This is a genomic window from Pseudoduganella namucuonensis, from assembly GCF_900116645.1.
Lineage (GTDB): Bacteria > Pseudomonadota > Gammaproteobacteria > Burkholderiales > Burkholderiaceae_D > Rugamonas > Rugamonas namucuonensis.
This window is the reverse complement of the sequence record NZ_FPBO01000007.1, coordinates 57,672-115,342: the sequence shown is the minus strand read 5'-3', so window position 1 is coordinate 115,342 and position 57,671 is coordinate 57,672. Positions and strand designations below refer to the sequence as shown.

The window sequence follows — 57,671 nt, the reverse complement described above, 5'->3', positions numbered from 1 at the left end:
AAGAGCTACCTCGATTACGCCATGAGCGTGATCGTGGGCCGTGCCTTGCCGGACGCGCGCGACGGCCTGAAGCCGGTACACCGCCGCGTCCTGTTCGGGATGCACGAACTGAACAACGTCTGGAACCGCCCCTACGTCAAATGCGCGCGCGTGGTCGGCGAGGTCATGGGCAAGTACCACCCGCACGGCGACGCCTCCATCTACGACACGCTGGTGCGCATGGCGCAGGACTTCTCGCTGCGCTACATGCTGGTCGACGGCCAGGGCAACTTCGGCTCGGTCGACGGCGACAACGCCGCCGCGATGCGTTACACCGAGTGCCGCCTGGACAAGATCGCCGGCGAAATGCTGGCCGACATCGACAAGGACACGGTTGACTTCGCGCCCAACTACGACGGCAAGGAAAAAGAGCCGACCGTCCTGCCGACCCGCATCCCCAACCTGCTGATCAACGGTTCGTCCGGCATCGCGGTGGGCATGGCGACCAACATCCCGCCGCACAATCTGACCGAGGTGATCAACGGCGCGCTGCACGTGCTGCGCAACCCGGAATGCACCATCGACGAGCTGATCGAGCTGATCCCGGCGCCCGACTTCCCGACCGCCGGCATCATCTACGGCGTGTCCGGCGTGCGCGACGGCTACCGCACCGGCCGCGGCCGCGTGGTGATGCGCGCCAAGACCCACTTCGAGGAATACGGCAAGGACGGCGGCCGCACCGCCATCATCGTCGACGAGCTGCCCTACCAGGTCAACAAGAAGTCCCTGCTCGAGCGCATCGCCGAGAACGTGCGCGACAAGAAGCTGGAGGGCATTTCCGACATCCGCGACGAGTCCGACAAGTCGGGCATGCGCGTGGTGATCGAGCTGAAACGCGGCGAAGTGCCGGAAGTGGTGCTCAACAACCTGTACAAGCAGACCCAGTTGCAGGACACCTTCGGCATGAACATGGTGGCCCTGGTGGACGGCCAGCCCAAGCTGCTGAACCTGAAGGAAATGCTGCAGTGCTTCCTGTCGCACCGCCGCGAAGTGGTCACGCGCCGCACCGTGTTCGAGCTGCGCAAGGCGCGCGAGCGCGGCCACGTGCTGGAGGGCTTGGCGGTCGCGCTGGCCAACATCGACGACTTCATCGCCATCATCAAGGCGGCGCCGACGCCGCCGGTGGCGAAAACCGAACTGATGGCGCGCGGCTGGGATTCGTCCATCGTGCGCGAAATGCTGGCCCGCACCGGCGACGAGGGCCAGGCCGGCATCGAGGCCTTCCGCCCCGAGCACCTGCCGCGCCACTACGGCCTGCAGCCGGACGGCCTGTACAAGCTGTCCGACGACCAGGCGCAGGAAATCCTGCAGATGCGCCTGCAGCGCCTGACCGGCCTGGAACAGGACAAGATCGTCAACGAGTACAAGGACGTGATGGCGCTGATCGCCGACCTGCTGGACATCCTGTCCAAGCCGGCCCGCGTGACCACCATCATCACCGACGAGATGACCGCCGCGCAGCTGGAATACGGCAGCAAGGACGCGCGCCGCTCGACCATCGAGCACAACGCGACCGACCTGGAGACCGAGGACCTGATCACGCCGCAGGACATGGTGGTCACCCTGTCGCACCTGGGCTACATGAAGGCGCAGCCGATCTCCGAGTACCGCGCGCAGAAGCGCGGCGGCCGCGGCAAGCAGGCCATGGCCACCAAGGACGAGGACTGGATCGACCAGCTGTTCATCGCCAACACGCACGACTACATCCTGTGCTTCTCCAACCGCGGCCGCATGTACTGGCTGAAGGTGTGGGAAGTGCCGCAGGGCTCGCGCAACTCGCGCGGCAAGCCGATCGTGAACATGTTCCCGCTGCAGGACAACGAGAAGATCACCGTGGTGCTGCCGCTGTCGGGCGAGAACCGCACCTTCCCGGAAGACCACTACGTGTTCATGTCCACCAGCCTGGGCACCGTGAAGAAGACGCCGCTGAAGGACTTCAGCAACCCGCGCAAGGCCGGCATCATCGCCGTGGACCTGGACGAGGGCGACTTCCTGATCGGCGCCGCGCTGACCGACGGCCAGCACGACGTGATGCTGTTCTCCGACTCCGGCAAGGCGGTGCGCTTCGACGAGAACGACGTGCGTCCGATGGGCCGCACGGCGCGCGGCGTGCGCGGCATGAACCTGGACGAGGGCCAGAACGTGATCGCGCTGCTGGTGGCCGAGAACGAGCAGCAGTCGGTGCTGACCGCGACCGAGAACGGTTTCGGCAAGCGCACCCCGATCACCGAGTACACCCGCCACGGCCGCGGCACCAAGGGCATGATCGCCATCCAGACCTCCGAGCGCAACGGCAAGGTGGTGGCGGCGACCCTGGTCGACACCACCGACGAGATCATGCTGATCACGACCGGCGGCGTCTTGATCCGTACCCGCGTGTCCGAGATCCGCGAGATGGGCCGCGCGACCCAGGGCGTGACCCTGATCGCGGTGGAGGACGGCACCAAGCTGTCCGGCCTGCAGCGCATCGTGGAAACCGACATCGACGAGGTGGACCTGGAACCGGGTCCGGATTCGGCGCCGGCGGCGCCATCGGAGCCATCGGAGCCCGCCGCTGAATAAGCGCGCGTAGTGGTTGTCAGGCGGGGCCGGTGTCGTTTTCGCGGTTTGATGCGACAATGATACTGGCCCCGCTTTCGTTGTTTTTCGTTGTTTCATCCTAAAAAGGAACGCACTTGAAAAAACTCGTCCTCTCCGCAGTCGCCGTCCTGGCCTTCGCCGCCGGCGCCCCCGTCCACGCGCAGAACGCGGCGACGCCCGAAACCGCGGCCGCCGTGAAGGAGCTGATGGAGACCATGAACATGCGCGCGGTGATGCGCGCGTCGATGCAGCAAATGACCCAGCAACTGCCGCAGATGCTGCGCCAGATGGGCGAGGCCGGCATCAACGCCAACCCCAAGCTGGACGCGGAGCAGAAGCGCAAGGAGCTGGCCCGCATGGAAGAGCAGATGCCCAAGGTGCTGGCCTCGATGAACGCCGTGTTCAACGACCCCAAGCTGGCCGAGGAGATGGAGCAGGAGACGATGGCCATCTACGCCCGCAATTACACCGCCGACGAGATGAAGCAGGTGACCGCCTTCTACCGCACCCCGGTGGGCGCGAAAATGCTGTCCACCATGCCCAAGGTGATGCAGGAGTCCATGGCGGCCGGCCAGAAGGTCATGATGCCGCGCATCGCCAAGCTGGCGCAGGACGCCGGCCTGGCGAAGTAAACTGAACATGTAACAGAATAGGAAACCATACCGTGACGAACATTTACAATTTCTCCGCCGGCCCCGCCGTGCTGCCCAAGGAAGTGCTGGCCCAGGCAGCCGCCGAAATGCTTGACTGGCAGGGTAGTGGGATGTCCGTCATGGAGATGAGCCACCGCGGTCCGGAGTTCATTTCCATCTACCGCGCGGCCGAGCGCGACCTGCGCGAGCTGCTGGCCGTGCCGGACAACTACAAGATCCTGTTCATGCAGGGCGGCGGGCTGTCGCAGAACGCCGTCATCCCGATGAATTTGATCGGCAATGGCGACGCCACGATAGACTTCGTGCAGACCGGTTCCTGGTCCAGCAAATCGATCAAGGAGGCGGCGCGCTACGCCAAGGTGAACGTGGCCGCTACCGCCAAGGACAACGGCTACACCTTCGTGCCGCCGCAGTCCGAATGGAAGCTGACCCCGGGCGCGGCCTATCTGCACCTGTGCACCAACGAGACCATCGACGGCGTCGAGATCGACTTCGTGCCGACGGCGCAGGGCGCGACCACGCTGGTGGCCGACATGTCCTCGCACATCCTGTCCCGTCCCGTGGACGTGGCCAGGTACGGCGTGATCTTCGGCGGCGCGCAAAAGAACATCGGCCCGGCCGGCGTGACGGTGGTGATCGTGCGCGAGGACCTGCTCGGCAAGGCCGTGCCCTACACGCCGTCCGCCTTCGACTTCAAGAACGTGGCCGACAACGAATCGATGTACAACACGCCGCCCACCTACGGCATCTACATCGCCGGCCTGGTGTTCCAGTGGCTCAAGCGCCAGGGCGGCGTGGCCGAGATGGAGCGCCGCAACATCGAAAAAGCGGCGCTGCTGTACGCGGCGCTGGACGCGGACGATTTCTACCAGAATCGTGTGCAAAAAGAATACCGCTCGCGCATGAACGTACCGTTCTACCTGCGCGACGAAAGCAAGAACGAGGCATTCCTGGCCGGCGCTAAAGAGCGCGGCCTGCTGCAACTGAAGGGCCACAAGTCCGTCGGCGGTATGCGCGCATCGATCTACAACGCGATGCCGATCGAGGGTGTGCAAGCCCTGGTCGATTACCTGAACGAATTCGCGGGCCGCTGAACGCCCGTTCGGCGCCCGTTTCCCTTCCCCCGCAGACCATGACAGACAAACTCAAACCCCTGCGCGAGCAGATCGACGCGATCGACGCGCAGATCCTCGCCCTGTTGAACCAGCGCGCCAAGGTGGCGCAGGAAGTCGGCCACGTGAAGGCCGAGACCAACGCCCCCGTGTTCCGCCCCGAGCGCGAGGCGCAAGTGCTGCGCGGCGTGGCCGACCGCAATCCCGGCCCCATGGTCGCCGGCGACGTGCAGACCATCTTCCGTGAAATCATGTCGGCCTGCCGCGCGCTGGAAAAGCGCGTCACGGTGGCCTATCTCGGCCCGGTCGGCACCTTCAGCGAGCAGGCCGTGTACCAGCAGTTCGGCAGCGCCGTCGAGGGCCTGCCCTGCGCCTCCATCGACGAGGTGTTCCGCGCCACCGAGGCCGGCACCGCCGATTTCGGCGTGGTGCCGGTGGAGAACTCGTCCGAGGGCGCCATCAACCGCACGCTGGACCTGATGCTGCAAACCACGCTGCTGATCAGCGGCGAGGTCGCGATCCCGGTCCACCACAGCCTGATGAGCAAGACCGGCGGCATGGACGGCGTGCGCGTGATCTGCGCCCATTCGCAGGCGCTGGCGCAGTGCCAGGTGTGGCTGAACCAGAACTACCCGAACCTGGAGCGGCGCGCGGTGGCCTCCAACGCCGAGGCGGCGCGCATGGCGGGCGAGGACCCGGCCATGGCGGCCATCGCCAGCGAGATCGCAGGCACCCAGTACAAGCTGGGCGTGGTCAAGCCGCACATCCAGGACGATCCGCACAACCGCACGCGCTTCGCCGTGATCGGCCATCTGCAGACGCTCCCGTCGGGCAAGGACCAGACCTCCATCGTGCTGGCCGTGCCGAACAAGGCCGGCGCCGTGTACCAGCTGCTGGCGCCGCTGGCCAAGCACAACGTGTCGATGACGCGCTTCGAATCGCGCCCGGCCCGCATGGGCACCTGGGAATACTATTTCTACGTGGACGTGGAGGGCCATGTGCACGAGCCGGCCGTCGCCAAGGCCATGGCGGAACTGAAAGACCAGGCCGCGTTCTTCAAAGTGCTGGGTTCCTACCCGCTTAGTCTGACTTAATTTTAGAGGCATCCATGTCCAAGCAATACGGTCCCGATTACGTCCGCGCCATCGCCCCATACCAGGCGGGCAAACCGATCTCCGAGGTGGCGCGCGAGTTCGGCCTCGACGAGGACGCCATCGTCAAACTGGCGTCCAATGAAAACCCGTTCGGCGTGCCCGAATCGGCCAAGGAGGCGATGGCCGCGGCCGCCGCCGAACTGGGCCGCTACCCGGACGCCAACGGCTTCGAACTGAAAGCGGCGCTGTCCAAGCGCTACGACGTGCCCGCCGACTGGATCACCCTCGGCAACGGCAGCAACGACATCCTGGAACTGGCCGCCAAGGCCTTCGTCGAGAAGGACCAGGCCGTCGTCTACGCGCAGTACTCGTTCGCCGTCTACGCGCTGGCCACCCAGGGCATAGGCGCGCGCCACATCGTGGTGCCGGCCAGGAACCACGGCCACGACCTGGAGGCCATGGCGGCGGCGATCGACGCCGACACCCGCCTGGTCTTCATCGCCAACCCGAACAACCCGACCGGCACCTTCATCCCCGGCGTCGAGATCGAGGCCTTCCTGCGGAAAGTGCCGGCCAACGTGGTGGTGGTGCTGGACGAGGCCTACAACGAATACCTGGCGGAGGAGGACCAGTACGACTCCGCCGCCTGGGTCAAGCGCTATCCCAACCTGATGGTGTCGCGCACCTTCTCCAAGGCCTACGGCCTGGCGGGCCTGCGCGTGGGCTTCGGCATCGCCCAGCCGGCGCTGACGGACCTGATGAACCGCGTGCGCCAGCCCTTCAACGTGAATTCGCTGGCGCAGGCCGCCGCCATCGCGGCGCTGAACGACAGCGCGTTCCTGGAGCGCGGCGCGCGCAACAACGCCGCCGGCTACCAGCAGTTCGTCGAGGCGTTCGAGCAGATGGGCCTGGAATACGTGCCGTCCTACGGCAATTTCGTGCTGGTCAAGGTGGGCAAGGACCTGGCCGCCGGCGCGCGCGTCAACCTGGCGCTGCTCAAGCAGGGCGTGATCGTGCGCCCGGTCGGCAACTACGGCCTGCCCGAATGGCTGCGCATCTCCATCGGCCTGCCGCGGGAAAACGCCATCCTCATCGCCGCGCTGCAAAAAGCGCTGGCCGGCGACCGTGAATAAGGTCGTCATCTTCGGCGTGGGCCTGATCGGCGGCTCGTTCGCGCGCGCGCTGAAAGAGGCGGGCGCGGTCGGCACCATCGTCGGCATGGGGCGTTCGCGGGCGTCGCTGCAGCGCGCGCTGGAACTGGGCATCATCGACGTCGTCGGCGACGACATCGCCACCGCCGTCAAGGACGCCGACCTGGTGCTGCTGGCGGCCCCGGTGGCGCAGACCGGCCCCATTCTCGAGGCGCTGCGGCCGCACCTGGACGCGCGCATCGTGGTGACGGACGCCGGCAGCACCAAGTCCGACGCCGCCGCCGCCGCGCGCGTGGCGCTGGGCGACAAAGCCGGGCGCTTCGTGCCCGGCCACCCCATCGCCGGGCGCGAAAGCAACGGTCCGGACGCGGCCATCCCCGACCTGTACCGGGGCAAGAAGGTGGTGCTCACGCCGCTGGCCGAAAACGACGAGCGCGACGTGGAACTGGTGGCCGCCGCCTGGCGCGCCTGCGGCGCCATCATCCACCGCCTCACGGCGGAGGAGCACGACAAGGTGTTCGCCGCCGTCAGCCACCTGCCGCACCTGCTGGCCTACGCGCTGGTCGACGACATCGCCCACAAGCCGCACGCCGAGCTGCTGTTCCAGTACGCCGCCAGCGGCTTCCGCGACTTCACCCGCATCGCCGGCAGCTCGCCGGAGATGTGGCGCGACATCAGCCTGGCCAACCAGGCCGCGCTGCTGACGGAGCTGGACGCCTACATGGCGCAGCTGGCCCGCATGCGCGCGCAGCTGGCCGCCGGCGACGGCGCGGGGCTGCAGGCGGTGTACGGCAACGCGCGCGAGGCGCGCGAGCGCTGGATCGCCACCATCGAGGCGGCCGAGGCGCCGCCAGCACAAGACCAAGCAGAATAAAGGAATCGGCATGACGCAGCAAAAACACTATCCCCACCACATCGACCTGAAGCCGGTGATGCACGTCGAAGGCGTGGTGCGCCTGCCCGGCTCGAAGAGCATTTCCAACCGCATCCTGCTGCTGTCCGCGCTGGCCGAGGGCGAGACGAAGATCGTCGACCTGCTGGCCTCCGACGACACCGCCGTGATGCTGAGCGCCCTGACGGCGCTGGGCGTGCACTGGACCCAGGAGGACCTGGGTCCCGACGCGGGCGTGCACCAGGTGCACCGCGTGCGGGGCGCGGGCGGGGCGGCCGGCGTCGCCTTCCCGAACCACAAGGCCGACCTCTTCATGGGCAACGCCGGCACCGCGATCCGCCCGCTGACGGCGGCGTTGGCCGTGATCGGCGGCGACTACACGCTGCACGGCGTGCAGCGCATGCACGAGCGCCCGATCGGCGACCTGGTGGACGCGCTCAACGCCGTCGGCGCGCAAATCGAATACACCGGCAATCCCGGCTACCCGCCGCTGCACATCCACAAGGGCCACATCACGGCGGCCCGCCTGTCGGTGCGCGGCGACGTCTCCAGCCAGTTCCTGACCGCGCTGCTGATGGTGGCGCCGCTGATGGCGCGCGGCCACGACGTCACCATCGACGTGGTCGGCGAGCTCATTTCCAAGCCCTACATCGAGATCACGCTGAACCTGATGCGCCGCTTCGGCGTGACGGTCGAGCAGGACGGCTGGGCCGCGTTCACGGTGCGGGCCGGCCAGAGCTACAAGAGCCCCGGCACCATCCACGTCGAGGGCGACGCCTCGTCGGCGTCCTACTTCCTGGCGGCCGGCGCGATCGCCGGCGGCCCGGTGCGGGTCGAGGGCGTGGGCCGCGACTCGATCCAGGGCGACGTGCGCTTCGCCGAGGCGTTGGAACAGATGGGCGCCCGGATCACCATGGGCGACAACTGGATCGAGGCCAAATCCTCTGGCCCGCTGAAGGCGGTGGACCTGGACTTCAACCACATCCCGGACGCCGCGATGACCATCGCCGTGGCCGCGCTGTACGCCGAGGGCACCACCACCTTGCGCAACATCGCCAGCTGGCGCGTGAAGGAGACCGACCGCATCGCCGCCATGGCCACCGAGCTGCGCAAGCTGGGCGCCGAGGTGGAGGAGGGCGCCGACTACCTGAAGGTGACGCCGCCGGCCGTGATCGGCACGGCCGCCATCGACACCTACGACGACCACCGCATGGCCATGTGCTTCTCGCTGGCGTCGCTGGACGGCGCCGCGCGGCGCGGCAACACCATCCGCATCAACGACCCGAAATGCGTGGCCAAGACCTTCCCGGACTACTTCGCCGCCTTCGCGGGCATCGCCCACGACAACTTAATTTAAAACCGGGGTCAGACCACGGTTTCGGAGCAACATTTCCCGAAAAACGTGGTCTGTCCCCGGTTTTCGAGCAACCAACCTATGCCGACATCCACCATCCCCGTCATCACCATCGACGGTCCCACCGCATCCGGCAAGGGCACCGTCGCGCACAAGGTGGCCGAACACCTCGGCTTCCACCTGCTGGACTCGGGCGCGCTCTACCGTTTGACCGCGCTGCAGGCGATCCGCCGCGACACCAGCCTGACCGACGAGCACGCGCTGGCCAAGCTGGCCGAGCATCTGCACATCAGTTTCACCGGGGACGCCGTGTTCCTGTCGCATGAAAACGTCACCGACGCGATCCGGCAGGAAAACGTCGGCAACACGGCGTCGAAAATCGCCGCCTTCCCCGCCGTGCGCCAGGCGCTGTACGGCGTGCAGCTGGGTTTCCGCAAGGCGCCCGGACTGGTGGCGGACGGGCGCGACATGGGCACGGTGATCTTCCCGAACGCCTCGATGAAGGTGTTTTTGACCGCCAGCGTCCAGGCGCGCGCGGAGCGTCGATATAAGCAATTGATAGCTAAGGGATTTTCTGCTAATATGGAAGACCTCCTGATGGATTTGAAGGCGCGGGATGACCGGGATACGAACCGGGCCATCGCGCCGCTGGTCCCCGCAGAGGGGGCGCATGTGCTGGACACCTCGGAAATGACCGTCGAAGCGGCGGTCGCCCAGGTGTTGCAGTGGCATGCGGCCATCGGGAAATCGTAGGGTGCCGGGCACGCTCTGATTGCCTTGGTATTTGATTAACCTAACCCAGTTGAAGCCGCATGGTGCGGGCCTTACTGGTTAACATGGAAGTTCTATGTCTAATATGGAAAGTTTCGCAGCCCTCTTCGAGGAATCCCTGTCGCGTCAAGACATGCGTTCCGGCGAAGTGATCTCCGCTGAAGTCGTTCGTCTGGATCACAATTTCGTGATCGTTAACGCCGGCCTGAAATCGGAAGCTTTCATCCCTGTTGAAGAATTCAAGAATGACCAAGGCGAACTGGAAGTCAAAGTAGGCGACTTCGTTTCCGTGGCCATCGAATCGCTGGAAAACGGTTTCGGCGATACCATCCTGTCGCGCGACAAAGCCAAGCGTCTGGCTTCGTGGCTGGCTCTGGAAAAAGCAATGGAATCCGGCGAAATCGTCGTCGGCACCGTCAATGGCAAAGTCAAGGGCGGCCTGACCGTTCTGACCAACGGCATCCGCGCGTTCCTGCCGGGTTCGCTGGTGGACACCCGTCCCGTCAAAGACACCACCCCGTTCGAAGGCAAGACCCTCGAATTCAAAGTCATCAAACTGGACCGCAAGCGTAACAACGTCGTTCTGTCCCGCCGCGCCGTCATCGAAGCTTCGATGGGCGAAGAGCGTCAGAAACTGATGGAAACGCTGAAAGAAGGCACCGTGGTGACCGGCGTTGTGAAAAACATCACCGACTACGGCGCGTTCGTGGACCTGGGCGGCATCGACGGCCTGCTGCACATCACCGACCTGGCATGGCGTCGTGTGCGTCACCCGTCGGAAGTGCTGACCGTTGGTCAAGAGATCACCGCCAAAGTCCTGAAATACGATCAAGAGAAGAACCGTGTTTCGCTGGGCGTGAAGCAACTGGGCGACGATCCTTGGACCGGTCTGTCCCGTCGTTACCCGCAAGGCACCCGCCTGTTCGGCAAAGTCACGAACCTGACCGACTACGGCGCGTTCGTTGAAGTGGAACAGGGCATCGAAGGCCTGGTGCACGTTTCCGAAATGGACTGGACCAACAAGAACGTCGCTCCAAACAAAGTCGTCCAACTGGGCGACGAGGTTGAAGTGATGGTTCTGGAGATCGACGAAGAGCGTCGTCGTATCTCGCTGGGCATGAAACAGTGCAAAGCCAACCCATGGGACGACTTCGGCGTGACCCATAAGAAAGGTGACAAAGTCCGCGGCGCGATCAAATCGATCACCGACTTCGGCGTGTTCATCGGTCTGGCCGGCAACATCGACGGCCTGGTGCACCTGTCCGACCTGTCGTGGACCGAGTCCGGCGAAGAAGCCGTGCGCAAGTTCAAGAAGGGTGACGAACTGGAAGCCGTTGTTCTGGCGATCGACGTGGAGCGCGAGCGCGTTTCCCTGGGCGTCAAGCAACTGGAAGGCGACCCGTTCAACAACTTCGCGGCCATCAACGACAAGGGCGCCCTGGTCACCGGCACCGTGAAATCGGTCGAGCCTAAAGGCGCCGTGATCCAGCTGTCCGACGAAGTCGAAGGCTACCTGCGCGCTTCCGAAATCTCCCGCGACCGCGTGGAAGATGCCGGCACCCACCTGAAAGTGGGCGATTCCGTGGAAGCCCTGGTCATCAACATCGACCGCAAAGCGCGTTCGATCCAGCTGTCGATCAAAGCCAAGGACAACGCTGAAACCGCGGAAGCCATGCAGAAGATGGCATCGGTCGACAGCAGCGCCGCTTCGGGCACCACCAGCCTGGGCGCACTGCTGAAAGCCAAGTTCGATAACAAGAACTAAGACGTCTGTTACTTAGATGACCAAGTCCGAGTTGATCAACCGCCTGGCTGAGCGCTATTCTCAGCTGGTGGCCAAGGATGCGGAGTACGCGGTGAAGACGATACTCGATGCGATGACCGGCGCGCTCGCGAGCGGCCAGCGCATCGAGATCCGCGGCTTCGGCAGCTTTGCTTTGAATAGCAGGCCGCCCCGTATCGGCCGCAATCCGAAGTCCGGCGACAAGGTGATGGTGCCCGAGAAACGGGTGCCTCACTTCAAGCCTGGCAAGCAGTTGCGCGAGCGCGTCGACGCGATGGTCGGGCAACCGATCATCGAGGACTGACTCGTCTATGGATCGGGGGCGGGCGCGAGCCCATCCCCGGCGGATGTAAAAGAGCGGCGTCCCTGGATGCCGTTTTTTTTTGATATGGGGAAGCTGGCTGATGAAAATTGTTTCCACTGTTGTTGGTTTTATCCTGTTTGTCCTGTTCTTCGGCTTCGCCCTGAAGAACACCCAGGAAGTCGACCTGGTGCTGTTCCTGAATTACGAATTACGCGGCCCCCTGGTGCTGATGCTGCTCGGCTTCTTCGTCGCCGGCGCCGTCCTCGGCGTGCTCGCGCTCACCCCCACCGTGTTCCGCCACCGGCGCGAAGCGACCAAACAAAAATCCACCATCCAGACACTGCAAACCTCGGCCCTGCAGGTGAACGCGCAGCCGCAGCCGGACAGCGTCAACGCGCAGCAATAAGCCGCACCCCTTCCTCTAAGTACAAGAAGACATGGAATTCGAACTCTGGTGGTTACTGGGCATGCCCATCTTTTTCGCCCTGGGCTGGATCGCGGCGCGCGTGGACATCCGCCAGCTGGTGTCCGAGTCGCGCACCTTGCCGCGCGGCTATTTCAAGGGCTTGAACTTCCTGCTGAACGACCAGCCGGACAAGGCCATCGACGCCTTCATCGAGATCGTGCGGCTGGACCCCGAGACCGCCGACATGCATTTCGCGCTGGGCAACCTGTTCCGCCGCCGCGGCGAGACCGAGCGCGCCATCCGCGTGCACCAGAACCTGCTGTCGCGGCCCGACCTGCCGGCCGAGCAGAAGGCGCACGCCGAATACGAGCTGGGCATGGACTACCTGAAGGCCGGCCTGCTGGACCGCGCCGAGGAGACCTTCAAGCGCCTGGTCGACACCCAGTACGGCGTGCAGGCGCGCCGCTCGCTGCTGGAGATCTTCCAGCGCGAGAAGGAGTGGCAGCGCGCGATCGAGGCCGCGCGCGGGCTGCAGGATTCGGGCGCCGGCGCGCGCCAGAAGGAAATCTCGCAGTTCTACTGCGAAATGGCGCAGGACGCGCTGGTGCGCATGCATCCCGAGCAGGCCCAGGGCCTGCTGGACCAGGCGCTGCAGGCCGACCGCACCAGCGTGCGCGCCACCATCCTGGTGGGCGACGTGCAGATGGCGCAGGGCGACGTCGAGGGCGCGCTGGCCACCTGGCGCCGCGTCGAGCAGCAGAGCGTGCCGCACGTGGCGCTGGTCGCCACCCGCATGATGGACGGCTACCGCAAGGTCGGCCGGCCGCAGGAGGGCGTCAGCCTGTTGAAGTCCTACCTGGAGCAGGCCTCGTCGATCGACCTGCTGGAGGTGGTGTTCAAGGCCGTGATCGAGCTCGACGGCGTGGACGCCGCCAAGCAATTGGTCAGCGACGAGCTGCGCCGCACGCCGACCCTGCTGGGCCTGGACAAGCTGCTCGAGGCGCGCATGATGGACGCGCCGGCCGCGCTGCTGTCCGAGCTGTCCATGGTCAAGGGCCTGGTGCACGGCTACACGCAGAAGCTGGCGCGCTACCAGTGCGGCCACTGCGGCTTCAAGGCGCGCCAGTACTATTGGCATTGCCCGGGTTGCAGCAAGTGGGAAACCTACCCGCCGCGCCGCACCGAAGAATTGAATGTGATGAACTGACGAGGGCGCCATGAGCACAGCCGTAACCACCTACCAAGCCCCCGCCCTGGACCAGGTCCGCATCCTGGTGGTCGGCGACGTCATGCTGGACCGCTACTGGTTCGGCGACGTCAGCCGCATTTCGCCGGAGGCGCCGGTGCCCATCGTGCGCATCGAGAAGCGCGAGGCGCGCCTGGGCGGCGCCGCCAACGTGGCCCGCAACGCCGCCGCGCTGGGCGCCCACGCCGGCCTGCTGGGCGTGGTCGGCGCCGACGAGGCCGGCACGCAGGTCGAGCAGCTGCTGCACGGCGGCGGCATCCACAGCTACCTCAAGCGCGACGAGGCCATCTCCACCATCATCAAGCTGCGCGTCATCGGCCGCCAGCAACAGATGCTGCGCATCGACTTCGAGGAGCCGCCCAGCGACACCGTGCTGCGCAACAAGCTGATGCAGTACAAGGCGCTGCTGGCCGACTACGACGTCATCATCCTGTCCGACTACGCCAAGGGCAGCCTGGTCAACGTGGCAGACATGATCGCCGCCGGCCGCGCCGCCGGCAAGGTGGTGATGGTCGACCCGAAAGGCGACGATTTCGCGCGCTACGCGGGCGCCACCGTGCTGACCCCGAACAAGTCCGAGTTCCGCCACATCGCCGGGAGCTGGAGCGGCGAGGAGCAACTGACCGCCAAGGCGCAGAACCTGCGCGCCGAACTCAAGCTGGACGCGCTGCTGCTGACGCGCTCGGAGGAGGGCATGACGCTGTACACCGAGAAGGAAGTGTTCCACACCCCGGCCGACGCGCGCGAGGTGTTCGACGTGTCCGGCGCCGGCGACACCGTGATCGCCACCATGGCCGCCATGCTGGGCGCCGGCGCCGGCTGGAACGACGCGGTGCAGACGGCCAACCGCGCCGGCGGCATCGTGGTCGGCAAACTGGGCACGGCCACCGTCACGCGCGAGGAACTGTTCGGCTGAAAACGGGGTTGCGCGGAGTTCGGTTTTTTCGGTTGAGAGCGCTCAATGTTGCGGCGTCATCCGGCAAGGCTCCCATCCGTTTAACGGGGACAAGGCGCGCCACCGGCCTTGCATCCACCAAACGGAGGAAGTCATGATGAAGAAACTGCTGCTCGCCGTAGCCGCCCTGGTCGCGACCATGGGCTTCGCCTTCGCCCAGGTCGACGTCAACAAGGCGGACGCCGCCGCGCTGGACGCCGTCAAGGGCATCGGTCCCGCCAAGTCCAAGGCCATCCTGGACGAGCGCGCGAAAGGCGAGTTCAAGGACTGGGCCGACTTCGAGGCCCGCGTCAAGGGCGTGGGCGAGAAGAACGCCATGAAGCTGTCCGAGGCGGGCCTGATGGTCAACGGCAAATCCCGCGACGGCGCCGCCGCCAAGCCCGCCGCCGCCAAACCGATGCAGACCGCCGCCAAGGGCAAATAAGCCTCCCCGGCCTTCCTTCCAGCCCGCCGCATGCCGGCGGGTTTTTTTTTGCCAGCGTGGTTTTTCCGCGCCGCCCGCCATGCCGGTTGCCATCGCCGCCGCAGTTGATTACCATGAAATCTGGCATATATCGCATCCTTGGGACGATCATGGCAACTTACCGTATAAGCAGCATCTTGTTACTGTTGGCGCTGGCGGGTTGCGGCGCCGGGGACCAGGCCGGCCAGACTCCCGCACCCGGGACGGCGGCGCAGGGCGGAACCGTTCCCGCGCGCCAGGGCGCGGTGGCCTTCGCCGCCACCTTCGCCGGCAACTACAGCCAGTACACCATCGCCGGCAATCCCGACGGCACCTACACCATCACGGACATTGTCGGCGGCGCCCTAAGGCACGTGGCCCCCAACAGCCGTTTGCGCTTCGCCGACAGCGCCGTCGGCCTGGACCTGGACGGCAACGCGGGCAAGATCTTCCGGCTGTACCAGGCCACCTTCAACCGCAAACCCGACATCGCCGGCCTGGGCTACCACCTGGAAACGCTGGACAACGGCGCGTTGCTGCACGACGTGGCCACCTCCTTCATCGCCAGCAAGGAATTCTCCGACCTGTACGGCGCGCTGAACAACCGCGCCTACGTCACGCAGTTGTACCGCAACGTGCTGCAGCGCGAGCCGGACGAGCCGGGCGTGCTGTACCACGTCGGCTACCTCGAGGGCACGCACCCGGACGGCATCAAGCTGTCGCGCGCGCAGACGCTGCTGAACTTTTCCGACTCGCCCGAGAACAAGGACCTGGTGCTGCCCAGCATCCGCAACGGCATCGAATACCTGCCCTGGGGCAGCAGCCTGCCGGCCCACCCCGTGAGCGCCTACGCCGCCCAGTACGACGGCAGCCTGCGCGGCGGCGACAGCGGCAACCTGTCCATCGTCGTCAACGCCAGCGGCGCGCTGCAGGCGAGCGGCCGGCTGACCGGGGCGGCCGTGGACGTGGCGGGCAGCACCACGCTGGCGGACGGCGGACGCTTCGAAGTGACCTTGACCGGCACCAACCTGAGCATGGTGGTGAAGGGCAGCATCGACTTGGCCACCGGCGTGGCCACCGGCGGCTGGACCAACAGCGCGCTGGGCCAGAGCGGCGTGTTCAACGCCGCCAAGCCGGTGGTGCAGCCCAGCCTGTTCCCGCAGGTGCAGACCATCGTCACGCAGCGCTGCGTGCCGTGCCACTCGGTGCGGCCGACCCAGCCCGGCTTCAATACCGCGCCGCTGGGCATCACCTTCGACACCGAGGCGCAGATACGCTCGCGCTCGGCATCCATCTTCGGCGCCGCCGTGCAGTCGCAATCCATGCCGCTGGGGAACGTCACCGGCATGACGCAGGCCGAGCGCGACGTGCTGGCCGCCTGGTTCGCGGCGGGCACGCCGTGACGGCCGAGGCGCCGGCGGCCACGTTCGCGGCGCCCCGCCTGATGTCCTCGGCGGCCACGCTCGCCGCGGCCGCGCTGATGTCGGCGGGCCCGACGCCGGCGCCGGCGGCGCCGTTGGCGGGCGCGCCGGCCCCGGCCTTCGACCTGCCGGGCGATGGCGGCCGCGTCAGCCTGGACGCTTACCGCGGCAAACTGGTCTATCTCGATTTCTGGGCCTCCTGGTGCGCGCCCTGCAAGCGTTCCTTCCCCTGGATGGGCGAACTGCAGCAGCGCTACGGCGGCGCGGGTCTGCGCGTGGTGGCCATCAATCTGGACACCAGGAGGGAAGAGGCCGCCGCTTTCCTGGCCGAGGTGCCGGCCGGCTTCGTGGTCGCGTATGATACGGCGGGCGCCAGCGCCCGGGCCTATGGCGTCAAGGGCATGCCCAGCAGTGCGCTGATCGGCCGGGACGGCAAGCTGCTGTGGCTGCATACGGGCTTCAGGGAGGGCGACCAGCCTGTGCTCGACGCGCAGATCAAGGCGGCCTTGCAACTGCAATGAATGAAGGATGGGGCGAGGGGGAAGGGATGAGCAAAGAATGGTAGCGAACACGACAGACCTGTACACCATCGAATTCCGCGCCATGGCCAGTCCGTGCCAGGTGCTGCTGCCGGCCGCCAGCGAGGCGGCGGCGCGCGAACTGGCGCAACACGCCATCGACGAGGTGCGCCGCATCGAAACCAAATACTCGCGCTACCGCGCCGACAGCGTGGTCAGCGCCATCAACGGCGCGGCCGGCGGCGAGGCCGTCGCGCTGGACGACGAGACCGCCGCGCTGCTGCACTACGCGGCCCAGTTGTACGAGCTGAGCGGCGGCCTGTTCGACATCACCACCGGCGTGCTGCGCAAGGCCTGGGACTTCTCGGCCGCGCGCCTGCCCGCGCCCGGCCAGCTGGACGCGCTGCTGGCGCTGACCGGCTGGACCAAGGTGCAGCGCGAGCGCCGCTCGGTGCGCCTGCCGGTGGCCGGCATGGAGCTCGATTTCGGCGGCTTCGGCAAGGAATACGCGGCCGACCGCGCCGCCGCCTGCCTGCTGGACGCGGGCGTGCGCCACGGCTATGTGAACCTGGGCGGCGACTTCCACGTGCTCGGTCCGCGGCCGGACGGCAGTCCGTGGCGCATCGCCATCCAGGACCCGCGCCGGGCCGACGCCACCATCGCCGCCATCGACGTCGCCGGCGGCGCGCTGTGCACCTCGGGGGACTACGAGCGCTACTTCGAGCTGGACGGGCGGCGCTACTGCCACATCCTCGACCCCGCCACCGGCCTGCCGGTGACGGCGTGGCGCTCGGTCAGCGTGCTGGCGCCGCTGACGGCGGCGGCGGGCGCCTGCGCCACCATCGCCATGCTGAAGGGCGCGCGGGCGCCGGCCTTCCTGGAGGGCATGCAGGTCGGCTACCTCGCCGTCGGCGCGGACGGCAAGGTGCACAGCAAGGACAACAAAGCGATACAAATCTCCGGTTCCGCGTCCTGAAGGCCGTATGCGATGATGGCAAGCTGTGCCGCCCGCGGGCGCGGCGGCCCTACCCACGAGGACACCATATGGCAAGCACCAAAGCTATCCTGGCCGGCCTGGGCGCTATCAGCGCGCTGGCGGCCGGCACCGGTATCAACCCCTGCGCCGCGGCCGCGCCCGCCGGCCCGGACCTGAAACGCAAGCAGCCCGAGATCGAACGCATCGTCGGCGCCATCTCGCCGCGGCGCATCGAGGCGACCATCCGCAAGCTGGTCGGCTTCCACACGCGCCACACCATGTCCGAGACCGAGTCCGACACGGTGGGCATCGGCGCCGCGCGGCGCTGGATCAGGAGCGAGTTCGAGCGCTGCAACGCCGCCAACGGCGGCCGCCTGCAAGTCGCCTTCGACAGCCACGTCGCGCCGGTGTCCAGGCGCATCAGCCGCCCGACCGAGATCGTCAACGTGGTGGCGACGCTGCCCGGCACGCAGGAAGGGGCGAAGGACCGGATCTACGTCGTCAGCGGCCACTACGACTCGCGCAACACCGACGTGATGGACGAGAAGGGCTACGCGCCCGGCGCCAACGACGACGCCTCCGGCACCGCCGCCGTGATGGAGATGGCGTGCGTGATGTCGCGCCACCAATTCGACGCCACCATCGTCTTCATGACGGTGGCCGCCGAGGAGCAGGGCCTGCTGGGCGCCGCGCACTGGGCCGAGCAGGCCAAGCAACAGAAACTCGACATCGCCGGCATGTTCACCAACGACATCATCGGCAGCTCGCGCGACGAGCACGGCAAGATCGACGACAAGCAGGTGCGACTGTTCGCCGAGGGCATCCCGGTCGAGAAGGAAATGAGCGAGGCGGTGCGCACGCTGGTGCAGACCGGCGGCGAGAACGACTCCATCTCGCGCCAGCTGGCGCGCCACGTGAAGGAGCAGGGCGAGCGCTACGTGCCAGGCTTCAAGGTCAGCGTGGTGCAGCGGCGCGACCGCTACCTGCGCGGCGGCGACCACATGCCCTTCCTCGAGCGCGGCTACGCGGCGCTGCGCTTCACCGAGCCGAACGAGGACTTCAAGCACCAGCACCAGAACGTGCGCACCGAGAACGGCGTCGTGATCGGCGACATGCCCGAATACAACGACTACAACTACATCGCCAAGGTCGCGCGGGTGAACGCCGCCGCGCTGGCCACGCTGGCGCTGGCGCCGGCCGCGCCGCGGATGGTCCAGTTGCGTACCGCGCAGCTGGAAAACGACTCCACGCTGGTCTGGCAGGCCAATGTCGAGCCCGACCTGGCCGGCTACCGCATCGTATGGCGCGACACCACGGCCGCCGACTGGCAGGGCGCCAGGTGGGTGGGCAACGTCACGGAAGCCAAAGTGCCGCTCTCGAAGGACAACTACTTCTTCGGCGTGCAAGCGGTCGACAAGGACGGCAACGCCAGCGTCGCCGCCTACCCCGTCCCGCTCCGATAATTATTAAAAACACATCGGTGTCAGGCGCGACATTCGGACATTTGACTCGGCGTCCCCGTCCGAATGTCGCGCCTGACACCGATGTTAATGCGGTAACTTTCAGGCGGGCGGGAGGCTGGCGAGGAAGGCGTGGATCTGCGAAACCACGGCCGCGCCTTCGCCCACCGCCGCGGCCACCCGCTTGGTGGAGTTGGCGCGCACGTCGCCGATGGCGAACACGCCCGGCACGCTGGTCTCCAGCGCGGCCCGCGGCGGCAGGTCCTTCGGGTAGACGCCGTCGGCGAAGTTGGCCCGGCATTGCGCCTTGGCCACGTCGAAACCGGTGCGGATGAAGCCCTTGTCGTCCACGTCCACGCCGCAGTCGCCGAGCCAGCCCGTGTTCGGGTCGGCGCCGATGAACAGGAACACGCGGCAGACGTCGTAGTCGCATTCCTCGCCGGTCTCGCTGCAGCGGATGCGCACTTGTCGCAAGCCGTCCTCGTCGTTGCCCTCCAGCGCCACGATCTCGCTGTGCGTGTGCAGCACGATGTTGGGCGTGGCTTCGATCCGTTCGATCAGGTAGCTGGACATGGTGGCAGCCAACCCCGGCCCGCGCACCAGCATGTGCACCTTGGAGGCGTGGGCCGACAGGAACACGGCGGCCTGCCCGGCGGAGTTGCCGCCGCCGACCAGCACGATCTCCTCGGTCTTGCACAGCTTGGCCTCGATCGGTGAGGCCCAGTAGTAGACGCCGCGTCCCTCGAACCGCTTCAGGTTCGCCAGCGACGGACGGCGGTAGCGCGCGCCGCAGGACAGCACCACGGTCTTGGCCCGCAGCCGCGTGAGGCTGCCGCACATTTCCACCTGCAGCGGGTAGGTGTCGCAGATCAGCCGCCCGGCCGGCGCCGGAATCGCGATCTCGACGCCGAACTTTTGCGACTGCACGAAGGCCCGCCCCGCCAGCGCGGCGCCGGAGATGCCGGTCGGGAAGCCCAGGTAGTTTTCGATGCGGGCGCTGGCCGCCGCCTGGCCGCCGAAGGCGCGCGTCTCCAGCGCCAGCACCGACAAGCCCTCGGACGCGGCGTACACCGCCGTCGCCAGTCCGGCCGGCCCGGCGCCGACCACGATCACATCCCACACCTTGTCGCTGCTGAGCTCGGGCAGCATGCCCAGGCAGCGGCCCAGGTCGACATTGGTGGGGTTCTTCTTGACGCTGCCGTCCGGACACACCACCAGCGGCAACTCGTCCGCCGTGGGCCGGTAGTGCTCGCACAGCGCGGCGGCCTGGGCGTCGGTCTTGGGATCGAGCACGGAGTGCGGGTGGCCGTTGCTGGCCAGCCAGCTTTGCAGGTGGTGCAGGCGCGGGTGGCCGGGCGGGCCGACCAGCACCGGGCCGCCGGAATTGACCTCGATCAGGCCCACGCGCCGCAAGATCAGCGCGCGCACGATGCGCTCGCCCAGCTCGGCCTCGGCGATCACCAGCGCGCGCAGCGATTCGGACGGAATCACCAGCACCTCCACGTCGCCCACCGCGTCGCCGTTGACCAGGGTCGGCTTGCCGGACAGCTGGCCGACCTCGGCGCCGAATTCCCCGGGGCCGTGCTCGACGATCAGCGAGGTGTTGCCCAGGCCGTCATAGCGGCTGATCGCCACCTTGCCCTTCAACACCACGTGCATGCCGAGGATGCTGCGGCCGGCCTCGAACATGCGCTCGCCGTCGCGGTAGTGGCGCACGGTGCCGAAGCGGTGCATGCGCTTGACCTCCGCCTCGGACAGCTTGGGGAACATCTGGTGGCGGCGCGTGGCCAGCGAGTCGGGGATGCCGGGCGCGTCTTTTTCCTGGCTGAGGTTCTTGGCGAATTCGGGGTTTTCTGTGGCCATGGCGGGTCCGTATAGGGCGGGTAGAATGACGGTCGTAGTTCCCGGACAGTCTAGCGCATGCCATGGGCTTCATGCCAAATTCTTAAGAGAGAGGAGCCGCGGCTGCTACAATTCCCGCCATCCCATTTGAATGAAAGCCGACATGCCCGCTCCCCAGCGCCAAGAGCCCGCGATACGGGCACTGACCGCCGATGACCTCTCCGGCTTTTTCACCTACCTGAACGACCATTTGAAGGACAACGGCCTGGACGGCGCGCCCCTGTTCCAGCCCTTGCCGCGCCGCCAGGAGTTCCCGGCCGACAAGGCCGCCGCCTTTTCCAAGGCGCTGGAGGTGCCGCTGCACAAGCCGGGCTGGCGCCGGGCCTGGATCGCCACCGGGCATGACGGTATCCTCGGCCATATCGACCTGCGCGCGCGCGGCGAGGGCGGCACGGCGCACCGCGCGCTGCTGGGCATGGGCGTGCACCGGCTGGCGCGGCGCCAGGGGCTGGGCCGGGTGCTGGTGGCGTCGGCGCTGGCCTGGGCGCGCAGCGCCACCGCGCTGGAATGGATAGACCTGGAAGTGCTGAGCGTGAACGAGCCGGCCCGCGCGCTGTACCGCCAGTGCGGCTTCCGCCAGACCGGCGAGATCGAGGACATGTTCCGCATCGACGGCGAGCGGCTGGCGTATACACTGATGAGCCTGAAACTGGCGCGCTAGCGCCGCCGCCGAGGCCGCGCCGGGCGCGGATCGGCGTCCCGGATTACAATGAATCTTTTGCGGAACGAAAACTCGAACACGATGGCTTACAAGACTATTGCCGATACGATCGGCAACACCCCGCTGGTGCGCCTGGTACGCATTCCCGGCGCCGAAACCGCCGAGCGCGGCAATATCATCCTGGGCAAACTCGAAGGCAACAATCCGGCCGGCTCCGTCAAGGACCGCGCGGCGATGTCGATGCTGCGCCGCGCCGAGGAGCGCGGCGACATCAAGCCGGGCGACACGCTGATCGAGGCGACCTCGGGCAACACCGGCATCGCGCTGGCGATGGCGGCCGCCATCCGCGGCTACAAGATGCTGCTGCTGATGCCGGAAAACCAGAGCGAGGAGCGCAAGCAGGCGATGGCCGCCTACGGCGCGCAGATCATGCTGACGCCGAAAACCGGCGGCATGGAATACGCGCGCGACATGGCCGAGCAGATGCAGCGCGACGGCAAGGGCATCATCCTGGACCAGTTCGGCAACGGCGACAACCCGCGCGCGCACTACGAGGGCACCGGCCCCGAGATCTGGCGCGACACCGACGGCCGCGTGACGCACTTCGTCAGCGCCATGGGCACCACCGGCACCATCATGGGCGTGTCGCAATACCTGAAGGAAAAGAGCGAGGCCATCCGCATTATCGGCGCGCAGCCGGAGGAGGGCTCGCAGATCGCCGGCATCCGCAAATGGCCGGAAGCCTACCTGCCGAAGATCTACGACAAGGCGCGCGTGGACCAGATCGAATACGTGACGCAGGCCGCCGCCGAGCGCATGGCGCGCCGTCTGGCTGCGGAGGAGGGCATCTTCTGCGGGATTTCGGCGGCCGGCGCCTGCGAGATCGCACTGCGGATTTCACAAACGGTGGAAAACGCCACCATCGTGTTCATCGTGTGCGACCGGGGCGACCGCTATTTGTCCACCGGGGTGTTTCCGGCGTAAGTGAACTACTCAATCGTGCCCGTCCTCCCCGCGAGGGGAGGGCCGGAGTACGCCAGCCAGCATCAGCTTTGCGGCGTTTCGCCTTCTTTTGGCTTGAACTGCTTGTCGCTGATGCGGAACTTGTTGCGGCGGTCGCCCATCAGGTAGCGCAGGTCGCGGATCGACAGGTCGCTCACCTCGTGCATGCGGATCAGCAGCGAGGCCCCGACCGGCAGGCGGTGGTGGCGGATTTTGCTGATGACCGGTGGCGCCACTTCCAATGCGCGCGACAGCGCGGCATCGTTTTTCAGGCGCAGGTTTTCGATCAGCGTGTCGAGCAGGCGGTTCGGGTTGTACTGCAGCAGGTCATCGCCTTCCGAGTCGCTGTTCATATCAATTCCAACTTGGTTTGTCATGATTCGTCTGTTCCTTCTGTAAAGTTTGTCCTGCAAAGTTGAAACACTCGGAGCCTGCGGCCATGTTCCTCCTTACTTGGGAACGCTTACCAACGGACGGAATTCCGAAATAACAAGTTTCATAATATATACACAATTGTACAACATCACGCAATCTCGTACTCACAAGCAATAAAAAATAAGTGTTGCTGCGAGTTACTGTTGTCCGGTCGCAACAATGTGTGAGAATTCACGCCTTGTGCTTGTGCTAGCATGCCTGTGCGGATTCCATCCCTTGCTTTGTCTTTTGGACAAAGTTGAGTATAAAATAAAAAGCCCGGACATTGCCGCACGATATGATTCCTGTGGTGTTTCCAAGTATCAACTATACAATAGCTGCCCCGAGGCAAGATTTCAAGCCCGTTTACGCTTCCTTACATCTGTTGTCGCGTAAGCTTGACCGCGCGCCCCAGTTCCACCACCGACATGGCGTAGAAAAAGCTGCGGTTGTATTGGGTGATGGCGAAGAAATTATTGGTTCCCAGCCAAAATTCCGTCGGCTCCGAGCCGTTCTGCAAGTCCACCAGGCCAAATGGCATGCCCGCGGGCAAAGATGAAGTGGTGACGACCCCGTCCGCCATCAAGTCCTCCTGGCGGAATTTCGCCTCCAGGCCCTGGTTCAAATAGCGTTCCCACTGGCGGCTGGGCGACACGGTGGCGGCGTACACGATGGGACCCGGATCGTCGCGGTTCCAGCCGTGCGCCACCAGGAAGGCGGCCACGCTGCCGATCGCGTCGGAAGGCGAGTTGCGCAGGTCGACGCGGCCGTCGCCGTCGAAATCCACCGCGTATTTGACGATGTTGCTGGGCATGAACTGCGGCAGGCCGACCGCGCCCGCGTACGAGCCCAGCATCGAGAACGGGTCGATGCCGCTCTGGCGCGCGTACAGCAGCGTGCTTTCCAGTTCGCCCTTGAAGAACTCCATGCGCGCCGTGCGCTGCGGCGCCAGCGGATAGGCGAAGGCCAGCGTGGTCAGCGCGTCCAGCACGCGGAAGCGGCCGGTGTTGGCGCCGTACACGGTTTCCACGCCGATGATGCCGACGATGGTTTCGGCCGGCACGCCGTACAGCGCCTCGGCGCGCGCCAGCGCGTCGCGGTTGGCGTCCCAGAAGCGCACGCCGCCGTTGATGCGCACCGGTTCAATGAACAGCTTGCTGTAGGCCTGCCAGTTCTTGGGCTTGCCGGGCGGGGCCGGCTTCATCAGCTGCACGGCCGAATCCACGTAGCGCACCTTGCCCATCAGCGTTTCCAGCTCCAGGCGGTCGAAGCCGTGCTTGGCGGCCATGTCGTCCAGGAATTGCTTGACCTCCTTCCACTGGCCGAAATTGACGAACTCGCCCTCGTAGTCGACGGCGGGTTTCTTCGGCGGCGGCGGGGTCTTGGCTTTCCTGGCCTTCTTCGCCTTGGCGGCCTTGGCGGCCTTGGCGGACTGCTGCGCGTGCACGGCGGCCGGCGGCAACGCCAGGCCGGCCAGCGCCAGGGCCAGCAGCAAGGTGGAAGTGTGGTTTCTCAGCAATAATTTCATCGTGATAGTGTCAGCAGCGTGGCCAGCTTTTTCAGCGGCGCGGTTGTATCTCCAGCCGGCGCCGCGTATTTGAGCGTGCCGACCAATTCCAGGAAGTCGCGCATCGCGGCCTTCTTCTCGTCCGGTATATCCATGTCCATCAGGCGCAGCGCGTAGCCGCGCGGCCCCTCGTCGATGGCGCGCCCCATGCCGCGTTTGGCCATGGTCCGGCAAAAGGCGTCGTAGGCGGCGTCCACCGGGTCCCGCCCGGTCCTGGCGCGCAGCGCGCGCCACAGCAGCAACAATAGCGCGATTGCGCCCAGGGCGGCGCCGCCGCGCCAGTTCACCACGGCGGAGCCTAGTTCCTCAAGGAAACTGCGCTGCCTCTCAGGATTGTAATCGAGGACCCATTGATTCCAGGCATTATTCATCGCGTGGCTGGCAAATCGCAGTTGCGCCAGCCACGAATTGCGGTCGTTCTGCAATTCCATCAGCCCCTCCAGGCCGAAGGGGGCGCGCTGCGGCATGGCGCGGGCCAGGTTTTGCTCGATGCGGCTGGGCGCCACTGCGGCGGTCGGGTCCACCCGCGCCCAGCCCCGGCTGGGCAGCCAGATTTCGGCCCAGGCGTGGGCGTCGGATTGGCGCACGACCAGGTAACCGTCCACCGGATTAAGCTCGCCGCCCTGGTAGCCGGTGACCACGCGCGCCGGGATGCCCATGGCGCGCATCAGCACCACGAAGGCGCTGGCGTAGTGTTCGCAAAAGCCGGCCTTGCTGTTGAACAGGAAATCGTCGACAGAATCGCGGCCCAGCAGCGGCGGCTCCAGCGTGTAGAAGAAGCGCTGCTGGCGGAACATGGACAGCACCGCCTGCGCCGAGGCGGCCGGGTCGCCGTCCCGGCGCAGGCTCGCGGCCAGCGCCAGGGTGCGCGGGTTGTAGCCTTGCGGCAGGCGCAGCCAGCGCCGCAGGCGCTCCGGCGACAGGCCGGGCTGCCACTGGTGCAGCAGGTAGGCGCGCGCCTGGTAGCGCACGCGCTGGTAGATGGGGGACTGGGTGTACAGCTCCAGCTCGTCGCTGGTGCCGGTGCGCAGGCCGGCCAGGTCGACGTCGGGCACCGTCAGCTCCAGGTTGAACAGCCAGCGCTTGCCGGTGGCCTCCATCGTGATCTCGTGGCGCAGCGGCCCGCCGCTGACGCTGATGCCCAGGTCCCTGGTGGTTTCGCCGTCCCAGTATAGCGGGCGGCTGGTGCGGGTCCAGGTGCGGCCGTCGAAACCGCCCAGCACGATGCCGCGCCAGTACAGCTGGCGCTGCGCCGGCTGCTCGCCGTGGAAGCGCACCCGGAAGGCGATCTCGTCGGACAGCGCCAGGTCCGACACGGAGCCGGGCGACATCGTGTCCGACATGCCGCTCTTGCCGCTGCGCGCGTCGCCCGGCAAACCCCACAGCGGGCCCTGGATGCGGGGGAACGCGAAGAACAGCAGCAGCGCCAGCGGGCTGGCCACCAGGAAGATCCCGGCGGCGGCGCGCAGCCGGCGCTTGAGCGGGGGCACCGTGCCGGTGTATTGGAAGGTCATCAGCGTGGCCAGCAGCAGCACGATGGTGGCCGCCATGACCACGGCGGAGAAGATGGTCTGGGTGTAGAAGAAGGTGGTCAGCAGCAGGAAAAAGCTGAGGAAGATCACCACGAACAGGTCGCGCCGGGCGTGCATTTCCAGCAGCTTGAAGGCCAGCAGCAGGGCCAGCATGGCGACGCCGGCGTCGCGCCCGAGCAGCGTGCGGTAGGAATAATAGACGCCCGCCATCGACGCGATGGAGATGGGTAGCAGCAGCCACAGCGGCGGCATGCGGCGGCCGCGCAGCGTGATGCTGGCGCGCCAGGCCAGCGTGGCGCAGACGGCGGCGCTGGTCCACAGCGGCAGGTGGCCGAAGTGGGGCGCCAGCACCGCCAGCGCGGCGAGCAGCAGCAACAGCGTGTCGGCCTTGTCGCGCGGCAGGGGCTGGGAGAAGGGGCGCGACAAGCGCGCGGCGAGGCTCATCCGAACGCCTCCTGCCCATACAGCGCCAAGGCCCGCAGGCAGGCGGCGCGGTGCGCGTCGCCCACGGCCGGCGGATAGCTGTGGTGGCCGATGCGGAAGGCGTACGGCAGCGCGCGCTGCTCGGCCTCCAGCACCCAGCGCGTCATGCGCGAGAGCCGCAATTCCAGGTCCATGTTGGCGGGCAGCTCGTTGAAGTCCAACATCATCTCGGCCACCGCGCCGCCCTCGAAATGCTTGGTCACCAGTTGCCCGCCCAGCGCCGGGTCGTGGCGCGCGATCTGGCGCCAGGCCAGGTGCCGCATCGGGTCGCCCGGCTGGTAGCTGCGGATGCCGGCGAAGTTGTCCAGCCCGACCTGGCCGTGGCCGTCCTCGCTGGCGGCGCCGCTCAGCGGCAGCGGCGGCGCGCCGGCCTCCGGCGCCGGGTAGACCAGCGCCTTCAGGTCCGGCTGCCAGTAACTCCAGGCGCGGAACAGGCCCAGCGGAAAGCGCGTCACCAGGCGCACCCGCGGCGCGGGCAGCCAGCCGCGCCCCTCGGTGGCGGCCGACAGCGCCACCGCCGCGGCGGCGCCGGCGGGCACGTCCACCGGGTGGCGCGGTTCGCCGTCGTGGTGGAAGCCCAGCAGGATGGCGTAGCGGTCGCGCGGCGTGTCGTTGTGCACGAGCAGTTCGAACTGCGCCTCCTGCCCGGAGAACACCGGCTGCGCGCGGCCGGGCGACAGGCGCAGCAGCGCCAGGTTGCGGGCCGTCATCACCATGTCGGCCACGGCGCAGGCGCCGGTGAAAAAGGTCAGCGCGAAGCCCAGGCCCAGCGTGTAGTTGATGGAGCCGATCAGCATGATCAGCAGCAGCGCGACAAACGCCATGCCCGGCTTGGTGGGCACGATGAAGACCCGGCGCATCACCAGCACCACGCTGCCGGGCTCGCTGTCGCGCAGCTGGAACAGCAAGCGGTTCGTCACCTTGCGCAACCGGAACAACAGGCGGTCGGTCAGTCCGCGCGCGGCCGCCAGCATGGCTTACACCGGCACCGATTTCTGCAGCTGCAGCACCAGGTCGCGGCTGGCCAGGGCCACGCCGTGCGCCGCCTTCACCGGCCGCAGCCGGTGCGCGCACACCGGCACCAGCACCGCCTGCACATCCTCCGGCATCACGTGGTCGCGGCCCTCCAGCGCGGCCCAGGCGCGCGCCGCCTGCAGCAGCGCCAGCGCCGCGCGCGGGCTTAGGCCCTCGGCGAAGGCGCCGTTCTGGCGCGAGGCCTGCGCCAGCGCTTGGATGTAGGTGATCAGCGCTGGCGAGGCGTGGATCTGGCGCAGGCTGGCCTGCGCCGCCGCCAGCTCGGCCGCCGTCATGGCCGGCGGCAGCGACTTGAGCAGCGCGCGCCGGTCCTCGCCCATCAGCAGCGCGCGCTCGGCGGCCGCGTCGGGATAGCCCAGCGACAAACACATCAGGAAGCGGTCCAGTTGCGACTCGGGCAGCGGGAAGGTGCCGACCTGGTGCGTGGGATTCTGCGTCGCTATCACGAAGAAAGGCTCGGGCAGGGGACGGGTCACGCCGTCGGCCGTCACCTGGCGCTCCTCCATCGCCTCCAAGAGGCCGGACTGGGTCTTCGGCGTGGCGCGGTTGATCTCGTCGGCCAGCAGCACCTGGGTGAAGATGGGGCCGGGATGGAACATGAAGCCGTTCTTCTCGCGCTCGTAGATCGAGATGCCCGCCACGTCGGCCGGCAGCAGGTCGCTGGTGAACTGGATGCGGTTGAAATTGAGGCCCTGCGAGATCGCCAGCGCGTGCGCCAGCGTGGTCTTGCCCACGCCCGGCACGTCCTCGACCAGCAGGTGTCCGCCGGCCAGCATGCAGGTCAGGGCCTGGCGCACCTGCACGTCCTTGCCGACGATGACCTGGCAGACCTGGGCTGCGACCGCGTGCAGTTTGGTGTACATGGTTTTTTGTTATTATCCAGTGAAGTGGTAGATTAGCGCCATCGGCACCTTGAAAACACGCCATGCCGGCCAGTATGGATTCTATGCGAGAACAAGCGCGGCGGCCATCCTGATAACGGCGGGATAGAAACGAGACATGAGCACAGCCATTTACACCCACCCCGATTGCCAGCGCCACGAAATGGGGGACTGGCATCCCGAGTCGCCCGCGCGCCTGCAGGCCATCGCCGACCAGCTCATCAACTCGCACATCGCGGACTTGCTGGAGCACCGCAGCGCGCCGCTGGCCCAGTTGTCCGACATCGAGCGCAACCACAGCCGCAACGCCATCGCCATCGTGCGCGACAACGTGCCGGCGGTGGGCGAGTACTACCCGATCGACGGCGACACCTCGCTCAACCGCTATAGCTGGCAGGCCGCGCTGCGCGCCGCCGGCGCGGCCGTGGCGGCGACCGACGCGGTGATCGACCGCGAGATCCAGAACGCCTTCTGCGCCATCCGCCCGCCCGGCCACCACGCGCGGCCCGGCGAGCCGATGGGCTTCTGCTTGTTCAACAACATCGCCATCGCCGCCAAGCACGCGCTCGACGTGCGCGGGCTGGGGCGCGTGGCCGTCGTCGATTTCGACGTCCACCACGGCAACGGCACCGAGGAGGCCCTGCTCGACGAGCCGCGCGCGCTGATGGTGAGCTTCTTCCAGCACCCGTTCTATCCCTACACCGAGTTGCGGCCGGACACGCCCAACCGCGTCAACGTGCCGGTGCCGAGGCATACCAAGGGGGAAGGCGTGCGCCAGTTGGTGATGGAGCGCTGGCTGCCCGCGCTGCACGCCTTCAAGCCGGAGATGATCTTCATCTCGGCTGGCTTCGACGCCCACCGCGAGGACGACATCGGCGGCATGGGGCTGGTGGAGGCCGACTACGCCTGGCTGACCGAGCAGGTGATGGCGGTGGCCAGGGAGCACGCGCAGGGCCGCATCGTCAGCTGCCTGGAGGGCGGTTACAACTTGTCCGCGCTGGGACGCAGCGTGGTCGCGCATGTGAAGGCGCTGGCGGAGATCTGAGCCGCGCCGCTTGCCATGGAGGTGAACGATGGCTATTCAACTGGACCATTTCATCGTGCCGTCCCACAACAAGGTGGCGTCGGCGCAGCGGCTGGCCGAGATCCTCGGCGTGCCGTGGGCGGAGACCGCGCTGGGGCCGTTCTCGCCGGTCTTCATCAATGACGGGCTGACCCTGGATTTCGTGGAGACGGCGGACTCCTATCCGGTGCACCACTACTGCTTCCGCGTCAGCCAGGACGAGTTCGACACCATCCTGGCGCGGCTCAAGGCGGAAGGTATTCCCTACCGCAGCGCAGTGCGCGGTCCGGACGACCGCCAGGTCAGCACGCAGTTCGGCGGCAACGGCGTGTACTGGAACGAGCCCGACGGCCACCAGTGGGAAATGCTGACGGTAAGCTACGCGCGGCAGACGGGATGACGCCGGCGTCGTCGCCGAGCCGTTGAGTCGTCGGAATCGCCGGAGTCGCTGAGCCGGCCGCTTGGCTGACTGCCTGATCGCCGGCTACGCCGCCGGCGTGGCCTGCCGCGCCAGCTGTGGTATCAGCCCGGCGGCGGCCTGCACCACGCCCGGCATCGCCGCCAGGATGGTGCGCGCGGCGTCTTCAAAGCCAGCGTCGTCGCCCGCGCGGGCGGCGCGTTCCGCCTGCTGGGCCAATTGTTGCATGGGCTGCGCGCCTATCGTTCCCGCCAGTCCCTTTAGCAGATGCAGCGCCGGCAGGGCGGCGGTGGCGTCGTCGTTGTCCAGCGCGGCGCGCAACTGGGCGCACAGCGTATCGGACTCGGCGTGGAAGTTCTTCAGCGCGATCAGGTAGACCTGCGCCAGGCCGCCCATGCGCGCAAGCGCGGAGGCGCTGTCGAGCACGATGGGCGCCGAGGCCGAGGCCGAGGCCGAGGCCGATGCGGATGGCGGCTCCGGCTCCGGCTCCGATGCCGGCCCCGGCCCCGACTCCGATGCGGATACAGCCGATGCGGCCGCTCCCGCCGATGGCGCCCCTGCCGCCGCCGGCCGCGAATCAACCGCCGCCCCGGGCCGCGCGGTATGCGCCAATATCACGCCCACCAATTGCGTCAAGTCGAACGGCTTACCCACATGGTCCACCATGCCGGCCGCCAGCGCGGCCTCGCGGTCGGACTGCATGGCGTTGGCCGTCATCGCGATGATGGGCGGCGCGCGCCTGCCCAGCCGCGCCAGGATGGCGCCGGCCGCCACATAGCCATCCATGTCCGGCATCTGGATATCCATCAGGATCACTTGCGGCGGCACGCCGACGCGTGCCACGGCGTCGATCGCGTCCTGCCCGCAAGGCGCCACCTCCACCAGGGCGCCCTCGCTCGCCAGCAGTTCGCGCGCCACCTGCTGGTTGGTGGGATTGTCCTCCACCAGCAGCACGCGCACGCCCTCCAGCCTGCGCCGCGACGGCGCCGCCACGGCCCGCAACGTCGCGTGCTGCCCCCCGCGCGCGTCCGCCACCGCGTCGAACAGCATGGACGCCGTGACCGGCTTGATCAGCACCCCGTCCAGCAAGGGGCCATGCTCCGCTTGTTTTTGCGCCAGCTGTTCCCGGTCGTGCGCGGTCACCATGATGATCAGCGGCGAGTGCTCGGTGGGCAGCAGCTCGCGGATCTGCAGGCTGGTTTCCCAGCCGTCCATCAGCGGCATGCGCCAATCGACCAGCAGCACGTCGTAGGGTTTGCCGGCGCTGCGCTGCATGACCATTCTCAGCGCGTCGAGGCCGTTGTCGGCCGTGTCCGCGCGCCAGCCGAAGGAGGCCGCCATGCCGGCCAGCACCTGCCGCGCGCTGGGATTGTCGTCCACCACCAGGCAGTCCAGGTCGCGCATTGGCGCCGGCCGCGCCGCCGCGGGCGCCGCATCCTTCGCGACAAGGAATTCCACCTCGAAGGAGAACACGCTGCCCGCGCCCGGCTCGCTGACCACGGCCAGCTCGCCGCCCATCAGCCGCACCAGGCGCTGACTGATGGCCAGGCCCAGGCCCGTGCCGCCGTAGCGGCGCGCGGTGGAGGCCTCGGCCTGCGAAAAGCCGTCGAAGATGTGCTCGCACTGCCCGGGCGCGATGCCGATGCCGGTGTCGCGGATGGCGAAGGCCACGCGCCGCGTCTCGCCGGCGCTCGACACCAGCCGCGCCGACAGCGCCACCTCGCCCCGCTCGGTGAACTTGATCGCGTTGCCGGTCAGGTTCAGCAACACCTGCTGCAAGCGCAGCGCGTCGCCCAGCATCGACCCGGGCAGCGCGGGATCGGTCTCGAACAGGATCTCGACCTGCTTGCCGCCCACATAGGCGGACAGGATCACCGACAGCTCGCGCAGCAGCTGGTCCAGGCTGAACGGATGCGCCTCCAGCGCCAGCTTGCCCGCCTCGACCTTGGAGAAATCGAGGATGTCGTTGAGCAGGCCGAGCAGGGCGCGCGCCGCCGATTCCGCCTTGACCGCGTAGTCGCGCTGGCGCGCGTCCAGCGCGGTCTGCTGCAACAGCTGCAGCATGCCCAGCACCGCGTTCATCGGCGTGCGGATCTCGTGGCTCATGTTGGCCACGAAGTTCGACTTGGCGCGGCCGGCCGCCAGCGCCTGGTCCTTGGCCTCCACCAGTTGCAGCATGATCTGTTCCTGCTTGCGCAACGCGTGGCGCGCGCCCAGCAGCAGCGCGGCGGACAGCGCCAACAGCACGCCCAGGAAGACGGCCGCGTTGCGCGCCTCGGCGCGCCAGGGCGTCAGGAAGTCGTCGCTGGACAGGGCCACCAGCACATACACCGGATACTCGCCGATGCGTTCCACGCTGACCACGCGCTGCAGGCCGTCGCGCACGCTGGTGGCCTTGTAGGTGGCCCGCTTGCTGCCGTTGGCCAGCACCGCCGCCGTCTGCGCCGACATGTTGACCTGGCTGCCGACCTTGATGTCCGGCACCTCCGGATAGCGGTGCAGCAGACGATGCCGGTCGTCCAGCAGCGAGATCGCGCCGTGCGGGCCGACGTGCATGGAGGCGATCACGTCGCTGATGGCGGCGGTGGTCATGTTGACGTAGGCCGTGCCGCCGAAGCGGCCGTCGGGCAGCGTCAGCGCCAACAATGCCGGCAGCACCCATTCGCCGCTGATGCGCGACTGCACCGGCACGCCGAACACCAGCTCGCGCTCGGTCGTCACGCGCTGGAAGAACTCGCGCCCGGTCATGCTTTGCAGTTTGGCGGGATCGATATCCTCGCCGTAGACCACCACGCCGTCGGCGTTCGCGCCGCGGATCGATCGCGCCTGCGGCACGCGCTCCTTCAGCGTGCGCAGATAGGCGCTGAAGGCCTCGTCGCTGAAGCGCTTCTCGTCGTGCAGGGTCTGGAATTCACGGGCGGCGCGGCGCAGAGTCAGTTCCACCTCGAGGAAGTGGGAGCGCAGGAAGTTTTCCAGCGCGATGGCCAGGTTGCGCGAGTTTTCCTCGGCGTTGGCGTAATAGCGTTCCCGGCTCTGGTTCAGCGTGTGCAGGACAAATCCCGTCACGACCACGAACACCACCATCACCGCCGCCACGAGCACGGCGAACAGCCTGCGCAACTTCTGCAAAGTGGTGAATCTCATGGGGGGTAGGTGCCTGCCGTCAAGGTGATAACACCTTAACATTGGCTGGCGCCGGTGTACACCCGGTCGCTGGATTGGTGTTGCAGGCTGGTAATGCCACCCCATTCCACATCACTTAATTGCCTATCGCTGGCTTAGCGACGCAATCTCCGCCTGTCCCAAGCGAAATTAAGACGCAAATGCCACATGGCGTAAAAGATTAACTCCCCTGCGCGAGAATGATGCCCGAGAATCGTGGCAGTGGCGTCGCGAAGAGTGACGTGAACGACCAGATTGCATCGTCCACGGCGTGGAGCTCGTTAACGAGAGAAAATGGATCCGGTCGCTGTGAATTGAAGTGGTAGCGGCGAAAACCAAGATCTAAGAGTGGGGAATTATTCTAGGAATTGCTATCACGTTCCGCTCTTGAGACAACGACTGAGCAACAATGATGCATATCAGGTGTGAGTGCTGTTATGGGCGGGAACCAGGTTATCTTGTTTGCTCCTAAATCTTTCAGAGTTCTGTTTGCTGCTGCCAATATTTTGTGATTTGCTTCCCAATTGGAGAGCAGCGCAGTCCCTGCGGGGCCAACCAACCATGCCTCAATAGTTCTCGTCTCATTGCTGGCTCCGCCTATATCAAAGTCGTAGGTGGTCCATTTAAGTTTGTCGCCCTCTTGGCTAGCTTTTGTATTTGGAACTATGCCCCCGGAAGGGTATCCACGAAGAATGTGCAATTGAAAACCTTCTGGTATCGCTTCTTTGCTTGTGACGACGACACGGATTTTTCCGTAGACTCGTTCATTGCTATGGGGGTATGTTATTTTAATTCCCAATTTTTGTATATTTCTTTGAGTAAGTAAACATGAAGATTTGGAATCTGTGAAGCTAATAGCAATTAATATTAAACCAATAACTGCTAGAGTAATTTGTCCCCATTGATCTGATATGGGTAGCCAAGAGTTGTAAGTTATGCCACCAGTAACACCCAGAAGGACAAATAGAACTCCAAAGATCAGGCACATCTTGGAATGAGATTTTATAATATCTCGAAGAATTTCTACGAATTTTTCCATATTGGATATATTTCTCTATTAGATGGGTTCAACGGTACTAAAGTTTTCGACGGTAATGCCACATGAAGATTAATATTGGCGTGCAATCTAATCGTTTCTCCGATGGCCGGGCGCACAGCTATGAAGTCCTGAAACGATGCGTCAAAAAGCCGTGAAGGCGGTGCGTGGAGATCAGCCCGTTACCCAAGTGGTAGCGGCATTTGGTCTGAATGTCCGAACGGCATAACATCTGGGAACACTCGCCGCAGCAATTTGAACTTTTATCGGCCTGTGGCCCCGTCCCTCGTCGGCGCCCTGATCGAGCGCAGTTCGGTAAGTCGCTGGCCTTATCTGCCGTTAGCCGCAGTATGCAACTGCTGGGCTTCACGGCGCAGAAGCCGTTGTGTCAGGCGTGGGCACATGACGCGGTTCTTGTACGCACACGGCTCTCGGCCGTCAGTCCGCACGGCGATTTTCGTTATATGATCTTTGAAGGTACCATTGACTCCAGCACCTTCATCACTTTTCTCAAGTGCCTCTTGACTGGAGAAAAAGCAACGCATTTTTCTTGTTGTCGGCCACGCCATCCATAAATCGGCCGCGTTGAAGGGTTCGTCCAAGAGCAAAATGGGGATGTAAAGTTGTTTTCATGTAATTCTGCTCGCTGCATTTGACCCTCAACGAACAAGCCTAGGCGCACGTTAAGCGCAAGGTGTAGCGCAAACTGGCAATCGACAAGACAGGCATAGAAATGCTTGGACATCGGCGCTTGGCGTAGCTTGCAAAAGCAACACGTGAGAGCAGCCGGCTGCTTCAAATAGAGTACCGATATATTAGTATGTGACTTTGCTTTGAGAAAGATTAGTAATCAGTCGGTCGTACCTGTGTGTGGATGAAGCTTTTCTAAATGCGTCAGAAGTCGGTTGCTCATTTGGGAGATGGAAATCCATGTAATGGTACCTGATACGAAAGCCCCCAATACCGGAATTGCTTTTGATAAGACACGTGAGAAGCTTTCCTTCGTCAATTTGACTCCGATCCACTTGGCGATACTCCTAGCTAGCCTGTAGAGCCCCCACTTCGTTAGGGCCTCCTTCGGAAGGCGCGTGGCAATTTGCTCGCTAAGCCGTTCACTGAGTTGGGCAAGTAGCTTTCCAGCACCAGTGGCGCCGAACATAACACCCACAAAGATTGTAAATATGTGAAGCGTTTCATCGTCTAGCTCCTCACCATTTATTAGCAACTCAGGCCAGCCGTGCAAATAAGCGAGTTTTTGTAAAACGACTGCAATATGCCAAAAGAACTGAGTGAGATCTGCCGGCATGGTTCCGGCCATCCACCATCCGCCAGGTAAGCCCGCAGCAAATGATGCGGCTGTTACACCTGAGCGATGCCATGAAATTGACGACTCCGCAATTCTGCGAATTGTAACAGCGGGTATTCCGGCTTGCGCTGGTGTTTTTGAAATTGCACTTTCAACAATTTCTAACGGAAAGTGCTTGGAAAATTCTTTATGGAGGAATGCTGTGCGATCGACTCGCGCACCGGGCATGGTGAGAGTTGCGCGAAGTACTCTGTTCCAAATGTCGCCCTTGTCGGCGGGTTCTGGCAGTTGTGCGCTCATTTTTTCTTCATGGTAAATTGTTTGTGGTGGCCTAAGAAAATAATGCTGTGGAAACGTGGAACTGCATTTATCCAAAATGAATATTCAATTCAGCGGAGCTGTTCGGCTTTCGTTCGCATCTGGAATTTAGGGGTGTCAGTTTGGCCGAGTTTCCAGACGCCGCGAGGATGTGATAAGAATCTGTCTTGCCACGAACCGTGCGAGGTCTATGTCAAAGTGCATGCGTTCCGCCTCTGCGGAGTATGGAAGCAAGAGTTCAACCTCACCATCTTCTGAATCGCCTTTCGTATGCACGATTTTGCAACGTATGTCGTAAATACGCTCAGCAGTCTGGTAAACCAAGTCAGCTTGTCTATTTTCCGGATTGACTAAACATGAGGTAACCCCTTTTGACTTTGTAAGAAAGTGGGTGGCGCGGTCTGGGTCAGCAGCAAGGAACGTCTTAATGTCTTCCTGCGAGATACATTCTTTTAACGTGGCACGAAGTTGATCTCGTTCAGAAGCATTACCGTGCCGCGACCCGCGCAAAGAGGCAATCACTTTCGCTATGTCGATATCATTTTCTATCCGGAACGAGGGATGTTTAAGAATTGCCCGAATTCTCTTACTCATGTCAGCGTTGTAATAGATCGGGTAATAGTACTCAATTACTTGATAGTAGGCTAAGAATTGAAGAAGGGGCATCCCTTCTGCCGATCTTGCATACCAGTAGAGCGCCATCGGGGCCTTGTCATATTCGTTCTTCGGATAGTTAAGGGTAGCCCTGCTTTGGTTTGCCACGCCGCGTCGACGAGAAGATGCATGGCGTAGAAGTGCGAAATGCAATTCTGCATTTACATCAATACCGAAAAACAGCGAATTGGAAACTTTTTCAAGTCCAGCCAAAGCGGCATCGTGTGTCGTTTGCTTTGATGTTTCGATGAAGAGGCTTACCCCGAGTTGGTCTCGAGATTGTGAGAGCATTTTTGCCATTTTTGTCGTCGGGCCAAATGACACCGTAGGTGCATTGGAATCGTCCGAGGGAAGCACGTTTTTGGAAATCAGACCGTTCGTTTCAGAAAGTCCCAAAGCTTTAAGAAGAGTTGTCCTGCGCAAGACTAGCGATTTAGTCTGGCTAGGTGCACTCAAGATGCCCTCAATCCTTCCGGATTTCCTATTTGCAATTGCAGCGAATCCGCCTAATAGAGTGAAGTCTTCAAACGCAATAGCTCCAAATTCTACTAAGTCGCTTTCGTCCCATAGGTAAATCGTCCGTGTGGCCCGCCCACAAGGGAAGTTGATGGTCAGGTCGACGGACACTTCTTCTTCATCAAAATCAGAATTGTCTTCATATTTGATCTTAGTCGCGTTAAGTCGATCTATTACCCGTTGATGTAATTCTATTATTTTTTCTTTTTCCATAAAAATTATCTTGAGTTACTGCATTGCGGCATAGAACAGTGAACTTTGGCTCGCGATGGTATCCATTCTCGCGCGGGCGAGCATGGCATATACCTAAATGTTAAAATAAAACGCACGCATTTTTGCCCATCCGAGTTGAGTTCGCGGTTAGAGACATCTTCGCTCTATGTTGTGGAAGCTATATGCGGCTGTTGCTTTACAGGATCCAGCGACGGTTTCGCCAAGTATGCTGCGAGTCTCTTGACAAGCTTCAAGCGGCTATCGGAAGTTTGCTCCACGAGCGGAATCAGCAGTTCTTCCCCTGCAGCGATTCGTGCGCCAACTACCCGGAGGATAGTTGCGACGTTCTGGATGGAACGATCCACAAAAGATCGTAAGGTAGAAATTTCAGAACACACCGCTGGATTCAGCGCGGCATGTCCAACATCAATCTCATTTCGAATAAGCGAAATGGGGATTATCTGGGATTCGATCTGTTTGTCATTAAAGCCGAGTGCGCGAAACTTCTTTCGCAAATCATCACGCGACGTTGGCGATATTAGCGCCTCAATAGACTTGCACAGATTTAGCAATACCTCAGCATGTACGGCATACGGGCTAAACTTGACCTGTTGCGGGGAAACTAAGCGAACTGCCTGCTGAAAGTAATGACAAGCAGCGACGTACCGTGCATATGATCCTTGGTCCTGTTTTGGGGCTCCAAGAGCCGAACGTATCGCGCCTATGCGCTCCTCCTCGGTGACTTGTGCGAAAGCAACACTGTAGCTTGCCGCCGGGTACATTGCCGAAAATTTTTGGCCGGCCAGCTCTCCATCCAGTTCAGTAATCTCATGGAAAACGCCGGAGTGCACTGAAAGAAATGATGTTAGCCGATCTGAAATCCAGTTGACCGTCGATTGAAAGTGAGCAAGAGAGGTGACCCGAGCTTCAAGCTCGACTTCGTTACCTGTGAGAGAAAACGGTCCATCTAGAAATGAGACCAAGAGGCTCGCCTCTGTTAGAAGCGGTGAGTTGATAATCCTCAGCTGACCCGTAATTCCATTGATTTCCATCTCAGCGGAAGTGCTAACAGTGGTTAGCGCGGCCCCTTCCTCACTCACCCCGAAGAAATCTGCAGGAGTTAGCTTTATTCTCATCACGAGCAACGCGGGCCAAGCAATCGCCGCATTGCTCCCATCGGCAAAGACAAGTTCACGGTTAAGTCGCCAAAGAAGAGCCATAGGGTTGTCTTAGTAATAAAATGGCTTGCAAACCAAATTTTGACGAAAATTCACCCAGGCCAGAGGTTTTCTGACGCTGGAAAACTTCAATTTGTGAATCTGAGTTCCTCGCTGATCCACAAGAATCAAATATTAGAACGCGCAAGCGAAATTGCCAAGAGGAAAATTATCAAACTAAAAAAAATTTCTTGAAACTATAGAAAATACCAAGTGGAAACAGATATGGCGACCTGCTGTGCTGAAAAGGTGATCTGTTGGAGCACATTCTCATTGCTGCAAATCTTCCCGTTCATCTGAACATGAGACGGAGCAACGCGCAATGAACCGAGGCTATTGCCCAACTGAAACCGTGTCGGCGATAGCGTCCTGAACCTGCGGAAATCCAGCATGATGGGATTCATCCAAACGCCTAGCTCACTCGTCAAGGCGTGTGCTTGAGGAACGGCCTGGTCACCTTCGACGTCGGCATTGGAGGACTATTGAAACTTGAAACTGCCTCACCGGACCGTGCTAATCTGTCCAGTGAGGAGAAGGTGGATCGCTTCGCTTACGCCTCGACCCGACGCGCGTTGGCGCTGGACCAGCGGTACAGCCCCACGACAACGGCCGCGCCCACCGCCAGCGAGATCAGCATGGTGGTGTGCTCGCCCAGGCCGTTGGCGATGGCCAGCGGCTCGCCCTCGCCGGACAGCACGATCAGCCCCGCCAGCGCCACGTTGAACAGGCTCTCGCCGACGATGAAGCCGGACATGATCAGCACGCCCAGCCGCTTGGCCACCTCGCCCCAGGTCTGGCTGCTGACGGCGCGCTCGAACAGGTAGCCGGCGAAGGCGCCCACCACCACCGGCGCGGTCACCACGCTGGGCAGGTAGATCGCCAGCCCCACGCCCAGCGGCGGCAGGCTGTAGCGGTTGTTGCTGGCCTTCTTCAGCATGAAGTTCACCACCACCAGGCCCAGGCCCAGCGCCGCGCCCCAGCCGATCAGGTGCCACGGCAGGTTGCCGCCGATGACGCCCTTGGCCAGCGTGGAGATCAAGGTGGCCTGCGGCGCGGCCAGCGGCTGCGACGAGATGGCCTGCAGGTTGGGCGCGCCGGCGAAGCCGTTGGCGCGGTTCAGCAGTTCCAGCACCGGCGGCACCACGCAGGAGCCGGCGAACACGCCGATCAGCAGCGCGACCTGCTGCTTCCACGGCGTCGCGTCGACCAACTGGCCGGTCTTCAAGTCCTGCAGGTTGTCGTTGCCGATCACGGCCACGGCCAGCACCACGGTGGTGACGAACAGCGCGTAGGCGATCAGCGCGTGCGCCACCTCCGGGCCCATGATGTGCTTGCCGACGGCGCCGACCGACAGCGCCGCGCCCAGCACGGTCAGGATGGCGATGCCGGACACCGGCGAGTTGGACGAGCCGATCAGGCCCGCCATGTAGCCGCACACGGCCGCGGCGAAGACGCCGGCGATCAGGATGTAGCCCACGCCCACCGCGATCAGCGCCGGCGCCACGCTGGACAGCACGCCGCCCTGCAGGAAGGTCGCCAGCAGCCAGCCGGCCGGCACCATGGCGAGCAGGGTCACCAGGCCGACCACGAAGATCGGCAGGTCCTGCTCGGTGCGCGGCAGCGCGCCGCCATTGGCCTTGGCCTTGCGCGAGGCCTCCATCGCCGACTTCAGGCCGCCGATGACGGGCTTGGCCAGGCCGGCCAGGGTCACGATGGCGGCCGCGCCGATGGCGCCCGCGCCTATCATGCGCACGTCGGTTTTCCACACCTTCAGCGCCCAGTCGGCGGCCGGCAGGTCGGCCATCGGCTGGGCGGCGGTCAGGATGGGCACCAGCACGCCCCAGGCGATCAGCAGGCCGGCCAGCATGGCGATGCCGACCGTGATGCCCATCAGGTGGCCGGCGCCGATCAGCGCCAGCGAGCTGGCCGCGCCGATGCCGGTGGCGCCGTTGCCGGCGCGGAAATAGACCGCCATTTCACCGGCCATCAGCTTGACGGCGGCGCCGGCGGCGAACAGCGCGGAGGCCACGCTGCCCAGGATCACGGCCATCAGGCCGGCCTTGCCCTCCAGCGCGCCGGCGCGCGACGAGGTGCCCACCTTCAGCACCTCGGCGGCGGCCACGCCCTCGGGGTAGGGCAGGTCCGAGGTGGTCACCAGCGCGCGCCGCAGCGGCACCGTGTACATCACCCCCAGCACGCCGCCGATGGCGCAGGCGCCGAAGGTCGGCCAGAAGGGCACGTTGGCCCACCAGCCTATCATCAGCAGGCCGGGCAGCACGAAGATCACCGACGCCAGCGTGCCGGCCGCCGAGGCGATGGTCTGCACGATGTTGTTTTCCTGGATGGTGGCGTTCCTGAACGCGCTCAGCAGCGCCATCGAGATCACCGCCGCCGGGATCGAGGTGGCGAAGGTCAGGCCCACCTTCAGGCCCAGGTAGACCTGCGCGGCCGTGAACACCAGGGTGATCAGGATCCCCAGGATCACGCCGCGCAGCGTGATTTCGCCGGGCGTCGCCGCTTCGGACGCGGAAGTTTTATTCATCCCTTGTTACTCCCTGTATATAGAAATGTTTATAAATTAGAAAAGATTCTGTGCGTGATGATAGCCGAGCCGGGCGCAAACGGATACAGGCACGAGGGGAGCGGGTAAAATAGAGGATTTGACGCAGTAATCAGCTAGCAAAGAGAAGGCAAACGCATGGCAATCCAATGGTTCCCCGGGCACATGAACGCCGCCAAGAAGAAGGCGGCCGAGCAGATGGAAAATACCGACCTGGTGATCGAGGTGGTCGACGCGCGCCTGCCCGAAGCGAGCTGCAATCCCATGGTCGACGAGCTGCGCAAGTTCCGCCAGCGCCCCTGCCTGAAGATCCTCAACAAGATCGACCTGGCCGACCCGGCCGCCACCGCCGCCTGGGTCGAGTACTACGACGCGCAGGAGGGCGTGACCGCCTACGCCATGACGACCAAGAAGCCGGGCGACGTGGCGCGCATCCCGGACATGGCCAAGGCCCTGGCGCCGCACCGCGGCGTGCCGACCAAGCCGTTGCGCATCATGATCATGGGCATACCCAACGTCGGCAAATCGACGCTGATGAACGCGCTGCTGAAAAAGCGCGTGGCCAAGGTGGGCGACGAGCCGGCCGTCACCAAGACGCAGCAAAAGCTCTACCTGGACAAGAACACGGTGCTGGTCGACACGCCCGGCATGCTGTGGCCGAAAATCGCCATGCCGAGCGATGGCCTGATGCTGGCGGCCAGCCACGCGATCGGCTCGAACGCGCTGATCGAGGAGGAGGTGGCCGAGTTCCTGGCCATTGAATTGCTGAAGCGCTATCCGGAGCTGCTGGTGGCCCGCTACGGCTTCAAGGAGATCGACAAGCTGGACGGCATCGGCGTGGTCGAGGGCATCGCGGCGCGGCGCGGCTTCCGCCAGCGCGGCGGCGACCTGGACTTCGAAAAGGCGTCGCACACCTTCCTGCAGGACTACCGCAGCGGCGCGCTGGGCCGCATCTCGCTGGAGACCCCGGCCACCCGCGCCGCCGCGCTGGCCGCGTTCGGCGAGGAGCAGCGCGTCAAGGCCGAGGCCGCGGCCGCCAAGGCCGCCGCCAAGGAAGCCGAGCGCATGAAGGGCAAGCGCGGCACCTGATCACGCGGCCAAACCAGAAGCTGGAACGTAGGGCGGAGTCCTACTCCGCCGGATATGCGCAGGCCCGCACGCATCCGGCGGAGTAGGACTCCGCCCTACTTTTTTTTGCGCCGCTGGTCAGCCGAAGCGGAAGCTGGAAACGGCCAGGCCGCCCATGAAGTCGTCCTCGTGGTACACATTGGCCGCCGCGTCCCCCTCGGCCGCGCCCAGCGCCACCATCAACGGCAGCAAATGCTCCTCGCGCGGATGCGCCAGCCTCGCGGCGGGCGCGCGTTCCCAGTCCAGCAGCCGCGCCGTGCGCTCGGCCGGCGGCAGCGCCATCGCTTCCCTCAGCCACGCGTCGAACCGGTGCGAGGCCGCCGCGCCCGCCGCGCCGAATTGGCGCAGGTTGTGGTAGCTCAGCCCGCTGCCGACGATCAGCACGCCCTCCCGCCGCAGCGGCGCCAGCGCCCGTCCCATGGCCAGGTGTTCCGCCGCGTCCAGCCCCCGCTTGAGCGACAGCTGCACGATGGGCACGTCCGCCTCCGGATAGATGGGTTTCATGGCGGAGAAGGTGCCGTGGTCGTAGCCGCGCCCGGCGTCCAGTTCCGCCGCGATGCCGGCCCCGGCGAGCAAGGCCTGCACCCGCGCGGCCACCCCGGGCGAGCCCGGCGCGGGGTACTGGATGCGGTAGGTGTAGTCGGGGAAGCCGCCGTAGTCGTAAATCATGCCCGGCGCGGCGCCCGAGGAGATGCGCGGCGGCGACGCTTCCCAGTGCGCCGTCACCACCAGCACGGCCTTGGGCGTGGCGCCCAACTGGCGCGGCATGTCCTCCAGCGCGGCTTTCAGCGCGTCGTAGCGCGTGCCGTGTAGCTCCAGCATCCACGGCCAGGGGCCGCCGCCGTGCGAAACGAAATAAGTGGGTAGTTGATGCTCGCTCATGGTGTGCTCCGGTTTTCGATGCTCCCACTATAGCCTTGCGCCACCCGTGCATCAATCGCACAAATATTGATGCATCATTCAGGATTTGTTAATGATGATGAAGGCGTACAGGCGCGCCGCGCGATACCAGGCGAGCAGGGCGGCGATGATCTGCGTCAGCAGCAAGGCCAGCAGGAAGCCGGGCAAGTCCACGCGCGGCAGATGCAGGCGCGCCAGTCCCAGCAGCGCGGCGCCGGCCAGCGCGACGGCGCCCAGCGCCGCGTAGCTGCCGAACATGGCCAGCGGCCGCGCCCTCAGCAGGCCCAATCCCAGCCACCACGCCCGCACCGCCGACGTGCGGCGCCGGTCCAGCGCCAGGGCGGCGCGGCCGGCCTCCAGCGTCACGCACGCGAAGGCCAGCAGCAGGGCCGCGGCGGCGGCGGCGGCCCAGCGCAGGTGGCGTCCGTCGGTCGGCGTGGCGTCGCGGTGCCAGGTCGCGCCGGCCCATGTCCTCAGGGCGTCGCCCGCCAGCCAGGCCGCCAGCAGCACCACGCCGGACCACAGCAGCATGCGGAACATGCGCGGGTATTCGTCCACCGCGCCGGCCAGCAGTTCGCGGAACGTGAGCGGGATGTCCGCGCCGGCGCCTTCCCTGTAGGCGCCGCGCGCGGCGGTGACCACCGCCCCGGTCAGCAGCGGCGACAGCAGCAGCGCCAGCGCGGCGGCCACCGTGGCCGCCACCTGGAACGCCAGCGCGTGCCGGTCCAGCACCGCCATCAGGTCCGACAAGGCGAGCAAGTCCAGCGCCTGCGCCAGCGCGGCCGAGTGCGCCGTGTAATCGAGCCGCTGCCCCAGCAGCTTCCAGGCGGGCAGCGCCAGCACCAGCGTGGGCAGCAGCGGCGCGGCGGCCAGCAGCGCCAGCAGGCGCCAGCGCAGCGCGCCGCGCGCGGCGTCCAGGCAAAGCCGGATCAGTCGCTTCATTTCGCCTGCCTCATATCAGCGCCGCCAAGGTCAGCAGCAGTTGCGCGACGGCCGCGAAGTCGAAGGTCCAGCGGCGCGAGGCGCGGGCGTCGGCCTTCACGGTGCGGCTGTCGTCGAGCTTGTTGGCGTCCAGCAGATGGCGGCGTTCCGGATCGAGTTCCGCCGACACCGCCTTCACCGGCTTCAGCCACACGTAGCGCTGCCAGCGCTCGCCGTGAAGAGCGTCCCAGCGCACGGTCTCGCTGCTGCCGTCGGCGAAGCGCACCAGCAGCGTCTGCGGCACGGCCACGCCATAGCGCCGCAGCAGCACCTCCGTGCGGAAGGGGAAGGGTCCGGCCCTGGCCCCGGCCTTGGCGTCGCCATTCGCGTCGGCATGCTCCTTGCGCCAGCGCTCGCGCATGGCCTCCACCCGCTGCTCGACCTGCTCCCGCGTCAGCTCGACGCGCTTGCCGTCGACCACCTGGCTGCCCGGCTGCGGCAGCACTTCCTCGCTGATGATGGCCTGCACCCGGTCGTCCACCTTGCCGGTGGCGTACACCTGCTGCGCGAAGACGCGCTCGACCTGCTGGCGCTGGCCGCTGCCGTCGGCCAGCGCCTCGCGCAGGTCCGCCACGCTGGGATGGCGGAAGCGCCAGCGCCGGTAGTATTCCTTGAAGCCGCTTTCCAGCGCCGCCTTGCCCAGCTGCGCCTCGAGGTCGTGCATCAGGATGGCGCTGCGGCTGTAGGCGGGGCCGATGCCCTGCAGTCGGCCGAAGGCGTTCTGTCCGGCCGGGTCGGCCGGACTCTCGCGCACCGCGCCCAGGCGTTCGAAATGGAAGGCGTCGAAGGCGGGCGACACGCCGGCCCACCGCAGCCAGGCGGGCGCCGGATGCATCAACTGCCCGCGCTGGCGCGCCATGCGCAGGTTCCAGAACTGGTTCAGTCCCTCGTCCAGCATCGGTTCCTCGAACTCGTTGGACGCCAGGATGCCCTGGAAATAGCCGTGGCCGAACTCGTGGATGTTCACCATGTCGAGGTCGAAGGCGGCCTCCGTGTCCGGCGGCACCCGCTCGTAGCCGAAGGCCGTGTACAGGGTGGGGTACTCCATGCCCGCCGCCCGCGCGGTGTTGTGCGGCGGCAGCACGATGGTCAGCGTCTTGTAGGGATAGGGACCCAGCGTCGCCGTGTAATAGCTGAGGGCGTCCTGCGCGGCCTTCAGCGACGGCGCCGCGCTGGCCGCGTACTCCGGCGTGTACAGCACGCGGATGGCGACGGGCGCCTGGGCTTCGCCCTTGGCCGCTCCGTCCGCCGGGCCGCGCCATGTGGCAGTCAGCGGGGCGGCGAAGCGCTTGTCGGCGGTCCAGGCGAAATCATGCACGTCGCCCTGCACGTAGTGGTGGGTCAGCATGCCGTTCTTTTCCACCGGCGCGCCCTGCAGCTCGCCGGTGGCGCCCACGGTGTAGTCCTTGGGCACCGTCAGTTTCACGTCGTAGTGGCCGAAGTCCGCGTAGAACTCGGACTCGGCGTGGTACTCGTGCACATTCCAGCGCTCCCTGGTGGCGCCCCGTTCGCCGGGCAGCTCCAGCACGCCGATCTTGGGGAACCATTGCGCCACCATGTGGAAACTGCCGTGGTGGCCGCTGCGCGCGACCACGCGCGGCAGCTGGCTGAGGAAGGCGATGTCCAGCGTGGTCGTGCCGCCCGCCGCCACCGGGCGCGGCAGGTCGAAGCGCACCACGGTGTGGTCGCTTTCCGGGCCGTCGTCCGGCTGCACGAAGGACCAGGCCACCCTGGCGCCGTCCTGCGTCACGCTGCGCAGTTCGGTGCGGCCCCAGCCGCCGTCCGCGGCGCCGCCGAACATGGTGTCGCCGCCGCGGTTGCGGTGCTCGGTGAAGAAGGTGGTGTTGGCGTGTTCGAAGGCGTTCAGGTACAGGTGCAGGTAGACCGTGCCGACGGCGCGCTGGCCGCGGTTGCGCCAGGTGAGCTGTTCCCGCCCGTCTATGGTGTGCCGCACCGGGTCCAGCGTGGCCTCGATGCGGTAGTCGGCCACGCGGTCGGACAGCGTGGCCTCCCGGCCGGTGCGCGGTCCGCCCCAGGCGTTCGGCGCGCTCGGCGTTTGCACGGCGGCGGCGTGCGCCGGCGCGAACGGGATGCCCGTGTCCGTGTAGGGCTCGGGCACCGACACCACCAGCGCCTGCGCCAGCAGCACACCATGCAGCGCCAACGCCGCGGCGGAGGCGGCGAGCAGCTTGCGTAGGGTGTGTGTTTTCATGTGAGGGGACGGGGATGGCTGTACCGCAGCCACTATAACCAATGGGTGGACAATCCGCCAACTTCCAAGCGCCCGGCGCTTAAATTCGCCTTAAAATCCCCGCCCGCGGGGGAAATTTGCCGGGGAAGCCGGATGGGCGCGGGAAAAAATGGTAATCTCGCGGCGTTTGCCACTCACACTCTTAGAAGGAAAGTTATGCGTTTTCTGCGCCTGATCCTCGCCGCCGCCACGCTGTCGTTCGCCGCCGTGGGCGCCCATGCCGCCGAACCGAAGGAGGGCGTGGAATACAAGACCCTGGCCGAGCCGGTGCGTGCCGACACCGGCAAGAAAGTGGAAGTCATCGAGTTCTTCATGTACTCCTGCCCGCACTGCAACGCGCTCGAGCCGCTGATGACGGACTGGGTGAAAAAGCAGGGCGACAAGATCGTCTTCCGCCGCATCCACTTCCCGGCCACCGGCGTGAACGACGTGCACGCGCACGCCTACCTGACGCTGGAGGCGATGGGCAAGCTGGACCTGGTGCACGACAAGATCTTCCGCGCCATCCACGTCGAACGCAACCGCCTGAACAAGGACGACGCGATGACCGATTTCATCGTCAAGAACGGCGTCGACAAGGCCAAGTACCTGGAAGCCTTTAATTCCTTCGGTGTGCAGACTAAAATGAAACGCACCCTGTCGCAGCTGCCGGCCTACAAGGTGGAGAGCGCCCCCACCATCGTCGTCGACGGCCGCTACATGACTGCGCCGTCGATGGTCGGCCGTCCCGGCATGACCGAGCTGGCTTCGCAGCAGGCCACGCTGCAAGTGATGGACTACCTGGTGGCCAAGGCCGCCGCCGCCAAGAAGTAAAGCGCGCATATGAGCGACACCGAAAAGGAAGTAATGACGATCTACCGCGAGTCCGCTCCCGATGAGAGCAGGCTGTTCTGGCGCACCTATGTGAACCATTTCGCATGGAGCCTCGCGCTGGTCGCCATCACCTTCTCGGCCTGGCTGATGATCGCGCTGGCCAACACGGAAAACCAGCGCAACGCGCTGCTCACCAAGAAATGCATGGACCCGGTGTTCAAGACCGAGTTCGACACGGCCTGCCTGAAGACGGTGCGCACGCGCGACCACTGGTGGCAGCACGTGGGCTACGCGCTCACCAACGCCGTGCCCTGAGCGCCGCCGCCAAAAAGGGGTCAGGTTCGGTATTGAAAGAATACCGAACCTGACCCCTTTTTTCTTTATAGCAGGTGTTCCAGGTTGTCCAGCTGGCGCTTGAACAGCTGCTCCAGCAGCTTGCGGTCGTCGGCGCTGTAGCCGTCGTAGGCGCGGGTGGTGCGCGCCCACACTTCCGGCATCACCTGCTCGATCAGCGCGCGGCCGCTGTCGGTCAGCGAGATCATCACGCAGCGGCGGTCGCCGGGACGGTTGCCGCGGGTGATCAGGCCCTGCTGTTCCAGGTCGTTGCACACCCGCGTCAGGTTGGCGGGCTTCTCCATGCAGGCCTCGCCCAGGGTGGAGGCGGTGGAGGTTTCGCTGTCCGAGCCGTACAGCACGGCCAGCACCATGTAGCTGGCGTCCACCAGGTCGTACTTGCGCAGGGCCGCGTTGGTCAGGTCCTTCATGCGCTTTTGCACGTGGTAGGTCATGCGCATCAGGCGCATCAAGTCCTCCGGAAACGCCGGTATGCGTGTGCGGATGTTTTTCAGGCGCTTGTTGGTGGCGTCGAAGCTGCTCATTGCGCTCTCCCTCTCCCTTACCAAAGACTTGATTGTATCTCCCTTGTCTCTTCGGAAATCTTGTTTCGTCATGCCTTTGTAATTTGTTGCGCGCAGGCAGCATAGCGCCTGCGGGGGAGGGACTTTGTTAGAGTCGGCGCATGGGGACCGCCCGGGCGACGCCCGCCGGTCCAAGGCGTTTCATCGCATAGAAGGAGACTCATCATGTCAGGCAACAGCACACTCGACCCCGATAACTTCCCCAGTCCCCCGGACCGCGTCTTGGGACGCGGCCATGGCACCGGCGCGCTGGGACCCAGCGACAGCTCCGATTCCGGCAGCGACGTGCAGGGCGGCCCCGGCCTTGGCCGCCAGGTTGACAGCGGCCTGGTCCAGGGCACCAACGAGGACACGGAATACGGCGCGGCCGGCGGCACCGCCGGACCGGACCTGGGCGACCCCGACCTGGACAGCGACACCGATTCCAACGGCACCGGCGAACGCGCCGCGGCCGGTCGCGACACCGTCGCGCCCGACGGGGCCGACATCAATGTCGACCACATCGAGACCATCCCCGGCACCGGCCGGGACGCCGACATCTGACCGGTAGCCGGCCGGGCCGGCTTCAGTGCGTGGACGGCGCGGGCGCCGGCAAGGCGGCCGCGGCCGGCTGGCTGTGCTTGGCCAGCTGCCACGCCGCCAGCAGCGCGCCGCCGCCCAGCAGCGCCAGCGTCAGCGGCTTGTGGCTGCGCAGCGAGAACCGGGTGTAGGCGCAGCTCTCGTGCACCGCGTGCTCGCTGCCCAGGCGCTCGCGCAGTTCCTGCGAGGGATCGGCCTGGTGCAGCGCGTCGCGGCGGTTGGTGGCGCTGGGCAGCTCCGAGCGCTGCAGTTTGAACATCAGCGCCTCCATGTACTTGTCCAGCAGGCGCGGCAGGTTCAGGCCGGTGAACGAGGTCAGCTTCGCCGCGCCGCCGACGAACAGGTCGCGCTCGGGATGCTCGGCCGCGCGCAGGATGGCGTCGGCCGCCAGGTCCGGCGCGTACACCGGCGGGGGCAGCTTGGGTTCGCGCGCCATGTAGTTCTTCGCGTGCACGGTGAACATGGTGTCGATCGCGGCCGGCTTGATCAGCGTGACCGAGACCGGCGCGCCCTCCTTCTCCAGTTCCATGCGCAGCGAATCGGTGAAGCCCTTCACCGCGTGCTTGGAGGCGGCGTACATGCCCTGCAGCGGCACCGACACGTCCGACAGTTCGCTGCCCAGGTTGATCAGCGCGCCGCCGTCCTTGCGCATGTGCTTGACCGCCTCCAGCGAGCCGTAGACCACGCCCCAGAAATTGGTCTGGAACAGGCGCTCGTGGTCCTCCATCGCCACCTCCTCGTTGGTGCCGAAGATGGAGACGCCGGCGTTGTTGACCCAGGTGTCGATGCGGCCGAAGCGCGCCAGCGCCACCTGCGCCAGGCCCTCCATCGCGTGGCGGTCGCCCACGTCGGTGGGCACGCCCAGCGCCTCGAAGCCCTGGCGGCGGAACTCCTCCTCCAGCCTGCGCAGGGCGGCCTCGTCGCGCGCGGCCAGCACCAGCTTCGCGCCGCGGGCCGCCGCCTTGCGCGCCGTGGTCAGGCCGATGCCGCTGGTGGCGCCGGTAATCACCATCACCTGCTCGGACAGCCGCTTCAGTCGTGTCGTCATCATGCGCTCCTTAAGCTGAATGTGAAGCGTGATCGTACTGCGCGCGCGATTCGGCTGTCGCACGCCGCCGCTCCGCAGGATTGTTTGTTTTAGTCGAATAGAGTTGGTGATTTGCGTGTATTTATTGGCGTTGGCGGACAAGTCATACTGGGCCCACTCGCAGCACACACGCCAACCCCAACAAGGAGCCACACCATGAACAGCACCCGGCAAGTCGCCATCGTCACCGGCGCGTCGCGCGGCATCGGCGCCGCGATCGCCCGCCGCCTGGCCCGGGACGGCTACGCCGTCGCCGTCAACTACGCAGGCAACGCCGCCGAGGCCCAGGCCGTGGTGGACGCCATCGAAGCCGCGGGCGGCGCCGCGCTGGCGCTGCGGGCGGACGTCTCGGATGCCGCCGCCGTCAAAGCCATGTTCGACGGCGTGATCGCCCGCTACGGCCGGGTCGACGTGCTGGTCAACAACGCCGGCCTCATGCCCGCCAGCCTGCCGTCGCTGGCCGACACCGACGACCAGACCTTCGACCGCCTGTTCGCCGTCAACGTGAAGGGCACCTTCAACACGCTGCGCGAGGCGGCGGGGCGGCTGTCGCATGGCGGGCGCATCGTCAACCTCTCCACCAGCGTGATCGGCCTGGGCCTGCCCGGCTACGCCGTGTACGGCGCCACCAAGGGCGCGGTCGAGGTGATGACCAACATCATGGCCAAGGAACTGCGCGGCAAGAACATCAGCGTCAACGCCGTCGCCCCCGGCCCGACCGCCACCGATCTCTTCCTGAACGGCAAATCGCCCGAGACGATCGAGCGCATGGCCGGGATGGCCCCGCTCGAGCGCCTGGGCAGCCCGGACGACATCGCCGCCGCCGTCGCCTTCCTCGCCGGCCCGGACGGCGGCTGGATCAACGGCCAGACCCTGCGCGCCAACGGCGGCCTCGTCTGAGAGGCTGACCCCGGAAAATAGCCCAGGGCGATTTAATTAAATAGCCCTGGGCTATTTGTTTGTGGCGTGCCCGGCGGAATGCCGCCGATTCGCCGTTCGTCGGCCCTATTGTCGATTCGTCGCAATTCCGGCGGCCCGGGCTTGCCTGCTTGCTATGCTCCGCGCTTGTCTCTTTTGCGGGGAAGCCATGTTCAAACTGGCGCTGAAAATGACGCTGCGCGATTGGCGCGCGGGCGAGTTGCATTTGCTGCTGGCGGCGCTGGTGGTGTCGGTCGCGGCGCTGTCGGCGGTCGGCTTTTTCACGGACCGCATCCGCGGCGCCATGTTGCGCGACGCCACGCAGTTGCTGGCGGCCGACCTGCTCATCACCTCCGACGCGCCGCTGGACCCGGCATGGGTGGAAACCGCCCGGCGGCGCGATCTGCGGACGGCCGGCACCGTGTCCATGGTCAGCATGGCCGGCGCGGGGGAGGGCGACGGCGCCGTGTCCAGCCTGGTGTCGCTGAAGGCGGTCACGTCCGGCTATCCGCTGCGCGGCGCGCTCCAGCTGCGCGGCGCGGCAACGGACGCCGCCCCGCCAACCGATGTCCGCGTGTCAAGCGATGCGGGCGCGGCAACCGGCGCCGGCGCGTCAACCGATGCGGGCGCATCAACCGATGCCGGCGTGGCAGCCGACGCCGGCGGCGCTGGCGGCCCCGCGCCCGGCACGGCGTGGATCGACACCGCGCTGGAGGCGCGCCTCAACGCCGGCATCGGCGCCCGGATCCGCGTCGGCGACCGCGCCTTCCTGGTCACGCGGGTGATCACGTCCGAACCGGACCGCCGCTTCTCCCCCGTCAACCTGTCGCCCCGCGTGATGATCGCCGCCGGCGACCTGCCGGCCACCGGCCTGATGGCGCCGGGCGTGCGCGCCCGCCATGCGCTGCTGGTGGCCGGCAACGGCCCCGCCGTGGAAGCCTTCCGCCTCCACATCAAGGCGCGGCTGGACGCCGCCAACGCCGGCAACATGCGCATCCAGACCGCCAGCGACCGCGACTCCGAGATGGGCGACACGCTGGAGCGCGCGTCCGGCTTCCTGTCCCTGGTCAGCCTGCTCACCGCCATGCTGGCCGCGGTCGCCATCGCCATGGCCGCGCGCCGCTACATGCTGCGCCACGTGGACGCTTGCGCCATGCTGCGCTGCCTCGGCCTGCGCCAGCGCCAGGTGATGCGCGTGCACCTGATCGAATTCGCGCTGGTCGGCCTGGCCGGCGGCGCCGTCGGCGTGCTGGCCGGTTACGCCGGCCACTCGCTGCTACTGCGATGGCTGGAGGGGCTGCTGCCGGCAGCCTTGCCCCCCGCCGGCTGGCTGCCGGCCGCGCAGGCGCTGGCCGCGGGACTGATACTGCTGGCCGGCTTCGCGCTGCCGCCGCTGCTGCAACTGGCCAACGTGTCGCACGCGCGCCTGCTGCGGCGCGAACACGACGCGCCGCGCGGCGCCACGCTGGCCGCCTTCGCCCTGGGCGGCGCCATGTTCACCGGCCTGCTGCTGTGGCAGACCGGCGACGTCAAGCTGGGCGCGGCGACCGCCGCCGGCTTCCTGGCGGCCGGCCTGTCGTTCGCCGGCGCGGCCTGGCTGGGATTGCGGGCGCTGGCGCTGGTGCGCGGCGGCGGCGGGCACCCCGCGTGGCGCTTCGCCATCACGGCCATGCGGCGCCACCCCGGCGCCAGCATCGCGCAAACGGTGTCGCTGGCGGTGGGCCTGATGGCGCTGCTGTTGCTGACCGTCGTGCGGGGCGACCTGATGGCCGCCTGGCGCGCCGCGGTGCCGCCCGACGCGCCCAACCACTACCTGATGAACATCGCGCCGGACCAGCGCGACGAGATCGCGCAGCGCCTGCGCCAGTTCGGCCAGCCGCCGCTGCACGCCAACATCCGGGGCAGGCTGCTCACGGTGAACGGCAAGCCCGCAGGCGGGGACAACAAGGACTACCGCCGCGCGGTGGACGCCAACGACTTCGACCTGTCCACCGCGGCCGCGCTGCCGCCGGCCAGCACGCTCACCAGCGGCACGTGGTTCCAGCCCGGTTCGCGCGAACGTGAAATCTCGGTGGACGAGGCAATGGTGAAGGACTTCGGCATCAAGCTGGGCGACCGGCTGGCCTTCGACATCGGCGGCCTGCCGCTGGACGCCAAGGTCACCAGCGTCCGCAAGATCGACTGGCGCGCGCGCAAGGCCAGCTTCGTGTTCGTGCTCAACGACACGGCGGCGGCCGGGCTGCCGCGCACCTACAGCGCCGGCTTCCACGTGCCGGAGGGCGGCGAGCACGCCATCGGCCGCCTGTCGCGCGACCACCCGGGCCTGACCATGTTCAACTTCGGCTTCCTGATACGCCAGCTGCACGCCGTGCTGGCGCAGGTGAGCGTGGCCGTCGAATTCCTGTTCCTGTTCACGCTGGCGGCCGGGCTGCTGGTGCTGTACGCGGCGCTGGCCGGCTCGCAGGACGCGCGCATGCGCCAGGCCGCGCTGCTGCGCGCGCTCGGCGCCACCCGCGGCCAGCTGTCGCGGGCGCAGTGGTTCGAACACCTGTTGACCGGCGCGCTGGCCGGGCTGCTGGCGGCCGGCGGCGCCAGCGCCGGCGGCTGGGCGCTGGCGCGCTTCACCTTCGACCTGCCGTGGAGCTGGTCGCCGCAACTGTGGCTGGCCGGGCTGCTGGCCGGGGTGGCCTGCGCCGCCGCCGGCGGCTGGCTGGGCCTGCGCAATGTATTGAACCACCCGCCGCTGCTCGCGCTGCGGCAATCCCCCACCCATTGAAAGGAAGACCACATGAGGAAGACAACATGAGGAAGACCACATGATCCCCATCATCGACGTGCGCAATCTCGGCAAGCGGGTGGCCGACGCCACCGGCGAGCTGACCATCCTGGACGATGTCAACCTCGCCGTCAACGCGGGTGAAACGCTGGCCATCGTGGGCGCGTCCGGCTCCGGGAAGTCCACCCTGCTGGGCATACTCGCGGGGCTGGACACGCCCACCAGCGGCACGGTGAAGCTGGCGCAGACCGACATCTTCGCGCTCGACGAGGATGGCCGCGCGGTGTTCCGCCAGGCCCGGCTGGGCTTCGTGTTCCAGTCCTTCCAGCTGCTGTCGCACCTGACGGCGCTGGAAAACGTGATGCTGCCGCTGGAACTGCGCGGCGACGCCGACGCCAGGACCCGCGCCGAGGCCATGCTGGACAGGGTGGGATTGTCCAGCCGCCTGAAGCACTATCCCAAATACCTGTCCGGCGGCGAACAGCAGCGCGTGGCGCTGGCGCGCGCGTTCGTGGCCGAACCACCGCTGCTGTTCGCCGACGAGCCCACCGGCAGCCTGGACGCGGCCACCGGCGAAGCCGTGATGCGGCTGATGTTCGCGCTGAACCGCGAGCGCGGCTCCACGCTGGTGCTGGTGACGCACGATCCCGCCATCGCCGCGCGCTGCGGGCGCACGGTGACGATGGCGGCCGGCCGCCTCGACCGGGCCGCGAAGGAAGAGGAGGCCTTATGCGCGTGATCCATGCCCTTGGACTGGCGGCGGCCGTGCTGTGCGGGGCCGCGCGCGCGGACGGGCTGGCCGACCTGAAAGGCGCGCTGGGCCGCATGCAGGCGCACACGCCGGTGAAGGCCACGCTGGAGACGCGGACCTGGCGCAAGGTGGGCGAGGGCAAGGAGGCCGAGGAGTTCAACGGCGCGGCCACCATCACCGTGGAGGACGGCGGCCAGGGCCTGCGCCTGCAATACCCGCGCGACCTGCTGGCGCGCCTCGACGCCGAGAACCAGGGCACGGCGAAGAACCCCAACGCCAAGACGCCGACCATCTACGCGCTGCGCGAAGTGGGGCCGGACGATCTGCGGCCCATGACCTCCGCCGCCGAGGCGCTGGCGCGCAACGTGGAGCGCACCGTCTACAAGTCGGAGAAGCCGGCCACCCACAACGGCAAGCCGGCGCGCTTGCTGACCTTCTCCGTGCCCATCAACACCCTCAGCGACCGCCAGCGCAAGCACCTGAAGGAGTTCGAGGGCACGCTGGAGGTGTGGATAGGCGCGGAAGGCACGCCGCTGGCCAGCCGGCTCGACCTGCACGGCTCGGGCCGCGCCTTCGTCGTGGTGTCCTTCGAGTTCCGGCAGGAGGAGCAGTGCACCTACGCGCTCTCCGGCGACCGCCTGCTGATGACGCGCAACGAGAAGAAGATCTTCAACGCCGGCGCCGGCGAGAAAAGCGAGGAACGCATGGTCCGCACCCTGCAAGCCGGCTGAGCCTCCGCCCTTACTGCGCCGTTATTGATAAAGCACCCGCGGCAGCCACAGGCCGATCGCGGGGAACATATACAATAGCACCACGCCCAGCACCTGGATCGCCATGAAGGGCATCATGCCGAGGAAGATCTGGTTCAGCGTCACGTGCGGCGGCGCCACGCCCTTCAGGTAGAAGGCCGACATGGCCACCGGCGGCGACAGGAAGGCGGTCTGCAGGTTCATCGCCACCAGCAGGCCGAAGAACAGCGGGTCGATATTGAAGTGGCCCAGCAGCGGTATGAAGATGGGCATGAAGATGACGATGATCTCGGTCCACTCCAGCGGCCATCCCAGCAGGAAGATGATGACCTGGGCCAGCAGCATGAACTGCACCGGCGTCAGGTCCATGCCGAGCACCCAGGCGTTGATCAGTTCCTGGCCGCCCAGCAGCGCGAACGCGGCGGAGAAGATGCTGGAGCCGACGAACAGCCAGCACACCATGGCGCTGGTCTTGGTGGTGAGGTGGGCGGACTCGCGTAGCATGGCGAAGTTGAAGCGGCGGTAGGCCACCGCCAGCAGCATGCCGCCGAAGGCGCCCATCGCCGCCGCCTCGGTCGGCGTGGCCAGGCCGAACACGATGCTGCCCAGGACCGCGAGGATCATGAAGGCCAGCGGGAACAACGACCCCATCAGCATCTTGAAGATCTCCAGCCGCGCGAACGAGAAGTAGGCGTAGAACAGCAGCAGCGCCGCCAGGCCGACGCCCAGCGTGATCCAGTAGCCGTTGGGCGCGGGCCTGGCCTCGGGCGCATTGGCGGCGCCGGCGGCCCCTGCGGCCCCCGGCATCGCTCCCGCCGCCGCAGCAGCGCCGGACGCCGCCGCCGGACCACCGGCGGTCGTGCCAGAGGGATGCGTCCCGGCGGCCGCGCCGCTGGCCCCGCGGCCGGCCGCGCCCGCGGCGGCACCGTCGTCCGCCGCCGGCGCGGGTTCCTCGGCGGGCGGCTCCTGCAGATCGTTGTTGGCCGGCGGCTCCTCCAGCGCGTTGTCCATCGGCGGTTCAGCCAAGCCGCCCGCCTCCGTGCCGGATGCGCCCAGGTCCTGCCCGGCGCCCAGTTCCGCGAGCTCGGTGGGCGCGGCGGCGGGCGCTGTCACCCAGCGGTAGCTCAGACCCATGACGGCGGCGAACGCCAGCGCCGGCAGCAGCGCCACCAGCAGGTTGTTGCGCACCGCGCGCGGCGCCACGCCGGGCGGCGCCGCCCGTCCCAGCGCCGAGGCCAGTCCCGGCACGGCCAGGTTGCCGCCCCGGTCCGTGATGGCTTGCGCGAACGGCGGCAGCGCAACCTGGCGCTCCGCCGCCGACAACGGCGGCGCCGCGCCGGGTTTCAGCTTGGCCACCAGCAGCACGTAGCCGATGTACAGGAAGGCCAGCATGATGCCCGGGAAGAAGGCGCCCGCGTACAGCTTCACCACCGACACGCCGGCCGTCGCGCCGTACACGATCAGCAGCACCGACGGCGGTATCAATATGCCCAGGCAGCCGCCGGCCGTGATGCAGCCGGCCGACAGCTGCGTGCTGTAGCCGGCCTTCAGCATCGCGGGCAGGGCGAGCAGTCCCATCAGGGTCACCACCGCGCCGACGATGCCGGTGGCCGTGGCGAAGATGGCGCAGGTGACGATGGTGGCCACCGCCAGCGATCCCGGCACCCGCGCCATCGCGATATGCAAACTCTTGAACAGCTTCTCGATCAGGTTGGCGCGCTCCACCAGGTAGCCCATGAAGATGAACAGCGGGATCGAGATCAGCACGTCGTTGGCCATCACCGAGTAGGCGCGCTGCACCATCAGGTCCAGCGTCATCTGCACCGCCTGGGCCGGGTCGCGGCTGTGGAAGGCGTACCAGGCGAACATCACGCCCATGCCCATCAGCGTGAACGCGGTGGGGAAGCCGAGCATGATGGCGACCACCACCAGCGCCAGCATCAGCAGGCCCACGTGGCCGTTGGTCATGTCCGCCGGCGACGGCAGCAGGACGAACAGGGCGGCGACGATGGCCACCAGGATGCTCAGGCCAAACCAGATTTCCTTTCTCATCGCCGTTCTCCCGGGCCGTCCGCGTGCACCATTTCCTTGAGCTTCTCTACATCGACTTCCTCGACGTCGGCCTCGCGCGGCGGCCAGGCGCCGCTGCGCAGGCACATCACGCAGCGCACGATCTCCACCACCCCCTGCATCAGCAGCAGCACGCCGGAAACCGGGATCACCATCTTGAAGGGGTACAGCGGCGGCCCGTTGGCCGTCAGCGTGGAGTGCTCGTTGATGGCCAGCGATTCGGCCGCGTAGCTGTAGCCGGCCCACGCCAGCGCCACCACGCCGGGGATGAAGAAGACGATGTAGAGCAGCAGGTCCAGCCCGGCCTGCAGGCGCGGCGGGAAAAAGCTGTACAGCACGTCGCCGCGCACGTGGCCGTTCTTGGCCAGCGTGTAGGCGCCGGCCATCATGAAGGCCGCGCCGTACATCATGATCATCAGGTCGAAGGCCCAGGGATTGGGGTGGTTCAGCGCGTAGCGCGCGAACACCTCCCAGGAAATGAGGAAGGTCATCGCCACGATCAGCCAGGAGAAGGCCTGGCCCACCCAGCTGCTGATGCGGTCGATGAAAAACAGTGCGTTCTGCATGCGGGGCTCCGGGAAGGTGGGGACTGTGCCGGCGCGCCGGGCGGCGGACCGCCGCCGGGCGCGCCGGGTGGCGCCTGCTTTCCGCTCA

Annotated in this window: 50 protein-coding genes (2 of these 50 cut by a window edge); 30 read left to right on the top strand and 20 right to left on the bottom strand. The window is 66.0% G+C overall.

Annotation, left to right across the window (positions count from 1 at the left end; all coding sequences use genetic code 11):
• The 18 genes from gyrA to BM436_RS09730 all read left to right on the top strand — a co-directional run.
• On the top strand, positions 1–2,601 hold the 3' portion of the coding sequence (gene gyrA / locus BM436_RS09815) for a DNA gyrase subunit A (protein WP_093555330.1). 54 nt of this gene lie to the left of the window's left edge; only the last 2,601 of its 2,655 coding nucleotides appear in the window; the start codon falls outside the window, past its left edge; its stop codon occupies positions 2,599–2,601.
• Between the two features lie 113 nt (positions 2,602–2,714).
• Positions 2,715–3,251: a DUF2059 domain-containing protein gene (locus tag BM436_RS09810; RefSeq protein ID WP_093555329.1), complete on the top strand. Its 537-nt coding sequence runs from the start codon at positions 2,715–2,717 to the stop codon at positions 3,249–3,251.
• A gap of 32 nt (positions 3,252–3,283) precedes the next feature.
• On the top strand, positions 3,284–4,366 hold the full coding sequence (gene serC / locus BM436_RS09805) for a 3-phosphoserine/phosphohydroxythreonine transaminase (RefSeq protein ID WP_093555328.1): 1,083 nt from the start codon (positions 3,284–3,286) through the stop codon (positions 4,364–4,366).
• Positions 4,367–4,404: 38 nt separating this feature from the next.
• Positions 4,405–5,478: a prephenate dehydratase gene (pheA, locus tag BM436_RS09800; RefSeq protein ID WP_093555327.1), complete on the top strand. Its 1,074-nt coding sequence runs from the start codon at positions 4,405–4,407 to the stop codon at positions 5,476–5,478.
• Between the two features lie 14 nt (positions 5,479–5,492).
• A complete protein-coding gene (gene hisC / locus BM436_RS09795) occupies positions 5,493–6,611 on the top strand; it encodes a histidinol-phosphate transaminase (RefSeq protein WP_093555326.1) in 1,119 nt (372 codons plus the stop codon).
• Entirely contained in the window at positions 6,604–7,503 is a 900-nt protein-coding gene (locus tag BM436_RS09790; RefSeq protein ID WP_093555325.1) for a prephenate dehydrogenase, read from the top strand. Before hisC ends, BM436_RS09790 begins: the two co-directional genes overlap by 8 nt.
• A 10-nt stretch (positions 7,504–7,513) precedes the next feature.
• Positions 7,514–8,878 (top strand): 3-phosphoshikimate 1-carboxyvinyltransferase, encoded by a 1,365-nt coding sequence (gene aroA, locus BM436_RS09785; RefSeq protein ID WP_093555324.1) that lies wholly within the window; start codon positions 7,514–7,516, stop codon positions 8,876–8,878.
• Between the two features lie 78 nt (positions 8,879–8,956).
• Positions 8,957–9,628 (top strand): (d)CMP kinase, encoded by a 672-nt coding sequence (gene cmk, locus BM436_RS09780; RefSeq protein WP_093555323.1) that lies wholly within the window; start codon positions 8,957–8,959, stop codon positions 9,626–9,628.
• Between the two features lie 103 nt (positions 9,629–9,731).
• On the top strand, positions 9,732–11,411 hold the full coding sequence (gene rpsA, locus BM436_RS09775) for a 30S ribosomal protein S1 (protein WP_093555322.1): 1,680 nt from the start codon (positions 9,732–9,734) through the stop codon (positions 11,409–11,411).
• A gap of 16 nt (positions 11,412–11,427) precedes the next feature.
• The gene (locus BM436_RS09770; RefSeq protein ID WP_050408958.1) at positions 11,428–11,733 is read left to right on the top strand and encodes an integration host factor subunit beta; all 306 of its coding nucleotides are present in this window, start codon (positions 11,428–11,430) and stop codon (positions 11,731–11,733) included.
• A gap of 100 nt (positions 11,734–11,833) precedes the next feature.
• Positions 11,834–12,139, top strand: a complete 306-nt coding sequence (locus BM436_RS09765; protein WP_093555321.1) for a LapA family protein — start codon at positions 11,834–11,836, stop codon at positions 12,137–12,139.
• A gap of 31 nt (positions 12,140–12,170) precedes the next feature.
• Positions 12,171–13,346 (top strand): lipopolysaccharide assembly protein LapB, encoded by a 1,176-nt coding sequence (gene lapB, locus BM436_RS09760; protein ID WP_093555320.1) that lies wholly within the window; start codon positions 12,171–12,173, stop codon positions 13,344–13,346.
• 10 nt (positions 13,347–13,356) lie between these two features.
• On the top strand, positions 13,357–14,301 hold the full coding sequence (gene rfaE1, locus BM436_RS09755) for a D-glycero-beta-D-manno-heptose-7-phosphate kinase (protein ID WP_093555319.1): 945 nt from the start codon (positions 13,357–13,359) through the stop codon (positions 14,299–14,301).
• A 133-nt stretch (positions 14,302–14,434) separates the two neighbouring features.
• Positions 14,435–14,764 (top strand): ComEA family DNA-binding protein, encoded by a 330-nt coding sequence (locus BM436_RS09750; protein ID WP_093555318.1) that lies wholly within the window; start codon positions 14,435–14,437, stop codon positions 14,762–14,764.
• Between the two features lie 176 nt (positions 14,765–14,940).
• The gene (locus BM436_RS09745) at positions 14,941–16,185 is read left to right on the top strand and encodes a DUF4214 domain-containing protein (RefSeq protein ID WP_177307095.1); all 1,245 of its coding nucleotides are present in this window, start codon (positions 14,941–14,943) and stop codon (positions 16,183–16,185) included.
• A complete protein-coding gene (locus BM436_RS09740; protein ID WP_229489816.1) occupies positions 16,182–16,724 on the top strand; it encodes a TlpA family protein disulfide reductase in 543 nt (180 codons plus the stop codon). Before BM436_RS09745 ends, BM436_RS09740 begins: the two co-directional genes overlap by 4 nt.
• Positions 16,725–16,761: 37 nt before the next feature.
• Positions 16,762–17,697 carry an FAD:protein FMN transferase gene (locus tag BM436_RS09735; protein ID WP_093555316.1) on the top strand — a complete coding sequence of 312 codons (936 nt, stop codon included), beginning with the start codon at positions 16,762–16,764 and terminating at the stop codon, positions 17,695–17,697.
• A gap of 68 nt (positions 17,698–17,765) precedes the next feature.
• The gene (locus BM436_RS09730; protein WP_093555315.1) at positions 17,766–19,160 is read left to right on the top strand and encodes a M20/M25/M40 family metallo-hydrolase; all 1,395 of its coding nucleotides are present in this window, start codon (positions 17,766–17,768) and stop codon (positions 19,158–19,160) included.
• Between the two features lie 99 nt (positions 19,161–19,259).
• On the opposite strand, the gene BM436_RS09725 is transcribed toward BM436_RS09730, so the two are convergent.
• On the bottom strand, positions 19,260–21,020 hold the full coding sequence (locus BM436_RS09725) for an FAD-dependent oxidoreductase (RefSeq protein ID WP_371859630.1): 1,761 nt from the start codon (positions 21,018–21,020) through the stop codon (positions 19,260–19,262).
• Positions 21,021–21,162: 142 nt separating this feature from the next.
• Here BM436_RS09725 and BM436_RS09720 point away from each other — a divergent pair, with 142 nt between their 5' ends.
• Complete coding sequence (locus BM436_RS09720) at positions 21,163–21,720, top strand: GNAT family N-acetyltransferase (RefSeq protein ID WP_093555314.1); 558 nt, start codon at positions 21,163–21,165, stop codon at positions 21,718–21,720.
• An 81-nt stretch (positions 21,721–21,801) separates the two neighbouring features.
• The gene (gene cysM / locus BM436_RS09715) at positions 21,802–22,704 is read left to right on the top strand and encodes a cysteine synthase CysM (RefSeq protein WP_093555468.1); all 903 of its coding nucleotides are present in this window, start codon (positions 21,802–21,804) and stop codon (positions 22,702–22,704) included.
• A gap of 62 nt (positions 22,705–22,766) precedes the next feature.
• Here cysM and BM436_RS09710 read toward each other — a convergent pair whose 3' ends face one another.
• From BM436_RS09710 to BM436_RS09690, 5 genes are all read right to left on the bottom strand, one after another.
• Positions 22,767–23,075 (bottom strand): hypothetical protein, encoded by a 309-nt coding sequence (locus BM436_RS09710; protein WP_229489814.1) that lies wholly within the window; start codon positions 23,073–23,075, stop codon positions 22,767–22,769.
• A gap of 437 nt (positions 23,076–23,512) precedes the next feature.
• A complete protein-coding gene (gene mltB, locus BM436_RS09705; RefSeq protein ID WP_093555312.1) occupies positions 23,513–24,664 on the bottom strand; it encodes a lytic murein transglycosylase B in 1,152 nt (383 codons plus the stop codon).
• Complete coding sequence (locus BM436_RS09700) at positions 24,661–26,679, bottom strand: transglutaminase TgpA family protein (RefSeq protein ID WP_093555311.1); 2,019 nt, start codon at positions 26,677–26,679, stop codon at positions 24,661–24,663. Before BM436_RS09700 ends, mltB begins: the two co-directional genes overlap by 4 nt.
• The gene (locus BM436_RS09695; RefSeq protein WP_093555310.1) at positions 26,676–27,692 is read right to left on the bottom strand and encodes a DUF58 domain-containing protein; all 1,017 of its coding nucleotides are present in this window, start codon (positions 27,690–27,692) and stop codon (positions 26,676–26,678) included. Before BM436_RS09695 ends, BM436_RS09700 begins: the two co-directional genes overlap by 4 nt.
• 3 nt (positions 27,693–27,695) lie before the next feature.
• Positions 27,696–28,616, bottom strand: coding sequence for an AAA family ATPase (locus BM436_RS09690; protein WP_093555309.1), 921 nt, complete (start codon positions 28,614–28,616; stop codon positions 27,696–27,698).
• Positions 28,617–28,752: 136 nt separating this feature from the next.
• Between BM436_RS09690 and BM436_RS09685 the strand changes: the two genes are divergently transcribed.
• Together BM436_RS09685 and BM436_RS09680 are read left to right on the top strand one after the other, a co-directional pair.
• Positions 28,753–29,679, top strand: a complete 927-nt coding sequence (locus tag BM436_RS09685) for a histone deacetylase family protein (protein WP_093555308.1) — start codon at positions 28,753–28,755, stop codon at positions 29,677–29,679.
• Positions 29,680–29,707: 28 nt separating this feature from the next.
• Entirely contained in the window at positions 29,708–30,097 is a 390-nt protein-coding gene (locus BM436_RS09680) for a VOC family protein (protein ID WP_093555307.1), read from the top strand.
• An 84-nt stretch (positions 30,098–30,181) separates the two neighbouring features.
• Here BM436_RS09680 and BM436_RS09675 read toward each other — a convergent pair whose 3' ends face one another.
• The 6 genes from BM436_RS09675 to BM436_RS09670 form a co-directional block, all read right to left on the bottom strand.
• A complete protein-coding gene (locus BM436_RS09675; protein ID WP_093555306.1) occupies positions 30,182–33,259 on the bottom strand; it encodes a hybrid sensor histidine kinase/response regulator in 3,078 nt (1,025 codons plus the stop codon).
• A 379-nt stretch (positions 33,260–33,638) separates the two neighbouring features.
• Complete coding sequence (locus tag BM436_RS36105; RefSeq protein WP_143133050.1) at positions 33,639–34,316, bottom strand: hypothetical protein; 678 nt, start codon at positions 34,314–34,316, stop codon at positions 33,639–33,641.
• Positions 34,317–35,163: 847 nt separating this feature from the next.
• Positions 35,164–35,919 carry a hypothetical protein gene (locus BM436_RS36100; protein ID WP_143133048.1) on the bottom strand — a complete coding sequence of 252 codons (756 nt, stop codon included), beginning with the start codon at positions 35,917–35,919 and terminating at the stop codon, positions 35,164–35,166.
• Positions 35,920–36,054: 135 nt separating this feature from the next.
• Complete coding sequence (locus BM436_RS36095) at positions 36,055–37,320, bottom strand: hypothetical protein (RefSeq protein ID WP_143133046.1); 1,266 nt, start codon at positions 37,318–37,320, stop codon at positions 36,055–36,057.
• A gap of 164 nt (positions 37,321–37,484) precedes the next feature.
• Positions 37,485–38,540 (bottom strand): hypothetical protein, encoded by a 1,056-nt coding sequence (locus tag BM436_RS36090; RefSeq protein WP_143133044.1) that lies wholly within the window; start codon positions 38,538–38,540, stop codon positions 37,485–37,487.
• 547 nt (positions 38,541–39,087) lie between these two features.
• A complete protein-coding gene (locus tag BM436_RS09670; RefSeq protein ID WP_093555305.1) occupies positions 39,088–41,079 on the bottom strand; it encodes an OPT family oligopeptide transporter in 1,992 nt (663 codons plus the stop codon).
• A 156-nt stretch (positions 41,080–41,235) separates the two neighbouring features.
• Between BM436_RS09670 and ylqF the strand changes: the two genes are divergently transcribed.
• Positions 41,236–42,186 carry a ribosome biogenesis GTPase YlqF gene (ylqF, locus tag BM436_RS09665; RefSeq protein ID WP_093555304.1) on the top strand — a complete coding sequence of 317 codons (951 nt, stop codon included), beginning with the start codon at positions 41,236–41,238 and terminating at the stop codon, positions 42,184–42,186.
• 117 nt (positions 42,187–42,303) lie between these two features.
• On the opposite strand, the gene BM436_RS09660 is transcribed toward ylqF, so the two are convergent.
• The 3 genes from BM436_RS09660 to BM436_RS09650 form a co-directional block, all read right to left on the bottom strand.
• Positions 42,304–43,107, bottom strand: a complete 804-nt coding sequence (locus BM436_RS09660; RefSeq protein WP_093555303.1) for a DODA-type extradiol aromatic ring-opening family dioxygenase — start codon at positions 43,105–43,107, stop codon at positions 42,304–42,306.
• Between the two features lie 78 nt (positions 43,108–43,185).
• Positions 43,186–44,067, bottom strand: a complete 882-nt coding sequence (locus tag BM436_RS09655; protein WP_093555302.1) for a hypothetical protein — start codon at positions 44,065–44,067, stop codon at positions 43,186–43,188.
• A 10-nt stretch (positions 44,068–44,077) separates the two neighbouring features.
• Positions 44,078–46,318, bottom strand: a complete 2,241-nt coding sequence (locus tag BM436_RS09650) for a M1 family metallopeptidase (protein ID WP_093555301.1) — start codon at positions 46,316–46,318, stop codon at positions 44,078–44,080.
• Positions 46,319–46,513: 195 nt separating this feature from the next.
• Between BM436_RS09650 and BM436_RS09645 the strand changes: the two genes are divergently transcribed.
• A complete protein-coding gene (locus BM436_RS09645; RefSeq protein ID WP_093555300.1) occupies positions 46,514–47,170 on the top strand; it encodes a thiol:disulfide interchange protein DsbA/DsbL in 657 nt (218 codons plus the stop codon).
• A gap of 9 nt (positions 47,171–47,179) precedes the next feature.
• Entirely contained in the window at positions 47,180–47,485 is a 306-nt protein-coding gene (locus tag BM436_RS09640; RefSeq protein ID WP_093555299.1) for a hypothetical protein, read from the top strand.
• A gap of 65 nt (positions 47,486–47,550) precedes the next feature.
• Here the strand turns inward: BM436_RS09640 and BM436_RS09635 are convergent, their stop codons facing one another.
• Positions 47,551–48,048, bottom strand: coding sequence for a MarR family winged helix-turn-helix transcriptional regulator (locus BM436_RS09635; protein ID WP_093555298.1), 498 nt, complete (start codon positions 48,046–48,048; stop codon positions 47,551–47,553).
• Between the two features lie 204 nt (positions 48,049–48,252).
• Here BM436_RS09635 and BM436_RS09630 point away from each other — a divergent pair, with 204 nt between their 5' ends.
• Positions 48,253–48,630: a hypothetical protein gene (locus tag BM436_RS09630; RefSeq protein WP_143133042.1), complete on the top strand. Its 378-nt coding sequence runs from the start codon at positions 48,253–48,255 to the stop codon at positions 48,628–48,630.
• A gap of 22 nt (positions 48,631–48,652) precedes the next feature.
• Here the strand turns inward: BM436_RS09630 and BM436_RS09625 are convergent, their stop codons facing one another.
• A complete protein-coding gene (locus BM436_RS09625) occupies positions 48,653–49,714 on the bottom strand; it encodes an SDR family oxidoreductase (protein ID WP_093555467.1) in 1,062 nt (353 codons plus the stop codon).
• Between the two features lie 195 nt (positions 49,715–49,909).
• On the opposite strand from BM436_RS09625, the gene BM436_RS09620 reads away from it, so the two are divergent.
• From BM436_RS09620 to BM436_RS09605, 4 genes are all read left to right on the top strand, one after another.
• Positions 49,910–50,653, top strand: a complete 744-nt coding sequence (locus BM436_RS09620; protein WP_093555296.1) for an SDR family oxidoreductase — start codon at positions 49,910–49,912, stop codon at positions 50,651–50,653.
• Positions 50,654–50,840: 187 nt separating this feature from the next.
• The gene (locus tag BM436_RS09615) at positions 50,841–53,447 is read left to right on the top strand and encodes an ABC transporter permease (RefSeq protein ID WP_093555295.1); all 2,607 of its coding nucleotides are present in this window, start codon (positions 50,841–50,843) and stop codon (positions 53,445–53,447) included.
• Positions 53,448–53,487: 40 nt separating this feature from the next.
• Entirely contained in the window at positions 53,488–54,186 is a 699-nt protein-coding gene (locus tag BM436_RS09610; RefSeq protein WP_093555294.1) for an ABC transporter ATP-binding protein, read from the top strand.
• A complete protein-coding gene (locus tag BM436_RS09605) occupies positions 54,177–54,929 on the top strand; it encodes a hypothetical protein (RefSeq protein ID WP_093555293.1) in 753 nt (250 codons plus the stop codon). The genes BM436_RS09610 and BM436_RS09605 overlap by 10 nt, the downstream gene beginning before the upstream one ends.
• 21 nt (positions 54,930–54,950) lie before the next feature.
• On the opposite strand, the gene BM436_RS09600 is transcribed toward BM436_RS09605, so the two are convergent.
• From BM436_RS09600 to BM436_RS09590, 3 genes are all read right to left on the bottom strand, one after another.
• Positions 54,951–56,999: a TRAP transporter large permease subunit gene (locus tag BM436_RS09600; RefSeq protein ID WP_093555292.1), complete on the bottom strand. Its 2,049-nt coding sequence runs from the start codon at positions 56,997–56,999 to the stop codon at positions 54,951–54,953.
• On the bottom strand, positions 56,996–57,583 hold the full coding sequence (locus BM436_RS09595; protein ID WP_093555291.1) for a TRAP transporter small permease subunit: 588 nt from the start codon (positions 57,581–57,583) through the stop codon (positions 56,996–56,998). Before BM436_RS09595 ends, BM436_RS09600 begins: the two co-directional genes overlap by 4 nt.
• 85 nt (positions 57,584–57,668) lie before the next feature.
• On the bottom strand, positions 57,669–57,671 hold the 3' portion of the coding sequence (locus tag BM436_RS09590; RefSeq protein ID WP_093555290.1) for a TRAP transporter substrate-binding protein. Its footprint extends 1,137 nt past the window's final position; only the last 3 of its 1,140 coding nucleotides appear in the window; its start codon lies beyond the right edge, outside the window; its stop codon occupies positions 57,669–57,671.

Excerpts from the sequence above, each read along its gene's own strand:
- BM436_RS09660 (WP_093555303.1), bottom strand. The coding sequence starts at position 43,107 with ATGAGCGAGCATCAACTACCCACTTATTTCGTTTCGCACGGCGGCGGC.
- mltB (WP_093555312.1), bottom strand. The coding sequence starts at position 24,664 with ATGAAATTATTGCTGAGAAACCACACTTCCACCTTGCTGCTGGCCCTG.
- rfaE1 (WP_093555319.1), top strand. The coding sequence starts at position 13,357 with ATGAGCACAGCCGTAACCACCTACCAAGCCCCCGCCCTGGACCAGGTC.
- cmk (WP_093555323.1), top strand. The coding sequence starts at position 8,957 with ATGCCGACATCCACCATCCCCGTCATCACCATCGACGGTCCCACCGCA.
- BM436_RS36095 (WP_143133046.1), bottom strand. The coding sequence starts at position 37,320 with ATGGAAAAAGAAAAAATAATAGAATTACATCAACGGGTAATAGATCGA.
- ylqF (WP_093555304.1), top strand. The coding sequence starts at position 41,236 with ATGGCAATCCAATGGTTCCCCGGGCACATGAACGCCGCCAAGAAGAAG.
- BM436_RS09730 (WP_093555315.1), top strand. The coding sequence starts at position 17,766 with ATGGCAAGCACCAAAGCTATCCTGGCCGGCCTGGGCGCTATCAGCGCG.
- lapB (WP_093555320.1), top strand. The coding sequence starts at position 12,171 with ATGGAATTCGAACTCTGGTGGTTACTGGGCATGCCCATCTTTTTCGCC.
- cysM (WP_093555468.1), top strand. The coding sequence starts at position 21,802 with ATGGCTTACAAGACTATTGCCGATACGATCGGCAACACCCCGCTGGTG.
- BM436_RS09720 (WP_093555314.1), top strand. The coding sequence starts at position 21,163 with ATGCCCGCTCCCCAGCGCCAAGAGCCCGCGATACGGGCACTGACCGCC.
- BM436_RS09735 (WP_093555316.1), top strand. The coding sequence starts at position 16,762 with ATGGTAGCGAACACGACAGACCTGTACACCATCGAATTCCGCGCCATG.
- BM436_RS09770 (WP_050408958.1), top strand. The coding sequence starts at position 11,428 with ATGACCAAGTCCGAGTTGATCAACCGCCTGGCTGAGCGCTATTCTCAG.
- BM436_RS09610 (WP_093555294.1), top strand. The coding sequence starts at position 53,488 with ATGATCCCCATCATCGACGTGCGCAATCTCGGCAAGCGGGTGGCCGAC.
- BM436_RS09700 (WP_093555311.1), bottom strand. The coding sequence starts at position 26,679 with ATGAGCCTCGCCGCGCGCTTGTCGCGCCCCTTCTCCCAGCCCCTGCCG.
- BM436_RS09655 (WP_093555302.1), bottom strand. The coding sequence starts at position 44,067 with ATGAAGCGACTGATCCGGCTTTGCCTGGACGCCGCGCGCGGCGCGCTG.
- BM436_RS09680 (WP_093555307.1), top strand. The coding sequence starts at position 29,708 with ATGGCTATTCAACTGGACCATTTCATCGTGCCGTCCCACAACAAGGTG.
- rpsA (WP_093555322.1), top strand. The coding sequence starts at position 9,732 with ATGGAAAGTTTCGCAGCCCTCTTCGAGGAATCCCTGTCGCGTCAAGAC.
- BM436_RS09685 (WP_093555308.1), top strand. The coding sequence starts at position 28,753 with ATGAGCACAGCCATTTACACCCACCCCGATTGCCAGCGCCACGAAATG.
- BM436_RS09605 (WP_093555293.1), top strand. The coding sequence starts at position 54,177 with ATGCGCGTGATCCATGCCCTTGGACTGGCGGCGGCCGTGCTGTGCGGG.
- BM436_RS36100 (WP_143133048.1), bottom strand. The coding sequence starts at position 35,919 with ATGAGCGCACAACTGCCAGAACCCGCCGACAAGGGCGACATTTGGAAC.
- BM436_RS36090 (WP_143133044.1), bottom strand. The coding sequence starts at position 38,540 with ATGGCTCTTCTTTGGCGACTTAACCGTGAACTTGTCTTTGCCGATGGG.
- BM436_RS09725 (WP_371859630.1), bottom strand. The coding sequence starts at position 21,020 with ATGGCCACAGAAAACCCCGAATTCGCCAAGAACCTCAGCCAGGAAAAA.
- BM436_RS09650 (WP_093555301.1), bottom strand. The coding sequence starts at position 46,318 with ATGAAAACACACACCCTACGCAAGCTGCTCGCCGCCTCCGCCGCGGCG.
- BM436_RS09750 (WP_093555318.1), top strand. The coding sequence starts at position 14,435 with ATGATGAAGAAACTGCTGCTCGCCGTAGCCGCCCTGGTCGCGACCATG.
- aroA (WP_093555324.1), top strand. The coding sequence starts at position 7,514 with ATGACGCAGCAAAAACACTATCCCCACCACATCGACCTGAAGCCGGTG.
- pheA (WP_093555327.1), top strand. The coding sequence starts at position 4,405 with ATGACAGACAAACTCAAACCCCTGCGCGAGCAGATCGACGCGATCGAC.
- BM436_RS09710 (WP_229489814.1), bottom strand. The coding sequence starts at position 23,075 with ATGAACAGCGACTCGGAAGGCGATGACCTGCTGCAGTACAACCCGAAC.
- BM436_RS09645 (WP_093555300.1), top strand. The coding sequence starts at position 46,514 with ATGCGTTTTCTGCGCCTGATCCTCGCCGCCGCCACGCTGTCGTTCGCC.
- BM436_RS09695 (WP_093555310.1), bottom strand. The coding sequence starts at position 27,692 with ATGCTGGCGGCCGCGCGCGGACTGACCGACCGCCTGTTGTTCCGGTTG.
- BM436_RS09625 (WP_093555467.1), bottom strand. The coding sequence starts at position 49,714 with ATGACGACACGACTGAAGCGGCTGTCCGAGCAGGTGATGGTGATTACC.
- BM436_RS36105 (WP_143133050.1), bottom strand. The coding sequence starts at position 34,316 with ATGGAAAAATTCGTAGAAATTCTTCGAGATATTATAAAATCTCATTCC.
- BM436_RS09620 (WP_093555296.1), top strand. The coding sequence starts at position 49,910 with ATGAACAGCACCCGGCAAGTCGCCATCGTCACCGGCGCGTCGCGCGGC.
- BM436_RS09670 (WP_093555305.1), bottom strand. The coding sequence starts at position 41,079 with ATGAATAAAACTTCCGCGTCCGAAGCGGCGACGCCCGGCGAAATCACG.
- BM436_RS09690 (WP_093555309.1), bottom strand. The coding sequence starts at position 28,616 with ATGTACACCAAACTGCACGCGGTCGCAGCCCAGGTCTGCCAGGTCATC.
- BM436_RS09600 (WP_093555292.1), bottom strand. The coding sequence starts at position 56,999 with ATGAGAAAGGAAATCTGGTTTGGCCTGAGCATCCTGGTGGCCATCGTC.
- BM436_RS09595 (WP_093555291.1), bottom strand. The coding sequence starts at position 57,583 with ATGCAGAACGCACTGTTTTTCATCGACCGCATCAGCAGCTGGGTGGGC.
- BM436_RS09615 (WP_093555295.1), top strand. The coding sequence starts at position 50,841 with ATGTTCAAACTGGCGCTGAAAATGACGCTGCGCGATTGGCGCGCGGGC.
- BM436_RS09630 (WP_143133042.1), top strand. The coding sequence starts at position 48,253 with ATGTCAGGCAACAGCACACTCGACCCCGATAACTTCCCCAGTCCCCCG.
- BM436_RS09640 (WP_093555299.1), top strand. The coding sequence starts at position 47,180 with ATGAGCGACACCGAAAAGGAAGTAATGACGATCTACCGCGAGTCCGCT.
- hisC (WP_093555326.1), top strand. The coding sequence starts at position 5,493 with ATGTCCAAGCAATACGGTCCCGATTACGTCCGCGCCATCGCCCCATAC.
- BM436_RS09635 (WP_093555298.1), bottom strand. The coding sequence starts at position 48,048 with ATGAGCAGCTTCGACGCCACCAACAAGCGCCTGAAAAACATCCGCACA.
- BM436_RS09765 (WP_093555321.1), top strand. The coding sequence starts at position 11,834 with ATGAAAATTGTTTCCACTGTTGTTGGTTTTATCCTGTTTGTCCTGTTC.
- BM436_RS09675 (WP_093555306.1), bottom strand. The coding sequence starts at position 33,259 with ATGAGATTCACCACTTTGCAGAAGTTGCGCAGGCTGTTCGCCGTGCTC.